The sequence below is a fragment of the Pseudomonas sp. UBA4617 genome (assembly GCF_002386445.1).
Lineage (GTDB): Bacteria > Pseudomonadota > Gammaproteobacteria > Pseudomonadales > Pseudomonadaceae > Aquipseudomonas.
The window spans coordinates 1-57,671 of sequence record NZ_DGIR01000024.1 but is presented as its reverse complement, the minus strand read 5'-3'; the positions used below and the strand labels follow the sequence as shown (position 1 = coordinate 57,671).

The following is a 57,671-nucleotide window of genomic DNA, read 5'->3' as shown; positions in this document are numbered from 1 at the left end:
AACTGACAATGTTGCAGCGCCGAGAGAAAACGCTCGGCCATGGCCTTCAAGGTTGCATCACTCATAGCCTGTTACCACCCACATTGCCACCGCGGCATAAATTCGTTGAAAAGTCTATATAGATGAGGGCGTTATATATGTGTAACCTTCGCGGAACTTATTCCGCGTAGTTGGACTCGAAGGAACAAGTCACTTATTCCACCAAGGAGAAACACCCCCATGCGTAAACCTTTTGCTTTTGCTCTGATGCTGGCCGCTGCCATGGGCCTGGCTGCTTGCGATAAAGCGAGCGAAGACAAAGCCCAGGACGCACAGCAACACGCCGAGCAAGCCCAGGAGAAAGCGGGCGAAGCTCAGGATAAGATGAACGAGGCTGCCAAGGAAAACGCCGAAGCCGCCAAAGATCAGGCCGAAGCCGAGCAGAAGGCTGCCGAAGAAGCCGCTCCGGCTACTCCGGCTCCGGAAGCCGCGCCAGCCACCCCGGCCGAGCCTGCCAAGCAGTAATCGGTCTATACAAAAAAACCCGACATGGTCGGGTTTTTTTGTGCCTGAAAAACGGCAAATAAAACGTTTCAGTTGTTTCCGCCCACGGCGGGTTCCCTGGGCACTTCAGCCGGCAGACTTTCAGTGGGTGTGAACACCATCACATCCAGCACATCCGAATGGAACTCCCGGCGGTACAGAATCAGCACTACGCCGACACTCATGGCCATGAATAACCACGGGCTGATAAACCAGCTCAACATGGCCATGCCGAAGTAATAAGAACGCAGCCCGAAGTTGAACTGGTTGGCCGCCAGTGACAACACCCTCGCCGCCCGCGAGGCGAACGCCTTGCGTTCCAGTTCATTGACCAGGCGCTCGCCGATCATCGGCGCCGAACCCACCAGCACTGCGGCAAAGTTGTACTGGCGCATGCACCAGCTGAAGGTGAAGAAGGCGTAGACGAACACCATGGCCAGGCACAACAGCTTGATCTCCGACATACCTTGCGACGTTTGCTGCACCAGCGGCAGGTCCGCCAGCAATGACAGCGCCCGGTCGGAAGCGCCGAGCACAGTGAGGATACCCGCCAGGATGATCAGGGTGCTGGAGGCGAAGAACGAAGCATTGCGCTCAAGGTTGCCGATCACGCTGGCATCGGCGATGCGGTTGTCACGCAGCAGCATGCGGCGCATCCAGTCCTCACGGTACAGATGCAGCACGCTGGCCAGGCACGCAGTGTCGCGACCCTTCCATATGGCGTAGCGGGTGTAGCCGCCCCAGCACAGGGCGAACCAGGCGATGGCCAACAGATTGCTGAGATTGCTTTGGATGAAGTTCATGCAGGGTTCCCGAGAGGGCCAGATACCTGAAGGATAGGGACCGGATTTCGACGCTGGCAAGCAAGGAAAGGCACACTGACGCCAAAAAAAACCCCGCATCCTCACGGATACGGGGCTTGGGGTTTCCACCTTAGGCGAGCACCTTATGGCTTGTGGCCAGTGCCGCCTCAGGCTTCGACTGTCAAGCCAACGCTTCGCGTGGCTTGCCCAGCAGGCGGTCGCAGGCCACTGCGCCCACCAGGGTCACCACCGAAGGCACCAGCCAGGCCAGGCCCTGGTCGCTCAGCGGCAGGTGTGCCAGGAAGTCCGGCAACACGTGGGCAACGCTGCTGCCCTTTATGGCATCGACCATGCCGAACAGCAGCGACACCAGCATCACCGGTGCCAGGATGCGGGTTGGCGAGTTCCACAGGTCCTTCACGAAACTCAGGCCGACCACCACGATGCAGGGGGGATAGATCGCGGTGAGCACCGGGACCGAGAACATGATCAGCTTGGTCAGGCCAAGGTTGGAAATCAGCAGCGAGAAGCCCGCCAGAATCACTACCAAGGCACGGTACGACAGCGGCAGGATCTGGCTGAAGTACTCGGCGCAGGCACAGGTCAGGCCGACAGCGGTGACCAGACACGCCAGCGCGATCAGCACGGCGAGGAAGCCGCTGCCCAGCGAGCCGAAGGTGTGCTGCACATAGGCATGCAGCACCGCCGCGCCATTGGTGGCACCCGCCGCGATCTCGTGGCTGCCAGCGCCCAGGCGGAACAGGCTTACATACACCAGGGCCAGGCCGACACCGGCGATCAGGCCCGCGATGATGGCATAGCGGGTGATCAGCTTCGGCGACTCGACACCGCGCGAGCGAATGGCATTGACGATGACGATACCGAATACCAGCGCACCCAGGGTGTCCATGGTCAGGTAGCCATCGGAGAAGCCCTTGGAGAAGGCCGCGGCAGCATAGGCCGGCTGCGCTTCACCCATGGTGCCGGCGGGCAGTGCGAAGGCGGCGATGCCCAGCACCGCCAGGGCGATGATCTTCAACGGCGCCAGGAAGCGGCCCACGGTATCGAGCAACTTGCCCGGGTACATGGACACCGCCAGCACCACGAGGAAGTACACCAGGCTGTAAATGAACAGCGCCAACGGGCTTTCACCGGTCAGCGGTGCCACACCCACTTCGAACGACACGGTCGCGGTGCGCGGGGTGGCGAACAGCGGGCCGACCGACAGGTAGCACACAGCCGCCAGCAGGCCGCCGAAGAACTTGCCGATCGGGCTGCTCAAGGCATCCATGCCGCCGCCGACCTTGGCCAGGGCGACCACGGTGATGACCGGCAGGCCCACGGCGGTAACCAGGAAGCCCAGGGCGGCCATCCACACGTGCGGGCCAGACTGCAGGCCGACGATAGGCGGGAAGATGATATTGCCCGCGCCCACGAAAAGCGCAAACGTCATAAAGCCAAGCGCCAGGATGTCCTGGCCTTTCAAAACTTTCATTTAAGGTAGTACCACACTGCTGAAATCGGGATTCGAGAAGGGATTTCCCCATGGGTTGGGGGAAATGCTGCCCGGCTTGATAAGCCAGACCCGTTTAGCGTGTCGTTCCCTTTTGGGGGACGGGCACAGAGTGAGCGCGTAGGGTAACTGTTTTGTCACTTAAACGCACTGGCACAGTGCTGCTTGTCCGATGTGCGTATGTGTTTGTCGCCTGTGCGGCCGTGGACAGTGACGATTATCCTCGGTTTGAAACCTTGGTCTGTACGAAAAAACCTATGAAACCAATCGAAAATCCATATTACGGTGCCCCGCAAACGACAAAGGCCACCCGAAGGTGGCCTTTGTGCGCGTGGGGGGTGCAGCGGTATTACTTCTTGACTTCCCAGCCAGTCAGCTCGGCCAGGGCCTTGCCGATGTCAGCCAGGGAACGCACGGTCTTCACACCAGCGTCCTGCAGGGCAGCGAACTTCTCGTCTGCTGTACCCTTGCCGCCGGAGATGATGGCGCCAGCGTGGCCCATGCGCTTGCCCGCCGGAGCGGTAACACCAGCGATGTAGGAAACTACAGGCTTGGTGACGTTGGCCTTGATGTAGGCCGCAGCTTCTTCTTCAGCCGAACCGCCGATCTCACCGATCATGACGATCGCTTCGGTCTTCGGGTCTTCCTGGAACAGCTTCAGGATGTCGATGAAGTTGGAGCCAGGGATCGGGTCGCCACCGATACCTACGCAGGTCGACTGGCCGAAGCCGGCGTCGGTGGTCTGCTTGACCGCTTCGTAGGTCAGGGTACCGGAACGCGAAACGATACCGACCTTGCCTGGCAGGTGGATGTGGCCAGGCATGATGCCGATCTTGCACTCGCCCGGGGTGATGACGCCTGGGCAGTTAGGGCCGATCAGGGTCACGCCCAGCTCGTCGCACTTGACCTTGGCATCCAGCATGTCCAGGGTAGGGATGCCTTCGGTGATGCAGACGATCAGCTTGATGCCGCCGAAGGCCGCTTCCAGGATCGAGTCCTTGCAGAACGGAGCCGGAACGTAGATGACCGAAGCGTCAGCGCCGGTGGCCTCCACGGCTTCCTTCACGGTGTTGAACACCGGCAGGCCCAGGTGGGTGGTGCCGCCCTTGCCTGGGGTTACGCCGCCGACCATCTTGGTGCCGTAGGCGATGGCCTGTTCGGAGTGGAAAGTACCCTGCGAGCCGGTGAAGCCCTGGCAGATGACCTTGGTGTCTTTATTGATCAGGACGCTCATTACTTGCCCTCCGCAGCTTTGACAACTTGTTGAGCAGCGTCGGTCAGGCTGGTTGCCGCAATGATGTTCAAACCGCTTTCTGCCAGTACTTTAGCGCCCAGTTCGGCGTTGTTGCCTTCAAGGCGCACGACAACCGGAACCTTGACGCCGACTTCTTTCACTGCACCAATGATGCCTTCGGCAATCATGTCGCAACGAACGATGCCGCCGAAGATGTTGACCAGAACGGCCGCGACATTGCTGTCGGACAGAATGATCTTGAACGCTTCGGTAACGCGCTCCTTGGTAGCACCACCACCCACGTCGAGGAAGTTGGCTGGCTTGCCGCCGTGCAGGTTGACGATATCCATGGTGCCCATGGCCAGACCGGCACCGTTGACCATGCAGCCGATGTTGCCTTCGAGGGCAACGTAGTTCAGTTCGAACTTGGCAGCGTGGGCTTCACGGGCGTCGTCCTGCGACGGGTCGTGGAAGGTTTTCAGCTTCGGCTGACGGTACATGGCGTTGGCGTCGATGTTGATCTTGGCATCGAGGCAGTGCAGGTCGCCGTCGGCCTTGATCACCAGCGGGTTCACTTCCAGCAGCGCCAGGTCGTGGTCCTTGAACAGCTTGGCCAGGCCAACGAAGATCTTGGCGAACTGTTGAACCTGCTTGCCTTCCAGGCCCAGCTGGAACGCCAGTTCACGGCCCTGGAACGGCTGCGCGCCGACCAGCGGATCGATAGTGGCCTTGAGGATCTTTTCGGGGGTTTCGTGAGCTACTTTCTCGATGTCCACGCCACCTTCGGTGGAGGCCATGAACACGATACGGCGGCTCGAACGATCGACTACAGCGCCCAGGTACAGCTCTTTGGCGATGTCAGTGCAGGATTCGACCAGAATCTTGGAGACGGGTTGACCGTTGGCATCGGTCTGGTAGGTAACCAGATTCTTGCCCAACCACTGTGCAGCGAACGCCTTGGCGTCTTCTTTGCTGCGAACCAGCTTGACGCCGCCCGCCTTGCCGCGACCACCCGCGTGAACCTGGGCTTTTACCACCCACTCGTTCCCGCCGATCTTGTCGCAGGCTTCTGCAGCTTGCTCAGGGGTATCGACAGCGAAACCCTTGGAAACTGGCAGGCCGTATTCAGCGAACAGCTGCTTACCCTGATACTCGTGAAGATTCATGCTTTTTACCGTCTTCGTTAGGTACTGCGCTTCGGCGCTGCGCCATTACTGGCGCCGCACCACCTGTGACCGTTGACCCCGGGTTTTCCCGTGTGATCCGGTCCGGCGGACTTTCCGCGGTGAGTCATGCACGCAAGACTCACGACGGGCAGCCCGCCGTGGTTTCTTATAATTAACGCTTCTTACGGTTGGCCACGTGAATGGCGCCGCCATTCACAGCCAGCGCTGCTTCATGCAACGCTTCGGACAGGGTCGGATGGCTGAAGACCATCATGCCCAGATCCTCGGCACTGGTGCCGAATTCCATTGCGATTGCGCCTTGCTGCACCAGTTCGGCAGCCGATGGGCCAATCACGTGTACACCCAGTACGCGGTCGGTCTTGGCATCGGCGATGACCTTGACGAAACCACCGGTGTCGTTGGCAGCCATCGCACGGCCGCTGGCCGCGAACGGGAAGGTGCCCACGTTAACCTCAACGCCCTCGGCCTTCAAGGCCTGTTCGGTCTTGCCGACCCACGCGATTTCCGGGTGGGTATAGATGACCGACGGGATCAGGTCATAGTTCATCTGGGCCTTGTGACCCTTGATGCGCTCGACCACCATGATGCCCTCTTCCGAGGCCTTGTGAGCCAGCATCATGCCGCGTACCACGTCGCCGATGGCGTAGACGCCCGGTACGCTGGTGGCGCAATAGTCGTCGACGAAGATGTAGCCACGCTCGTCGATGGTCACGCCGCTGTCGGCAGCCAGCAGGTCGGTGGTCACCGGGCGACGGCCGACCGCGACGATCAGCTTGTCGAAGGTGATCTTCTGCTCGCCGTTGGCGTCGGTGTAGGTCACTTCAACTTCGTTGCCGTTGACTTTCGAACCGGTGACCCGTGCACCCAGCTTGATGTCCAGGCCTTGCTTGGTCAGGGTCTTCTGGGCCTCTTTCGACACGGCGGTGTCGGCAGCCATCAGGAAGGTGTCCAGGGCTTCCAGGACGGTGACTTCGGCGCCCAGGCGAGCCCATACCGAGCCCAGCTCGAGGCCGATCACGCCAGCACCGATAACGCCCAGGCGCTTCGGCACGGCCTGGAATTCCAGGGCGCCGGTGGAGTCGACGATGACGTTCTGGTCGACCGGAGCCGGCGGAATGTCGATCGGGCGCGAGCCGGAAGCCAGGATCACGTTCTCGGCTTCGATGACTTCGGTGGTGCCATCAGCCTTGGTGACTTCGACCTTCTTGCCCGCCAGCAGCTTGCCGTGGCCCTGGATCGAGGTGACGCCGTTGGCCTTGAACAGGGTGGCAACGCCACCGGTCAGGTTCTTGACGATGCCAGCCTTGCGGCCAACCATCGCGGCGACGTCCATCTTCACTTCGCCAGTGGAGATGCCGTGGACGTTGAAGCTCTCTTTGGCTTCCTTGTATTTCCAGGAGCTGTCCAGCAGCGCCTTGGAAGGAATGCAACCCACGTTCAGGCAGGTGCCGCCCAGGGCCAGCTTACCCTCGGCGTCGGTGTATTTTTCGATACAGGCAGTCTTCAGACCAAGCTGTGCGGCCTTGATGGCAGCCACATAGCCGCCAGGACCTGCACCAATCACCACTACGTCGAATTTCTGGGTCATAAAAGATTCCTTTTTTAGCTTCAAGCGACAAGCTGCAAGCCGCAAGACCGACAGGCTTCAAGCTGAAGCCTGGCGCTTGCCGCTTGCAGCTGCGCGATTAGATGTCCAGCAGCAGGCGAGACGGGTCTTCCAGCAGGTTCTTGATGGTGACCAAGAAGGTTACCGCTTCCTTGCCGTCGATCAGGCGGTGATCGTACGACAGCGCCAGGTACATCATCGGGCGAATCACGACCTGGCCATTGATGGCCATCGGGCGCTGGATGATGTTGTGCATGCCGAGGATGGCGGCCTGCGGCGGGTTGACGATCGGGGTCGACATCATCGAGCCGAAGGTACCACCGTTGGTGATGGTGAAGGTGCCGCCGGTCATTTCTTCGATGGCCAGCTTGCCGTCACGGGCCTTCTTGCCGAAGGTGGCGATGCCGTTCTCGATTTCCGCCAGGCTCATCGACTCGGCGTTACGCAGTACCGGTACCACCAGGCCACGGTCGCTGGACACGGCAACACCGACATCGGCGTAGCCATGGTAGACGATGTCATTGCCATCGATCGAGGCGTTCACAGCCGGGAAGCGCTTCAGGGCTTCGGTAGCGGCCTTGACGAAGAACGACATGAAGCCCAGGCGTACGCCGTTGTGGGTCTTCTCGAACAGGTCCTTGTACTTCGAACGCAGGGCCATGACTTCGGTCATGTCGACTTCGTTGAAGGTGGTCAGCATGGCCATGCTCGACTGGGCTTCGACCAGACGCTCGGCGATCTTGGCACGCAGGCGGGTCATCGGCACGCGCTTCTCGGTGCGGTCGCCAGCGGCCACCACAACCGGGGCAGCAGCGGCAGCCGGCTTGGCCGCCGGGGCCGGGGCCGACTTCTTGTTGGCGACGGCAGCGACGACGTCTTCCTTGGTGATGCGACCACCTTTGCCAGTGCCGGCAACGCTGGCCAGGTCGATGCCGTTTTCTTCAGCCAGCTTGCGCGCGGCCGGGGCGGCAACCGGGTCTTCTTCGCCAGCGTCGGCAGCAGCGGCAGCCGGAGCAGCAGCGGCCGGGGCGGCGGCTGGAGCAGCGGCGGCAGCACCGCCTTCAACGATCGAACCCAGCACTTCGTCGGACAGGACGGTGTCGCCCTCGCCCTTGACGATGGCGCCCAGTACGCCGTCGGCGGTAGCCAGTACTTCCAGGACGACCTTGTCGGTCTCGATGTCGACGATCAGCTCGTCACGCTTGACGGCGTCGCCCGGCTGCTTGTGCCAGGTGGCAACGGTGCCATCGGCAACCGATTCCGGGAAGGTTGGGGCTTTGATCTCGATAGCCATTATCAGTGTTTCCTTAAATTCGGTTTCAGGTGCGCGAAGGCGTTAGACAGTGAAGGCGTCTTGCAGCAGTTTTTCCTGCTGTTCGGCGTGCTTCGAAGCGTAACCACAGGCTGGCGCGGCGGAAGCGTCGCGGCCGGCGTATTCCAGGACCAGTGCCTTGTTGTGGCGGCCCAGGATACGGCGCATGTGGTGCTGGCTGCTGTACCAGGCGCCCTGGTTCATCGGCTCTTCCTGACACCAGACCGCATGCTTGAGGTTGGTGTAAGGCGCCAGGATTTCGACCAGGTCGTCTTCCGGGAACGGATACAGCTGCTCGATACGCACGATGGCGATGTCTTCGCGGCCTTCGGCACGGCGCTTTTCCAGCAGGTCGTAGTAAACCTTGCCACCGCACAGGATCAGGCGTTCGACCTTGGCCGGATCGAGGCTGTCGATTTCCGGGATCACGGTCTGGAACGAACCTTCTGCCAGGTCCTCGAGGGTCGACACGGCCAGCTTGTGGCGCAGCAGCGACTTCGGCGTCAGGACGATCAGCGGCTTGCGCAGCGGACGGATGACCTGGCGACGCAGCAGGTGGTAGATCTGGGCCGGGGTGGTCGGTACGCAGACCTGGATGTTGTGCTCGGCGCACAGCTGCAGGTAACGCTCCAGGCGCGCGGAGGAGTGCTCCGGGCCCTGCCCTTCATAACCATGTGGCAGCAGCATGGTCAGACCGCACAGGCGGCCCCACTTGTGCTCGCCGCTGGTGATGAACTGGTCGATCACCACTTGCGCACCGTTGGCGAAGTCGCCGAACTGGGCTTCCCAGATCACCAGCGCGTTCGGCGTGGTGGTGGAGTAGCCGTATTCGAAGGCCAGTACCGCCTCTTCCGACAGGAACGAGTCGTACAGTTCGAACTTCGGCTGGCCCGGGAACAGGTTCTTCAGCGGTACGTAGGTGCTGGCGTCCTTCTGGTTGTGCAGCACCGCGTGACGGTGCGAGAAGGTGCCACGGCCGATGTCCTGGCCGGTCATGCGGATCGGGTGGCCTTCGAACTGCAGGGTGGCGTAAGCCATGGTCTCTGCATAACCCCAGTTGATCGGCAAGCCACCGGCCTGCATCTTCTGGCGGTCTTCGTAGATCTTGGCGACCTGGCGCTGAACCACGAAACCTTCCGGAATTTCCAGCAGCTTGGCCGACAGTTCCTGCAGGGTCTTGAGGTCGAAACGGGTGTCGTGACGCGCGGTCCAGGCATGGCCCAGGTATGGACGCCAGTCGACGAACAGCTCGCGGTTCGGCTCCTTGACCAGGCTCTTGACCACGTGCAGGCCGTTGTCCAGCGCGTTGCGGTACTCGTCGATCTTGGCCTGGGCGCGCTCGGCATCGATGCGGCCGGCCTGGATCAGTGCATCGGCGTACAGCTCACGGGTGGTGCGCTGCTTGCTGATCTGCTGGTACATCAGCGGCTGGGTGCCGTTCGGCTCGTCGGCCTCGTTGTGGCCGCGACGGCGGTAGCAGACCAGGTCGATGACCACGTCACGCTTGAACTGCATGCGGTAGTCGATGGCCAGCTGGGTCACGAACAGCACGGCTTCCGGGTCGTCGCCGTTCACGTGCAGGATCGGCGCCTGGATCATCTTGGCCACGTCGGTGGCGTACTCGGTGGAGCGCGCATCCAGCGGGTTGCTGATGGTGAAACCGACCTGGTTGTTGATCACGATGTGCACGGTGCCGCCGGTCTTGAAACCGCGGGTCTGCGACATCTGGAAGGTTTCCATGACCACGCCCTGGCCGGCGAATGCGGCATCGCCGTGAATCGAGATCGGCAGCACCTTGTCGCCAACGGTGTCGTTGCGGCGATCCTGACGGGCGCGCACCGACCCCTCGACCACGGGCGAGACGATTTCCAGGTGGGACGGGTTGAACGCCATGGCCAGGTGCACTTCGCCACCCGGGGTCATCACGTTCGAGGAGAAGCCCTGGTGATACTTCACGTCACCGGAGCCCAGCTCGTTCATCTTCTTGCCTTCGAACTCGTCGAACAGCTCGCGCGGGTTCTTGCCGAAGGTGTTCACCAGGACGTTCAGGCGGCCACGGTGGGCCATGCCGATCACGACTTCCTTGGTGCCGTAGGAGCCGGAACGCTGGATCATCTCGTCCAGCATCGGGATCAGGCTTTCGCCGCCCTCGAGGCCGAAACGCTTGGTCCCCGGGTACTTGGTGCCCAGGTATTTCTCGAGGCCCTCACCGGCGGTCACGCGCTCGAGCAGGTGGGCCTGCACGTCGGCGGAAAACTCCGGACGGCCGCGTACGCTTTCCAGGCGCTGCTGGAACCAGCTGCGCTGCTCGGAGTCGACGATGTGGGTGAACTCGGCGCCAATGGTGCGACAATATGTCTTCTGGAGCGCCTCGACGATCTCGCGTAGGCTCGCCTCCTCTTTGCCGATGAACAGGTCGCCGGCACGGAAGGTCGTATCAAGATCGGCATTGGTCAAGCCGTAGTGATTGATCGACAGGTCTACAGGCGCTGGACGCTGCCACAACCCCAACGGGTCGAGCTTGGCAGCCTGATGGCCGCGCATGCGATAGGCCTGGATCAGTCGCAGAACTTCAACCTGCTTCTTCTCGTGTTCACTGCTCACGCTCCCGGCAGATACCGGTTGGGCGCGGCGCTGGTTCTTCGCCAGCAGTACGAAATGGTCGCGGATTGTCGAGTGCGATACATCGGTAGCGGTGCTGCCGTCGGCGGGCAACTTCTGGAAGTAGGTGCGCCACTCTTCTGGCACAGCGTTAGGGTCGTGCAGGTAGAGCTCATAGAGCTCTTCCACATATGCAGCGTTACCACCTGAAAGGTGGGCGCTTTCCCACATGCGCTGCATCACGCTTTCTTGCATGCTTGGTCACCCTCGGTTAGGGGACTGATCGGCGAGAGCCACAGCAAACCTGGAAAAGTCCGAACACAGCGACTGAACCACGCCACTTGGATCCTGCTGATTTTCCGGGTACCAGCCCGGAAAGCCCCTGCTGGTCTCATATCTTCATAGGTAATGAACGCAGGCTTTGTGGGCCCTTGTTCGGGTTTTACCTCGGTGCGGGCTCACCACCCGCACCTCGGCTTACTGCAGGTACAACGCTTTGTATCAGGTGCCGCTTTGCAGCAGCATGTTACGTACGTGCCCGATTGCCTTGGTCGGGTTCAGACCTTTAGGGCAAACGTTGACGCAGTTCATGATCCCGCGGCAGCGGAATACGCTGAACGGGTCATCCAGGGACGCCAGGCGCTCCTGGGTCTTGGTATCGCGGCTGTCGGCCAGGAAGCGATAGGCCTGCAGCAGTGCAGCGGGGCCCAGGAACTTGTCCGGGTTCCACCAGAACGACGGGCAGGAAGTCGAGCAGCAAGCGCACAGGATGCACTCGTACAGGCCGTCCAGCTTGTCGCGGTCTTCCGGCGACTGCAGACGCTCGATAGCTGGCGCCGGAGTGTCGTTCTGCAGGAACGGCTTCACCTTCTCGTACTGCTTGTAGAAGATGCTCATGTCGACGACCAGGTCACGAATGACCGGCAGGCCTGGCAGCGGACGCAGGATCAGCTTGTTACCCTTCACCACCGCCGACAGCGGGGTGATGCAGGCCAGGCCGTTCTTGCCGTTGATGTTCATGCCATCGGAACCGCAAACGCCTTCACGGCACGAGCGACGGTAGGAGAACCCTTCGTCCTGCTCTTTGATCAATGCCAGCACATCCAGCACCATCAGGTCCTTGCCGCCGGTATCGACCTGGAAGGTCTGCATTTTCGGCGCGGAATCGGTGTCCGGGTTGTAACGATAAACTTCGACTTGCAACATAGCGGCCACCCTTAGTAAGTCCGGACTTTTGGTTCGAAGGCTGGAACAGTCTTCGGCGCAAAGTTGACGCCACGCTTGGCGACGCGCTTCTCACCCGGGTAGTACAGGGTGTGGCACAGCCAGTTTTCGTCGTCACGGTCTTCGTAGTCTTCACGGGCGTGAGCGCCGCGGGACTCTTTACGGGCTTCGGCCGCGATGGCGGTAGCTTCGGCGACTTCCAGCAGGTTCTGCAGCTCCAGGGCCTCGATACGCGCGGTGTTGAAGGCCTTGGACTTGTCGTTGATCTTGACGTTGGCGATACGGTCACGCAGACCGGCCAGCTGCTCGATACCCTTCTGCATGTATTCGCCGGTACGGAACACACCGAAGTAGTTCTGCATGCAGCTCTGCAGCTCGCGCTTCAGGCTGGCAACGTCTTCACCGGTGGTGCGCTCGTTCAGCTTGTTCAGGCGGTTCAAAGCAACATCGACGTCGGTGTCGCTGGCGTCGCGGTATTCCACGCCTTCGGTCAGCGCCTTCTCCAGGTGCAGGCCGGCAGCACGGCCGAACACCACCAGGTCGAGCAGCGAGTTGCCGCCCAGGCGGTTGGCACCGTGCACCGATACGCACGCCACTTCACCTACGGCAAACAGGCCAGGAATGATCTGGTCGTTGCCTTCGGCGTCCATGGTGATGGCCTGGCCGTGGATGTTGGTGGCGACGCCGCCCATCATGTAGTGGCAGGTCGGGATGACCGGTACCGGCGCGACCACCGGGTCGACGTGGGCGAAGGTCTTGGACAGTTCGCAGATACCTGGCAGGCGGCTGTGCAGCACTTCCTCGCCCAGGTGGTCCAGCTTCAGCAGTACGTGGTCCTTGTTCGGGCCCACGCCGTTGCCGGCGATGATTTCCTTGACCATGGAACGGGCGACCACGTCGCGGCCGGCCAGGTCTTTGGCGTTCGGCGCGTAACGCTCCATGAAGCGCTCGCCGTGGGCGTTGATCAGGTAGCCACCTTCACCGCGGCAACCTTCGGTGACCAGTACACCGGCGCCGGCGATGCCGGTCGGGTGGAACTGCCACATTTCGATGTCCTGCACCGGCACGCCGGCACGCAGGGCCATGCCCACGCCGTCACCGGTGTTGATCAGGGCGTTGGTGGTGGAGGCATAGATACGGCCGGCACCGCCAGTGGCCAGTACGGTGGCCTTGGACTTGATGTACAGGGTTTCGCCGGTTTCGATGCAGATCGCGATCACACCCACGAATGCGCCGTCCTGGTTTTTCACCAGGTCTACGGCGTAGTACTCGTTGAGGAAGGTGGTGCCGGCTTTCAGGTTGCCCTGGTACAGGGTGTGCAGCAGCGCGTGACCGGTACGGTCGGACGCGGCGCAGGTGCGGGCAGCCTGGCCGCCTTTACCGAAGTCCTTGGACTGGCCACCGAATGGACGCTGGTAGATACGGCCGGTTTCGGTACGCGAGAACGGCAGGCCCATGTGGTCCAGTTCGAAGACCGCAGCCGGGCCTTCCTGACACATGTATTCGATAGCGTCCTGGTCACCGATGTAGTCGGAGCCCTTGACGGTATCGTACATGTGCCAGCGCCAGTCGTCGTTCGGGTCGGCCGAAGCGATGGCGCAGGTGATGCCGCCCTGGGCGGATACAGTGTGCGAACGGGTCGGGAAGACCTTGGTGACCACGGCGGTCTTGTGGCCGCCTTGGGCCAGCTGCAGCGCAGCGCGCATGCCGGCACCGCCGCCACCGATGATGATGGCGTCGAAAGAAATGGTTGGAATGCTAGCCATGGATCAGATACCCCAGAGAATCTGCACACCCCAGACGAAGTAAGCGAACATCGCAACGCCGCATACCGCCTGGAACAGGAAACGAATCGCAGTTGCCGACTTGCCGAACGACATTGGCGTCAGGTAGTCGGTGGCGATGGTCCACATGCCGACCCAGGCGTGAGCGCCCAGGGCAACGAGGGCCAGCAGACTGAAGATCCGCATCGCGTTGTTGGAGAACAGACCATGCCACTGGGTGTAGTCGATGCCTGGGTGGGCGACCACGTAGCCGATCAGGAACAGGAAGTAAGCCGCGAGAACGACCGCAGAAACGCGCTGCGCCATCCAGTCATAGAGACCCGAACGCGACAGGTTCGTGACATTGGTTACCATACCCAAACTCCCACCAGAACGATCAGCACCACGGAGATGACGATCACGATTTTCGAGCCCAGCTTGCCGCCTTCCAGCGTCTCACCGATACCCATGTCCATGATCAGGTGACGTACACCTGCCACGAGGTGATAAAGCAGGGCGGACAGCAGGCCCCAGGTCACGAACTTGGCCAGCGGACTGGTCAGACACGCCTTCACCTCACCGAAGCCTTCCTCGGAACCCAGCGATTTGCCCAGTGCATAAAGCATGATGGCAAGGCCGAGGAACAGGATGACGCCGGAGATACGGTGCAGGATGGACGTGTACGCAGTGACGGGGAGCTTGATGGTCCTTAGGTCTAGGTTTACAGGTCGTTGGCTTTTCACGGCTTTTTTCACACTGAAGAGCCCCTAGCGAATCAGGGCAAAGTTGTTGGTAAGTGTACTGGTCAGGTACCCACCACCCAGGGAACGGCGACCCCCAGCAGTTCGGGCTTGCAAGCCCCTGGCGGTCGGGTTGCGAGTATAGACAGTTAGGCTGCTTATGACAACGTGACGGGGTAGCCCAAATAGCGCATTGCCTTTAATGGGGAAAAGGCGTAAATGGGCGAGAATTTCGCGAAAAACCAGGCCTCAATGCCTGTTTCAACAAGCCTTTAGGCAAATTGACTTCTGAATTTATCCCTCTATAGTGGTGCGGGCCCTGCGTGGGGGGTCTGTCTGATGATTTCAAGCATTAATAGGAGGCCACATGGCTGACAAAAAAGCGCAGTTGGTCATCGAGGGCGCTGCCCCCGTCGAGCTGCCCATTTTAACCGGCACCGTTGGTCCTGATGTAATCGACGTCCGCGGGTTGGGGGCCACTGGTCACTTCACCTTCGACCCTGGGTTCATGGCGACCGCCTCGTGCGAGTCGAAGATCACCTACATTGACGGCGACCAGGGTATTCTGCTGCACCGCGGCTACCCGATCGAGCAGCTCGCCGAAAAGTCCGACTACCTCGAAACCTGCTACCTGCTGCTCAACGGCGAACTGCCGAATGCCGAGCAGAAGGCCCAGTTCGTCAGCACCGTGAAGAACCACACCATGGTTCACGAGCAGCTGAAGTCCTTCTTCAACGGCTTCCGCCGCGACGCCCACCCGATGGCGGTGATGTGCGGCGTGGTCGGCGCCCTGTCGGCGTTCTATCACGACTCCCTGGACATCAATAACCCGCAACACCGCGAGATTTCCGCGGTGCGCCTGGTCGCCAAGATGCCGACCCTGGCCGCGATGGTGTACAAGTACTCCATGGGCCAGCCGATGATGTACCCGCGCAACGACCTGTCGTACGCGGAAAACTTCCTGCACATGATGTTCAACACCCCGTGCGAGATCAAGCCGATCAGCCCGGTGCTGGCCAAGGCGATGGACCGGATCTTCATCCTCCATGCCGACCATGAGCAGAACGCCTCCACCTCCACCGTGCGCCTGGCCGGTTCGTCGGGCGCCAACCCGTTCGCCTGTATCGCCGCCGGTATCGCTGCACTGTGGGGCCCGGCCCACGGCGGTGCCAACGAAGCGGTGCTGACCATGCTCGATGAAATCGGCGATGTCTCGAACATCGACAAGTTCATCGCCAAGGCCAAGGACAAGAACGACCCGTTCAAGCTCATGGGCTTCGGCCACCGCGTGTACAAGAACCGCGACCCGCGCGCCACCGTGATGAAGCAGACCTGCGACGAAGTGCTGCGCGAACTGGGCATCAAGAACGACCCGCAGCTGGAACTGGCCATGCGCCTGGAAGAGATCGCCCTGACCGATCCGTACTTCATCGAGCGCTCGCTGTACCCGAACGTCGACTTCTATTCGGGGATCATCCTCAAGGCGATCGGCATTCCGACCAGCATGTTCACCGTGATCTTCGCCCTGGCACGTACCGTGGGCTGGATCTCGCACTGGAAAGAAATGCTCTCCAGCCCGTACAAGATCGGCCGCCCGCGCCAGCTGTACACCGGCGAGCAGAAGCGCGACATCGTTGCACTGCAGGACCGCAAGTAAGCCTCGATAGCCGAACGCAAGAAGGCTGCCCTCGGGCAGCCTTTTTTATTGCCGTTCTTGCCCTGGCCTCTTCGCCGGCGAGCCCGTGAAGAGGCCAGGCACAAGCTGTCAGTTTTTCTCAGCCCGCTCGCGCAACCCTTTCAGGGTATTGAACGGGGCATCCACCACGAACTTGTTGGCCACCATCGCCGGCACGCTGCCACCCGGTTCGGTGTGCACCTGGTAAGTGACTTCGGTGCTGTCGCCCTTGGGCACCAGCTTCCAGAACCCTTCGACCTTGGCCACCCGCACGAAGCCCTTCTCTTGCGGAACGTAGGTCGGCTCTTCGACCAGCTTGCGGGTCAGGCTGCCGTCAGCCTCCCTGACCGTGGTCACGCGCAGTACCGAATCGCGCGGGGTCACCGGCCATGGCGTATTGAACTGGGTATAGGTCCAGACCTGGTCACCTTCCTGCTTGAGCACTTTCTGCGTCTTGCATTCGTGAATCCAAGCGCAGGCCCCGACCACATCCTCCTGCAGCGCCTGCACCTTGGCCAACGGCGCCTTGATCAGGGTCACCCCGCGGTAAGCCTTGTACTTGGAGCCGGCCACTTCGCTGAGCGATACCTTGATCCCCTCCTCATCCTTGGCCACCTGCCAGTTCTCGGCCCAGGCCACAGGGGCCAGCAGAACACCCATGCCACACAGCAGTGCAATACGCTTGAACGGTCTCATCATGTTTATCCTTGTTGTCGAAGATCCAGCCTTATGCCGCCGTCATCTGCTCCCACCAGCCAAGAATCCTGATCGCCTCGTCACGGTCGTTGCCGCATACCTCGATATCCGCCTGGAAACCGCCGCACACCGCGGGCCGCTCGGGCTTGCCGAACAGGTCGCAGAGGTTGTCGGCGGTCAGGTGCAGGCAGCGCTCGCCAGCCGGTTTGCCATTGGGCATGCGCGGCATCGCAGAGCTGATGGACGGGGCAATGCAGCAGGCACCGCAACCCTCACGGCACTTCATGGCAACTCACCAAGATCAGGACTCCCTGGAACAAAACGGGACGAACGTCCCTGGATATTAACCGCTCAAACAGTCGTTTGAAATTGCTGGCACGATGAAATGTGCCATGACCCGGCAGTCAGTTACTGGCTACTGGCGGAACTCGAAATCGATCGCCGCCCCTTCCACGTCACGACGGCTGTCATTGCGCAGCTGTAGCTGCATTTCGTTGTTGATCAACCGGCCATTGAGCTGGAACGGGCTGTCGGCCTCTGGCTTTTCCGTAAACAGCGGTGGCAGCAAGGGCTTGCGGCGCTGGATCGGCGAAGGGTCACCAACCTCCGGTTCCAGCCTGTCGACCATATCGGCGGGCAGGCTGAGATCGAGCCTGGCCTTGGGCAGCGGCTTGGCCACGGCCTTGCTCACCGGCTTGCGGGCGGGCTTCGCCTTGCTGTTGGTGGCCTTGCTTTTGGCGGCCTTGCTTGCCGCCGCCTTCTGCGCGGGCTTCGCCAGCGCCTTCTGGGCCGGCTGCACCTGGGCCGCCTGCACCTGGCCGGCCGCCTGCGCGGCCTGGCCTGCACCAAGGCAGCAGAGCGGAGCAAGGCACAGGATCAGGGCAAAACGACGCAGAGCTTTCATGGCAAAAAGACAGGCTGGCAGTAAAAGTGCGTATGCTCCCTGTTCCGCAGGCGCGTGGCAAGCCTACAAAAATGCGGCCGCCGGCTCCCGGCATAACTGCTGGGCCAGCAACCCGAGGGTAATTACCGCACGCTCGGCTTCCTTGTTCCACGGAATTCCGCAATTGAGGCGGATGCAGTGGTTGAACTGCTCGGTATTACTGAAGATCAGCCCCGGCGCAATGCTGATACCCTGCTCCAGCGCACGCACGTGCAGCTCCTGGGTATTGACCCGCCCCGGCAGGCTCACCCACAGGATGAACCCGCCGGTCGGCCGGGTCATCTGGGTGCCCTCGGGGAAATGTTGCTGCACCGCCAGCTGGTAGGCACTGAGATTCTTGCGGTACTCCTGGCGAATGTAACGCAGGTGCCGGTCGTAGCCGCCATTCTCGAGGTAACTTGCCACGCCCATCTGCGTCACACTGCACGCCGAGTGGGTGGTGAAGGTTTGCAGGCGCTGGATCTCGTCCTGGTAGCGCCCGGCGATCATCCAGCCCACGCGCACGCCGGGGGACAGGGTCTTGGAAAAGCTCGAGCAGTAGATCACCCGGTCCAGCCGATCGAATGCCTTCAGGGCCTTGGTCTTGCCCTGCTCGAACATCAACTCGCCGTAGATGTCGTCCTCGACGATCTGGATATCGAAGTCCGACGCCAGGCGCAGCAACTGTTTCTGCCGCTCTTCCGGGACGGTGCCGCCCAGCGGATTGCTCAGCCGCGCAGTCAGTACCAAGGCCTTGATCGACCACTGGTTGGCGGCCAGTTGCAAAGCCTCGAGACTGATGCCGGTGGACGGGTCGCTGGGGATCTCGATCACCTTCAGGCCCAACAGGTCAGCCAGTTGCAGCAGGCCGTAATAGGTGGGCGACTCGGCAGCGATCAGGTCGCCGGGGCGGGTCAACACGCGCAACGACATCTGCAGCGCATCGACGCAACCATGGGTCACGATCACTTCACGCGGGTCGACCAGCACGCCGGCATCGCGCATGCGGATGGCGATCTGCCGGCGCAGCGGTTCGAAACCGGGGCTGAACATGTAGCTGAAGGCTCGCGGGCTATGGAAGCGCGTCACCTTGGCGATCTGCTGGTGCAGGGCGCGGACCGGCAGGTAATCGACGTGCGGTACCGCGGCGCCGAACGGGAACACGCCGTCGCGGCGCGCCTCGGTCAGCACCTGCTGGATGATGCTGGCGCGGGTCACCAGGCCGGGGCGCTCCACGCGGGCAATATCCGGCGTCTGCGCGGTCAGGGCCGGGGTCTGGTGCACATAGTAGCCGGACTGCGGCCGCGCACGGATCAACCCCTGGTCTTCGAGGTTGGCATAGGCCTGCAGCACCGTGGCATGGCTGACATTGAGCTGGGCGCTCATCTTGCGCACGGACGGTACGCGCTCGCCTGGCTGGTAGACACCACGACGGATGTCATCGGCCAGTTGCTGGGCGATACGCTGGTACAGCAGCAGGTTGGTCATGGCGGGATCTCGACGCGCGGACGGACTCGTTGTTCTTGTGTCGCTCACTGAGGGTAGAGAATACCGTAACAGTTGCAAAGTGTACGGGGACAGATTGCAGGATAGTCAACAATACAGTTGCATGAAAAGCGGCGAGGACCGCAAAGCGGTCCTCGCACAAGGGTCAGCGCGCCGGCGCGAGCCTGCCCTTGTCATCGGAGAACACGATCTCCACCCGGCGGTTCTGCGCCCTGCCCCGCTCCGAGGCATTGGCCTCGATCGGGTACTGGTCGCCATACCCCTCGACCTGCAGGCGCTTCTCGTCGATGCCCAGGTCGACCAGCATGTCCGCCACGGCCTGCGCCCGGTCACGCGACAGCTTGAGATTGTCCTCGGCAGTGCCGGTACTGTCGGTATAGCCTTCGATCCGTACCACCCGGCGCGGGTTGAGCTGAAGGAACTGCACCAGCTTGAGCACGGTGCGGCTGGCCGAGTTCTTCAAGTCGGCACGGCCAGTATCGAACAGCACGTCACCCAAGGTCATTACCAGACCGCGATCGGTCTGCTCCGAGGCCAGCGCGGCGATCTGCGACTCGATCCACTTGCCCTGCTGCTGGACGCTGGCCAGCTTGGCCTCGCGCAAGGCCAGCTGCAGGCGCTGGCGCTCCAGGTCGAGCTTGGCCTGGCGCTCCTGGTTCAGTGCCAGGCGGGCATGCTCGCTGGCGATCTCGCTGTAGCGCTGGCTGAGGTAGGCGTAATGGCGCACGTCGGCACCGGTGCCAATGTAGCTGGACAGGCGCTCGGCGCGAGCCAGCGACTCGCCTGCGCGAATCACGTCACGCGGGGCACTGCGCAGCACATCGGAGTTGTCCTTGACCTTCTGGAAGGCGGCGCTGGCGTCATCCAGTGCAGCACTGCTGCGCTGGCTGGCGCAACCCTGCAAACCTGCCGCCAGCGCCAGCATGGCCAGCGCGGCCAATGGTGCACGGCGGATCATGGCTGCACCTCCAGCTGCTTGCGCAGGCGCTTGACCCGCGACTGCAGCAGCTGCAACTGCTCTTCGCTCTTCTGGTTCAGCACCTGGGCTTCGGCCAGGCGTGCATCCAGCTCGGCCTGCTCGGCGCGCATGCGCGCATCGCGGTATTCTTCGGTGAGCATGTTGGTCTTGGCGCGGGCCAGCTTGTCTTCGGCCAGCTTGAGCGCTTCGACCTGTTCGGTGGCGCCGACGGCCCTGGCCTGCTCCAGTGCCTGCTCGGAAATGCGCATCTGCTCGACAGGGGCCGGATCGTTGGCGCAGCCAGCCAGGCCGAGTACGGCCAGGGCAAGGATTAGTGGTTGGGTTCTCACGCAATCTTCCTAGTGTTTGGGGGCGTCCGACGGCACTTGCAGCTGGGCTTTCCAGCGCTCGACATTGCGTTGCAGCACGGCCTCGGACGCACCGGAGATCGGCAATTCTGTCAGTTTTTTTGCCAATTGCCCACGCAACCAGCTGTCATTGCAGGCTGAATTGTGTGACACGGCCAGGTACAGCCCCGGCCGGTCCACCGGCAGGCCGCGGGCAATCAGCTGGTTGCTCACGCCCAGGTTCTGGGTCATCGCCATACCCGCGTAGCGGCTTGCAAGCACATAGTCAACCTGGCCGAGCACCAGCTTCTGAAATGCCTGGGTCAGGTTCTGCGCCGGCGCCAGCTTCAGCTGGGCCTTGACGAACGCGGTGAAGGCCGGCGTCAGCCGCGCGCGCTCGGACACACTGCCCTGGTACCTGGCCAGGTCCGCCGGGCCATCGAAAGCCAGCTCGCTATCGTGGCGGGTCCACACCAGGTATTCATTGAGCTGCAGGGGTGGGTGAATGTAGTCGAGCGCGGTCAGTTGCTCCACCTGCATGGGTGTGTCGAGCAACAGGTCCATGCGCCCGCTGCGCACTTCTTCCAGTGCCTGGTCACGACGCCCGGCGCTGAGCACCTCCACCTTCAAGCCCAACTCGCCAGCCACCTGGCGCAGCAGGTCGACATTGGCACCGATCAAGTGTTTCGGGTCGTTCGGGTCTTGCCATGAATATGGTGGCGCATCGGGGCTGCCGGTGGCAACCAGGCGTTCGCACTTGCCTGCCGCCATGGCCAGCGGCGACGCCAACACCGCCATGCATGCCAGCACCCTGCCCGTTCCGCGCAACGTCATCCCTCACTCCTCAGCCCATAAAAAAACCCGACCCTCGAAACGAGGGCCGGGTTCTTTATAAGTGAAGCAGGCGGATCAGACCAGCTTTTCCAGCTCTGGCACCGCTTCGAACAGGTCGGCGACCAGACCGTAGTCAGCCACCTGGAAGATCGGCGCTTCTTCGTCCTTGTTGATCGCCACGATCACCTTGGAGTCCTTCATGCCGGCCAGGTGCTGAATCGCGCCGGAGATACCGACGGCAATGTACAGCTGTGGTGCAACGATCTTGCCGGTCTGGCCGACCTGCATGTCGTTGGGCACGAAGCCCGCGTCGACCGCGGCACGCGAAGCACCGACGGCAGCGCCGAGCTTGTCGGCCAGGCTGTACAGGTGCTTGAAGTTGTCACCGTTGCCCATGCCGCGGCCGCCGGAGACGACGATCTTGGCAGCGGTCAGTTCCGGGCGGTCGGACTTGGCCAGCTCTTCGCCAACGAAGGCCGAGATAGCGGCGTCATGTGCGGCGCCAACGGCCTCAACGGCAGCCGAGCCACCTTCGCCCGACACAGCGTCGAAGCCGGTGGTACGTACGGTGATGACCTTGATGGCCGCGCTCGACTGCACGGTGGCAATGGCGTTACCGGCATAGATCGGGCGCTTGAAGGTATCGGCGGACTCGACCGAGATGATCTCGGAGATCTGGTCCACGTCCAGCAGCGCGGCAACGCGCGGCAGGATGTTCTTGCCGTTGGTGGTGGCCGGGGCCAGCACGTGGCTGTAGCCTTTGGCCAGTTCGACGATCAGCGGCGCGACGTTTTCCGGCAGGACGTGTGCATAGGCTGCGTTGTCGGCAACCAGCACCTTGGCCACGCCAGCGATCTTCGCGGCAGATTCGGCAACGCCGCCCACGTTCTGGCCGGCGACCAGCACGTGCACATCGCCACCGATCTTGGCGGCAGCGGCAACAGTGTTCAGGGTGGCCGGGGCTACGGCACCGTTCTCGTATTCAGCGACAACCAGGATAGTCATTTAGATTACCTTCGCTTCGTTCTTCAGCTTCTCGACCAGTTCGGCCACCGATTTGACCTTGACGCCTGCGCTGCGGGCAGCCGGGGCTTCAACCTTCAGGGTCTTGTTGGTGGAGGCGAGGGAAACGCCCAGCGCGTCTGGAGTGATGGTCTCCAGCGGCTTCTTCTTGGCCTTCATGATGTTCGGCAGCGACGCGTAGCGTGGCTCGTTCAGGCGCAGGTCGGTGGTGACGATGGCTGGCAGGTTCAGGGCCACGGTCTGCAGGCCGCCGTCGATTTCACGGGTGACGTTCAGCTTGTCGCCAGCCACTTCCACCTTGGAGGCGAAGGTGCCCTGGGCAAAGCCGGTCAACGCAGCCAGCATCTGGCCAGTCTGGTTGTTGTCGCTGTCGATGGCCTGTTTGCCGAGGATGACCAGTTGCGGCTGCTCCTTGTCGACAACAGCCTTCAGCGCCTTGGCCACGGCCAGGGAGTTCAATTCGTCAGCGGCTTCGACCAGGATGGCGCGGTCGGCACCCAGAGCCAGGGCGGTACGCAGTTGCTCCTGGGCGGTGGCCGGGCCGACGGAGACGACGACGATCTCGGTCGCAACGCCTTTTTCCTTCAGGCGCACGGCTTCTTCCACGGCGATTTCGCAGAAGGGGTTCATGGACATCTTGACGTTAGCAAGGTCGACGCCGGAGTTGTCCGCCTTGACGCGAACCTTGACGTTGTAGTCGACCACTCGTTTGACAGCTACAAGAACCTTCATGGATTCCTCGTTACTCTCCGGTGAATAGATAGTCGCCTGGGGCCATGCCCGGCGATGCGCGTGGGTACAAGGGCACCTCCAAAAACGTACCGGGAGGCAGTAACTTCACAGTGACCGAACAGTCTTGTCCGGACGCTTGCGTCAAATACTCACGGGTCATTTTCTGTCGTGGCGTGTAAACTCCACTACAAACCGGCCCAAGGCCGCAAAACCCTGCTCCACACCTGGTCTTTAGAGGTGTACCTGCGCCCGGCTGCAAGCCTACGGCGAACGTAAAACCGCTCGTATCTTGACCGTAACACCCAATCCGGTCAATACGGCAAATCGGTCACCCTCCAGCCGCGCTCCAGTGATTTTACTGGCCTGCGGCAAATTCAAACAAACGTTTGTATTGGACCCGCCAAGTGGTGTAGATATAATGCGCGGCCAAGACAAAACGGTGTAGTCCGTCATTTGCCCAGCTACAGCTCCGCCGCTGCGTAGAACCGCGGCGAATGCCCCGCGCACCCATAAGACCAAGCAACAGCACGAGCCTTGATGAGTAGGAGAGAACCAGTGGAACGCGAATACATGGAATTCGACGTGGTCATCGTCGGCGCCGGCCCGGCAGGCCTGTCCGCCGCCTGCCGCCTGAAGCAGAAGGCCGCCGAAGCCGGTAGCGAAATCAGCGTCTGCGTGGTGGAAAAGGGCTCTGAAGTCGGCGCCCACATCCTCTCCGGGGCGGTGTTCGAACCGCGAGCCCTGAACGAGCTGTTCCCCGACTGGAAAGCCCTCGGCGCGCCACTGAACACCGAAGTGAAACGCGACGACATCTACGTGCTCAAGGATGCCGGCAGCGCGACCAGGGTGCCTGACCTGTTCGTGCCCAAGACCATGCACAACCACGGCAACTACATCATCTCGCTGGGCAACCTGTGCCGCTGGCTGGCCCAGCAGGCCGAGAACCTCGGCGTGGAAATCTACCCGGGCTTCGCCGCCCAGGAAGCCCTGTTCGATGACAACGGCGTGGTCCGCGGCATCGTTACCGGTGACCTCGGCGTCGACCGCGAAGGCAACCCGAAGGACGGCCTGTACACCCCAGGCATGGAATTGCGCGCCAAGTACACCCTGTTCGCCGAAGGCTGCCGTGGCCATATCGGCAAGCAACTGATCAAGCGTTTCAACCTCGACAGCGAAGCCGATGTTCAGCACTACGGCATCGGTTTGAAGGAAATCTGGGAAATCGACCCCGCCAGGCACGAACAGGGCCTGGTAGTGCATACCGCCGGCTGGCCGCTGGATGTGATGGCCAGGGACAACACCGGTGGTTCGTTCCTGTATCACCTGGAAAACAACCAGGTGGTCGTCGGCCTGATCGTCGACCTGTCCTACGCCAACCCGTACCTGTCACCGTTCGACGAATTCCAGCGGCTGAAGCACCACCCGGTGATCAGCCAGTACCTCGAAGGCGGCAAGCGGATCAGCTACGGCGCCCGCGCAATCGCCAAAGGTGGTTTGAACTCGCTGCCGAAAATGGTGTTCGACGGCGGTGCACTGATCGGTTGTGACCTGGGTACCTTGAACTTCTCCAAGATCAAGGGCAGCCACACCGCGATGAAGTCCGGCATGCTGGCGGCCGAAGCGGTCGCCGACGCGCTGGCCGCCGGCAGCGAAGGCGGCGACAAGCTGAACGGCTACGTCAGCGCCTTCAAGGCCAGCTGGTTGTACGAAGAACTGTTCGCCAGCCGCAACTTCGGCGCGGCCATCCACAAGTTCGGCCCGATCCTCGGCGGTGCGTTCAACTATGTCGACCAGAACTGGTTCGGTGGCAAGCTGCCGTTCACCCTGCACGACACCAAGCCGGACTACGCCTGCCTGAAGCTGGCGGCCGACTCGCAGAAGATCGACTACCCGAAACCGGACGGCAAGCTCAGCTTCGACAAGCTCAGCTCGGTATTCCTCTCCAGCACCAACCACGAAGAGGAACAACCTTGCCACCTGAAGCTGACCGACCCGAGCATTCCGATCGCCAGCAACCTGCCGCTGTATGACGAGCCGGCGCAGCGCTATTGCCCGGCGGGCGTGTACGAAGTGGTGAGCCAGGAAGACGGCAGCAAGCGCTTCCAGATCAACGCGCAGAACTGCGTGCACTGCAAGACCTGTGACATCAAGGACCCGGCCCAGAACATCACTTGGGTCACCCCTGAAGGCGCGGGTGGGCCGAACTACCCGAACATGTAAGCCCCTGCCCTTGCGGTAAAGAAAAGCCCCCGGTTCTCACGAGCCGGGGGCTTTCTGTTTTACCTGTTGCCTGGCGGTACTGGCCGCGCCTACAGGCACCGCGTCGGCAGGAGGTCGGGCTCGCTCATCGGCAACGGCTCACGACGCCCGAAACAGAGCGCCGTCAACAACCCCACCGCGCCCATGATCAGGCAGAACCCGGCACACACCCACGGGCTCCACGGCATCAAGGCAATCAGCGCCAGCGGTGTGGTGCTGGCCCACAGTGCGTAGGCCACGTTGTAGGTGAAGGAAATACCCGACACACGGATCTCGGCCGGGAACAACCCGACCATCACCGACGGCACCACCCCCACCACGCCACAGCACAGGCCGGCCAGTGCATAGGCCGCCCAGGTCATGCCCCACTGCCCTACCAGGCTGGTGTACAACACGCCGATGCCCAGCGGCAACAGCAGGCTGTAGAGCATCAGTGCGCGCCAGGCGCCGACGCGGTCGACCAGCAGGCCGGCCAGCACGCAACCGATATTGAGAAACACGATACCCACGCTGCTCAGGGCAAAAGTGTGCCCGGCCGTCATGCCGAAGCGCTGCTGCATCACCGTCGGGGTAATCACCACCAGCACCACCACGGCGGAGGTCAGCACACAGGTCAGCAGCGCCGCCGGGATCAACGCCCGCCGGTGTTCGCCCAGCACCTGGCGCAGCGGGAAGCGCACCGGCGCTTGCCGGCGCGCACGCAAGGCAAGGAACACCGGGGTTTCGCTGAGCCAGCGACGCAACCACACGCCAACCACGCCGAATACCCCGCCCAGCAGGAACGGGTAACGCCAGGCATGGTCGAGGATCTCCTGCGTGGTGAACAGTTGCGCCAGCAAGGTCGCAGTCAGCGCCCCCAGCAGGTAGCCGAAGGTCAGCCCCGCCTGCAGGAACCCCAGGGCGTAACCGCGCCGCCCGGCAGGCGCGTGCTCGGCGACGAAGGTCCACGCGCTGGGCACCTCGCCGCCGACCGCCGCGCCCTGCAGAATGCGCAGGGCCAGCAGGATCAGCGGGGCCGCATAGCCGATGTCGGCGTAGGTCGGCATCACCCCGATCAACAGGCACGGCAGGGCCATCATCAGGATGCTCAGGCTGAACACCCGCTTGCGCCCCAGGTGGTCGGCGAAGTGCGCCATCAGGATGCCGCCCAGCGGTCGCGCCAGGTAGCCGGTGACGAAAATCCCGAAGCTTTGCAGCAGGCGCAGCCATTCGGGCATCTCGGGCGGGAAGAACAGTTGGCTGAGAGTGAGCGCAAAGAACACGAAAATGATGAAATCGTAGATCTCCAGCGCGCCGCCCAGCGCCGCCAGGCCCAGGGTCCGGTGGTCGCCGCGGCTGAACCGGGACGGGCGAGCGGTATCGTTGGCAGTCATGGCAGGGTCCGCAAATCGGCAAAGGCCGGAAGGATAGCAAATAGCAGCACCCTTGCCGCGCCTGTGGCTTGCTAGCGGTTGAACACCGTGTGGGCGAAGTTGGCCCGCGCCACTGGCCGCGCCGGTGCCGCTGGCAGCGTGCCCGGCAGTGGCAGCTTGCCGACCTGCAGCGGCGTGTCGATGATCGCCATGAACGCCTCCAGCGCCTCATTGTCAGGCACCTGCGGCAGGCTCAGGCTGACGGCCTGACGCTCGGCCTGGGGCACCGAAGGGACTTTCACCTGACTGGAGTGATACAGCAGGGCATGCTGGATCTGCGGGCTGACCCGGCAGAAGCGCTCCAGGTCGACCCCGGCATGGCTGGCCAGCTCGATATTGCCCAGCAGCAGATGGAACGGCTGCAAGGCACACAGCACCAAGCGCTGCAGCTCCTCGAAGCTGTCCACGGGTGCAATCCGGTAATAGCCCAGCCCATTGAGCAGCCGTTCCAGCTGCAGGCGCTGGCACGGGTGTGCATCGGCGATAAGGATGCGCAAGGTCTTGTTTGCCATTGGTCGGGCCTGGGCAGTGGGGTAATGGGTACGCTCCATGACCGTACTGCGCCAGTGACGGCTACTGCCAGGTCGAGGCCTGGCAGGGGTCTACCTTGATAGAAGTCGGGAAAGACGCAGAAATCAAGTAGTGGGCGAGGGAATTTTCGGTCGCTGGCTGGCCGGCACTCAGCATTCCCACTCGCGCATGCGCACCCGGCAGTGCTTCATGGCGTTGACGATGTGTTTTTCCACCAAGCTGCGGGAAATACCCAGGTGGTCGGCAATCTGCTGGTGCGACAGGCCATCGAGCTTGCGCAGCAAAAAGCATTCACGGCAAACCTTGCCCAGCTCATCCAGGGCACGCTGCATCAGCGCCAGGCGCTGGTCGAGCTGCATGTCATGAGCCGGCGCCGGGGTGTGCCAGCGCTCGTCGCTGTCCAGCACTTCCAGCGGCTCAGCCTGGCGTACCAGATGGCGCCGATGGCAGTCGACTACCAGGTTGAGCGCGGTGCGGTACAGGAAGGCACGTGGGTGCTCGATGCGTTCGCCGTCGGTGCGCTCCAGCACCCGCAGGTAAGCATCGTGCGCCACGTCTTCCGCGGCCTGGCGACTGCCCAGGCGCGCGGAAAGGAAGCCCACCAGTTCGCGATAGTAATGTTCCACGACGTTACCTGAGATCGTCCTGCCAGCCTGGCCAGAAAGCCCTTTCAGGCAGCGAGCGGGACCGAGTGATATCAACCTGCGATCTTACAAATTATAATGATTCTCAGCAACACGGGTATGGCGGCCGGCGTCACATCCCTATCGCCATGCCAGCCCCACGCGATAACCGCTAAATCCTTTTCTGCCGCTTTCGTCTATCTGGCACCCACTTGGCTGGAAGTGTGCATGAGACCTTTACCCAACACCCGTCCCCGGGCCCTGCTCTTCGGCCTGGGTCTGCTCGCCGTGGGCTGCCTGCTGGCCTGGACGATCCCGCCCTACGCTGCACCAACGCCCAGCACGGTCGCCGTGACCCGCGCCGACATCGAAAGCAGCGTCACCGCACTCGGCACCCTGCAGCCAAGACGCTACGTGGATGTCGGTGCCCAGGCCTCCGGGCAGATCCACACCCTGCACGTCGAAGTCGGCGACACCGTACGCAAAGGCCAGCTGCTGGTCGAGATCGACCCCTCGACCCAGCAGGCCCGGCTGGATGCCGGCCGCTACTCGATCGACAACCTCAAGGCCCAGCTTGCCGAGCAACGCGCGCAGTTCCAACTGGCGCGGCAGCAGCTCAAGCGCCAACGCGACCTGGCCGCTGCCGGCGCCACCCGCGACGAAGACGTGCAAACCGCCACTGCCCAGCTCAACGTCACCCAGGCACGCATCGACATGTTCCAGGCGCAGATTCGCCAGGCCCAGGCCAGCTTGCGCAGCGACGAGGCCGAACTGGGCTACACACGCATCTATGCGCCCATGGACGGTACCGTGGTAGCGGTGGATGCCCGCGAGGGGCAAACCCTCAACGCCCAACAGCAAACCCCGTTGATCCTGCGCATCGCCAGGCTCTCGCCAATGACAGTGTGGGCACAGGTATCGGAAGCTGACATCGGCAAGGTCAAGCCCGGCATGACCGCGTACTTCACCACGCTGGCTGGCGGCAAGCGCCGCTGGACCAGCACCGTGCGCCAGGTGCTGCCGGTGCCACCCAAACCACTGGAACAGGCCAGCCAGGGCGGTGGTAGCCCGGCCAGCGTCAGCAACGGCAGCGCTGGCAACCAGGTGGTGCAGTACAGCGTGTTGCTGGATGTCGACAACCCGGACGGTGCGCTGATGGCCGAGATGACCACCCAGGTGTTCTTCGTCGCAGGCAAGGCCAGCCAGGTGCTGACCGTGCCACGGGCTGCGCTGGACGAAGCGGATGGCCTGCGCCTGGCGCGTGTGCTGACCCGCGACGGCAAGGTGGAACAACGCCAGGTTCGCACCGGCCTCAGTGACCGCCTGCGGGTGCAGGTACTGGACGGCCTCAGTGAAGGCGAACGCCTGGTCATCGGCGCCCCTGGCGTCAACGGAGGCTGAATGAGCACACCCCTGATCGAACTGGTCGACATCCGTAAATCCTTCGGCGGCGTCGGCTCCCCCAAAGTCGATATCCTGCATGGCATCAGCTTGCGCATCCACCCCGGCGAGTTCGTCGCCATTGTCGGCGCCTCAGGTTCGGGCAAGTCGACGCTGATGAACATCCTCGGCTGCCTCGACCGCCCTACCTCCGGCAGCTACCGCTTCGCCGGCAAGGACGTGGCCGAACTGGGCAGTGACGAGCTGGCCTGGTTGCGCCGCGAGGCGTTTGGCTTCGTGTTCCAGGGCTACCACCTGATCCCCTCCGGCTCGGCGCGGGAAAACGTCGAAATGCCGGCCATCTATGCTGGCATCGCTGCCAGCGAACGCCACGCCCGCGCCAGTGCCCTGCTCGACCGCCTGGGTCTGGCCAGCCGCACCGGCAACCGCCCGCACCAGTTGTCTGGCGGCCAGCAGCAGCGGGTATCGATTGCCCGAGCCTTGATGAACGGCGGCCACATCATCCTCGCCGACGAACCCACCGGCGCGCTCGACAGCCACAGCGGCAGCGAGGTGATGGCGTTGCTCGACGAGCTGGCCAGTCAGGGCCACGTGATCATCCTGATCACCCATGACCGCAACGTGGCAGCGCGGGCGCAGCGGGTGATCGAGATTCGCGACGGTGTGGTCATCAGCGATTCGGCCACCGGGCAGCCCCCGGTGGACCATGGACGAGGGCTGCAGGCCGACCAGTTGCGTCAGCACCTGGACCGCGGCGCGGCCTTGCGCGGGGCGTGGAAAGGCGAACTGCGCGAAGCCCTGCAGGCCGCCTGGCGGGTGATGTGGGTCAACCGCTTCCGCACCGCCCTGACCCTGCTGGGCATCGTCATCGGTGTCGCCTCGGTGGTGGTGATGCTGGCCGTGGGCGAAGGCAGCAAACGCCAGGTGATGGCGCAGATGGCCGCCTTCGGCTCGAACATCCTCTACCTCAATGGCAAACCGGCGAGCCTGGGCGAACAGGCCGGTACCATCACTCTCGACGATGTCGCCGCCATCGGCCAGTTGCCGCAGGTTCGGCACGTGATGCCGGTGCTTGGAGAAAAGATGATGGTGCGTTACGGCAACCACAGCCAGCGGTTCTATGTGGGTGGCAACAACACCCGCTTCCCCGAACTTTTCAACTGGCCGGCGGTGCACGGCAGCTTCTACACCGAAACCGATGAAGCCACCGCCGCGGCAGTGGCGGTGATCGGCCAGAAAGTGCGGGACAAGATGCTCGACCCTGGGCGCGACCCGCTGGGGCAGTACCTGCTGATCGGCAATGTACCGTTCCAGGTGGTCGGTATCCTGGCAGGCAAGGGTGCCAGCTCCGGCGACCAGGACAGCGACGGGCGCATCGTGGTGCCCTACTCTGCGGCGGCCATCCGCCTGTTCGGCCAGCGCGACCCGGACTACATCGCCGTCGCCGCTCTCGACTCCACGCGGGTTGACGAGACCGAAGCGGCCATCGACCAGCTGCTGCGCCAGCGCCACAACGGGCGCCGCGACTTCGAGCTGACCAACGATGCCGCGCTGATCCAGGCCGAAGCGCGCACACAGAACAGCCTGTCGCTGATGCTGGGGGCGATTGCTGCGATTTCGCTGCTGGTCGGCGGCATCGGGGTGATGAACATCATGCTGATGACCGTGCGCGAGCGCACCCGCGAAATCGGTATCCGCATGGCGACCGGCGCCCGCCAGCGCGACATCCTGCGGCAATTTCTCAGCGAGGCGGTGATGCTGTCGATGGTCGGCGGCCTGGCCGGCATCGTCCTGGCCCTGGCCATCGGCGCCGGCCTGATGCTGGCTGAGGTGGCAGTAGCCTTCGCCCTGCCCGCCATGCTCGGCGCCTTTGCCTGCGCCGTGGTTACCGGCATCGTGTTCGGCTTCATGCCAGCGCGCAAGGCCGCCCGCCTCGATCCGGTCAAAGCCCTTACCAGTGAATAACCCATGACTCTGCCCAGCCGCTTCAGCCTGCTGACCCTGTGCGTCAGCCTTGCCGCCTGCACCACGCCCCCCATGCCCGCCAACGGCATTCCCGCACCGCTCGCCTGGCAGGGCGCAGCCGTATCAGCATCGGCCCAACGGCCGACGACACGATGGTGGCATGCTTTCGCCAGCCGCGAACTGGACCGCCTGGTGCAGCATGCCCTGCACAATGCCCACGACCTCGCCGCCGCCACGGCGCGGGTGCGCCAGGCGCGCGCCCGCGCAGTCATGGCCGGCGCGCCATTGCTGCCGGAACTGAAGCTGGGCCTGGACGGCAACCGCCAACGCCTGCTGCATGGCGAGGGCAACGACCAGCTAGATGTCAGCCGCAACGAACCGACCAGCACCTCATTCGACCTGCAGCTCAGCGCCAGCTACGAAATCGACTTCTGGGGCGGCCTGCGGGCGACTCGCGAAAATGCCCTGCGCAGCCTCGATGCCAGCCGTTTCGACCGCCAGACTGTCGAGCTGACCCTGGTCAGTGCCGTGGCCGACAGTTATTTGCAGGGGCTGGCCCTGAAAGAACAATTGCGCATCGCCCGCCTGAACCTGCGCAATGCCCGGGACGTGCTGGGACTGGTCGAAGCGCGCCAGCGCAACGGGGCCGCCACGCGCCTGGAGCTGGCCCAGCAGCGCAGCCTGGTCGCCGCCCAGCAACGTCAGTTGCCGTTGCTGGAGCAGAAGTGGCAAGACAGCCGGGTCACCCTGGCGACCCTGCTCGGTGAACCGGTGCAGTCGCTGCCCAGCAGCCAGGAAGCGATCGCCAGCCTGCAGTGGCCTGCCATCGGCAGTGGCGTGCCCAGCGAACTGCTCACCCGCCGCCCGGATATCGCAGCGGCAGAAGCACGACTGGCAGCCGCCAGCGCCAACGTGCAGGTCGCCCGCGCGGCCATGCTGCCCAAGCTCACCCTCGGCGCCAGCCTGGGGGCGGGTGCCAATACCGTTGCCCACCTGTTCGACAGCGCCTACTACACGCTCACCAGTGGCCTGGTCGCGCCGGTCTTCGACAACGGCCGGTTGCGCGCGGCAGGTGAACTGGCCGAAGCCGAACAGGCGGAAATGCTGGAGACCTACCGCAGCAGCATCCTGGCCGGCTTTGCCGATGTCGAGAAGGCGCTCAATGCAATCGACGGCGCGGAGCGCCAGCGGCAATGGCAGGATGAAGAGGTGCAACAGGCACGGCTGGCATTCGAGCTGGCGCAACAGCGTTACGCCGCGGGAGCCGAGACCTTGTTGAGCGTGCTGGAGACCCAGCGCACCTTGTATGTGGCGCAGGACCAGCAGGCGCAACTGCGCCTGGCGCGGTTGCAGGGCAGCGTGGCGTTGTACAAGGCACTGGGCGGGGGTTGGGAAATCGATCCTGTGCACGATCGGTTATAGGCGCGCGCCAACGGCGCGTGCTTCATCACTGGCGCTGCACCATCCTCAGGTTGCGCGCATACCACGGTCGCTGCGGCACCCTGGGTTGCAGTCGCTCGAACAGACCGTCATCGCTGTAGATGATGCGCAATGCCAGCTTCATCGTTTCCGGGTCCATCTCCACACTGCGCCCAGGCCGCAGCCCCGGCACGGTCGAGCAACCATGGGTATCCGGCCCCAGCCACGGATCCGCCACGGCCACCCAACGCCCGGGGGCGAACCACGGCACACCGTTGACCTGCAGGCGCCGGACCTCGCCGGGGTGCAGCCGTTCGTGGGCGTGGAACCAATCGTCGATGCGGTCGTCGATCCAGCCATGAAAACGCCAGAACACCGGGTTCACATGGGAGGAAAACGGGTCTCCAAGGAAATCGTTCTGCGCAGCGAACCAACGCTCGGCAAAGTCATCCGGCGTGCGCGCCGTGGGCACCGGCATGCCATTGGCGGGGTCGCGCGGCACCGATGCCCAGCGCATGTGCAACCAGTCGTGCAGGCCCAGTTCCAGCTCCGAGCCGAACTGCGCCAAGGTCAGCGTGCCCAGGTATTCCGGGTCGGTATAGCGCGACTCCCAGACCTGGAAATTGCCGTGGAAGGTATCCGCCGCCTTGATGTCGCGTACCCACTGGCTGTACGCCGCGTCACCGCTGGCCAGCCAGGTCGGCGGCAGGGCATTGCCGTCATGGTTGTCGAAGTAACGGGCGAAGCCGAGGCGGTCGCGCTCCAGTTCCGGCTGCGGCAGCGGGAAGCGCGGCCAGGAAGGCAGGTCCTGCAACGCACGGGCGCTGCCCAGCATATGCCGGTGCATGAACAGAAAGTCCTCGCCCGAGCCATTGCGGTCCTTGTGCCGCCCCCGCGCATCCCGCTCGCGGTCACGCGGCCCGGGTTGCCAGCCCAGGCCACGCAGGGCCGCCTGCTTGTCCTTGGCCAGCTTGTGCCATTTGTCCCGCGCGGCGTGCCACAGCTGGTGGAACAGGCGATGCTCCGGGGCGACCAGCCAGGCCAGCAGTTGCGGGTTCAGCGGGGTCCGTTCGCGGGCTTCCGGGAAGGTGCGTTTCAAGGCCACGAACTGGTTATCCTGCAGCGGCAACGACAACGCCCGGTCGAGGCAGGCAATGCGCCCATTGAGGGTGGCTGGCCCGGCGTTGCCGAAGCGGCCCCATACCTCGTCGAGCACGACATGGCATTCATAGCGCGCCCGGGACGAAAACAGCCGCCAGCGCAAGGTGCCCGGCGTGTCCACCAGCAAGTCGCCGACCACGCGGTAACGCGGTTCCGCCTCCGCACGCAGGCGCTCGGGGGTATCCAGATAACCGCGCAGGGCGCGGCCATTGCCTGCAACGTCAAGAAACAGCTCCAAGTCGCCCGCCGGCAAGCCCTGCAGGCCCGCCTCCTCGCCCAGCAGGGTCAAGCGCCAGACGCCGCGCAGGGTATCGCCCAACTGCTGCAGGCCGGTATCGGCCAACTCGACGACGGCCTCGCCAGGCGTCTCCGGAAATTCCTCGGCGGCGCTCTGCCGCTGGTGATACAGCGCAGCCACCGCAGCGGGCACCACCACGCCCGTCAATGCCACACCGGCGATGAAACCGCGTCGCGAAATCGTCATTGCATACCTGTGCATTCATTGCGGCCATGGAGCACGGCCCGTCCAAGGCTAGAACGTTGCATGAGCGGCGAAATTTAACCGTGCATGGCCAAAGGCCGCGGCTAAATTCCTGCGCGGCAGGCTCGTCCACTGCAGGTAGCGGCGGCCTCTGTGCCCATCCCTCGACGGTGAACCAACTGAGACCAAGATGAAGACTTCACGCTGGAACAAAGCCCTGTTTATCAGCCTGGCCACCGCGCTTGGCGCTGGCGCCGGGTTTGCTGCCTGGCACTATTTCGCCACGCCCGCCGGCTACTCCAGAGAGGTGACCCGCCAGGCCGACGACCTGCAGGAACGCATCCTCTCGTTCGACAGCCATGTCACCCTGCCGCTGACCTTCGGCACCGAAGGCAATGAGGCGGACAAGGACGGCGCTGGCCGCTTCGACCTGGCCAAGGCTGCACGCGGGCGTCTGTCCGGTGCTGCCCTGACGATATTCGCCTGGCCCGAATCATGGACCGGCAGCACTGCCCCGCACCGCCCTACCCCGGGCTTCGTCGAGGCCGCCCGGCATACCCAGGAGGTGCGCTACAACGCCATCAGCGCGATGGTCCGCGACTTCCCGCAACAGGTTGGCATCGCCTACACCCCGCAAGACTTTCGGCGCCTGCACGGCGAGGGCAAGTTCGCGGTGCTGCTCAGCATGCTCAATGCCTACGCCCTGGGCGACGACATCGACCAGCTCGACCGCTGGGCCGCACGCGGGGTGCGCATGTTCGGCTTCAGCTATGTGGGCAACAACAGCTGGGCCGATTCGTCGCGCCCGTTGCCGTTCTTCAATGACACTGCCGATGCCCTTGGTGGACTGTCGCCGCTCGGCAAACGCGCCGTGCAACGGCTGAATGACCTGGGCGTGATCATCGATGTGTCGCAGATGTCCAGCAAGGCGCTGGCCCAGGCCGTCGCCCTCAGCCGCGCGCCCGTGGTGGCGTCGCACTCGGCGCCACGGGCCATGGTCGACATCAGGCGCAACCTCTCCGACAAGGAACTGCAACTGATCAAGGACAGCGGCGGTGTGGTCCAGTTGGTGGCCTTCTCAACCTACCTCAAGCCGCTGAGCAGCAAGACCCAGGGCAAACTCAACGCATTGCGCGCACGCTACGCCCTGCCGCCACTGGCTGACCTCAACTACGCACTGATGCCGGGTGACCCGGTGATAGCCGGCTGGCCCGAGCAGAAGGTCGGCCAGTATGCCAACGAGCTGTACGGCATTCTCGAAGAAGAACCCCCGGCCACCCTCAAGGACTACGGCGACGCCATCGACTACACGGTGCGCAAGGTCGGCATCGACCATGTCGGCCTCAGTTCGGACTTCAACGAAGGCGGCGGCATCGACGGCTGGCAGAACGCCAGCGAGGCACGCAACGTCACTGCCGAACTGATCAGTCGCGGTTACTCCGAAGCAGATATTGCCAAGCTCTGGGGCGGCAATTTCCTGCGGGTGTGGGAGCAGGTGCAACGTGCCGCACAACCTGTCGCCTCTTTATCCCACTGAACTTGCGAGCCACGTGATGAACGACCGTCGCACCTTTCTCAAACAGGCCGGCCTGCTGGCTGCCGCCTTGCCGTTGACAGGCCCCGGCCCGTTGCGGGCAACCGCCCATGCAGCGCCTGTCCAAGCTGCCAGTGGCAACGACTGGGCTGCATTTCGCGGTCTGTTCGAGCTGGATCCTAGCTATGCCCACTTCGCCAACTTCCTGATCACCTCGCACCCACGCCCGGTGCGCGAAGCCATCGAGGCATTGCGCGCCCGTTTCGACCATCACCCGGCCCGCCTGGTGGACTGGGACAGCCAGTCGGAGTGGAAGCACGAAGCCGCCGTACGCGAGTGGGCGGCGCGCTACCTCGAAGTGACGCCCCGCCAGATTGCCCTGACCGGCAGCACCACCGAAGGCCTCGCGCTGATCTACGGCGGGCTGAAAATTGCGCCGGGCCAGGAAATCCTCACCACCGTGCATGAGCATTCGGCGGCGCGCCATACCATGGGTTTCCGCACCACGCGCGACGGCACCCCAGTGCGCCGCTTGCGCTTGTTCGACGACCCCGCCAAGGTCAGCAGCGACCAGGTATTGTCCACCATCGCTGCCGCCATCCGGCCACAGACCCGGGTACTGGGCATGACCTGGGTGCACTCGGGCAGTGGCGTGAAACTGCCGGTGGGCGAGATCGGCGCACTGGTGCGCGAGGTCAACCGCCAGCGTGACGAGCAGGACCGGATCATCTACGTGATCGACGGCGTACATGGCTTTGGCGTCGAAGACATGCGCTTTGCCGACCTGAACTGCGATTATTTCATTGCCGGTACCCACAAGTGGCTGTTCGGACCACGCGGTACCGGGATCATCTGCGCGGCCTCCCCCGGGCTGGAGCAACTGACCCCGACCATTGCCACCTTTTCCGAGAATGAAGACTTCGCCACCGTGATGACACCGGGTGGCTACCACGCGTTCGAACACCGCTGGGCGTTGGGCAAGGCGTTCGAATTGCACCTGCAACTGGGCAAGGCGGCGGTGCAGGCGCGTATTCACCAGTTGAACGACTACCTGCGGCAACGGCTTGAGGCACTGCCGGGTATCGAACTGGTGACCCCGCGCAGCGCACGGTATTCGGCGGGGTTCACCTTCTTCAGGGTCAAGGGCCAGGATGCCGACGACGTCGCCCGGCATCTCAATAGCCAGCGCATCGTGGTCGATGCCGTGTCGCGGGACGTGGGGCCGGTGGTGCGGACGGCGCCAGGGTTGTTGAATACCGAGGCCGAGATCGAGCGGTTGGTAGATGTTCTGCGGCGACGCGTTCACGGGTGACGCCCTGGGGGGCGCAACGCGCGCCCCGGCAGTCTCGCGTCAGCCCTGCTCCCCGATGCCCTGCAACCACGTCCCGACATCCCGATAGATGCCCTCCACCTGCCCCACGATCCCCGACATGCGCAAAAAGTCATGGGTCAGGCCCTCCACCCGCGCAAAGCGCACCGGCGTGCCACCCGCCAGCAGCCAGTCCCGATAAGCGATACCTTCATCGTGCAACGGGTCGTACTCGGCCACGAACAGATACGCCGGCGCCAACGCTTGTCGCAGCATCGAGCGCAACGGCGACACCCGCCAGTCCAGGCGTTGCTCGGGCTGCGGCACGTAGTGTTGGTAGAACCATTCCAGGGTGGGCGTCTCCAGCAGGTAGCCCTCGGCATGCTGGCGATGCGATTCCCGCTGGCAGGCAATGTCGGTCACCGGGTAGAACAGCAACTGCGCCAGCGGCTTGAATGCCAGGGCCTCGGGCTGCTGCACCGCCATGATGGCCATGACCGCTGCCAGGCTGGCCCCCACACTGTCTCCTGCCAGCACTATCCGGCGGTTGTCCAGCCCCAGCGCCGCCGCCTGTTCGGCCAGCCAGTTGGCGGCGTCCAGCACGTCGTGCAGCGCCACCGGGAACTGCTGCTGCGGTGCCAGGCGGTAGTCTGCCGCCAGCACGGCGAACTCGCCGAGCGCCGCCAGACGGCGGCACACCGAGTCATGCGAGTCGAGGCTGCCGACCACGTAGCCGCCACCGTGCAGGTACAGGATCACCGGTTGCAAGGCGGTGCCGGCCTGGCCCTGACGGTACAGACGGGCCGCCAGGCGAGTACCGTCGCGCACGCTGAACTGCAGCTCGCTGACCATCACATGGCCCGGCGGGCTCGGGTCGAGCACCTGCGAGCTGCTTTCGAACTCGGCGCGGGCCTGGGCCACGTCCATCGCGTGCATGGGCAGGCTCCTGCCCGTCAGCCGGCCAAACTCGACCAGTTCCAGAAAAGCCGCCAGATCGGGGTGCAGTGCCATGTGGGTTCCTTGGATGAAGTGACTCGGGCTCCCCTACGGGACGTAGCTGCACGCCGAAAAATTACCTGTCCGGACGGCTAAATCGCTGGCGCAGACACTCGTCATCCTTGCACAACGAAAGACCGCCAGAGGCACACCGTGGACCTTCAGAGCATCCTCAGCAAATTGTTCGCCAACGCCCATGCCGTCGGCATCGAAGGCGTCTTCCAGTTCGTCTTCGGCGAGGACCAGGCCTTCTGGGCGGAGGTGCGCGACAGCAGCCGCACCGGTGCCGGCCGGCACGGTGCCGCGGATGTCACCATCGAAGTGGCCGAGCGCGACTTCCTCGGCATCATGGGCGGCACCGCCAACGTCGAGGAACTGTTCGCCAGTGCGCGCCTGAAGATCACCGGCAACATGGGCCTGGCCACCCTGCTACCGCAGATCATCAGCAACGCCCGCCGCGGGACGCCGCCGACCAAGGTGTCGATGAACCAGCGTTACCCGACACCGGCACGCTTCAGCGAACGGGTATCGGCCGCCCAACCAGTGCAGCGCGAAGTGGCACGCATTGCCCGCGCCGACATGCCCGTGGCGCGCTTTCACAACGACTACCTGGCGCATGGCACCCCGCTGGTGATCAGCGATGCCCTGCAGGATTGGCCGCTGTTCAGCATGGGCCGTGAAGCCTCGCTGGTACATTTCGCCGAATTGCAGGGCATTACCCGCCACGGCGACTACGTGAAGAAGACGTTCTCCACCGACCGCGACTTCCGCTCCACTTCCATGGCCGAGTTCATCGCCTCGCTGGACACCCCGGCCAGGCCTGGTGAAACACCGGCGTATATGGGCAACAACATCGTCCCGGAAAAGCTGCTGGCGCTGATCCGCTACCCGCAATATTTCGCCCGTGACAGGTTCATCGCGCCGCGCATCTGGATCGGCCCGAAGGGCACCCTGACGCCGTTGCACCGCGACGATACCGACAACCTGTTCGCCCAGGTCTGGGGCCAGAAGTCGTTCATTCTAGCCGCGCCGCACCATCGCCCGGCGCTGGGCACCTGGTCGACCAGCCCCAAGGGCGGCCTGGACGGCTGCGATTTCAACCCCGACGCCCCGGATTATCAACGCTTCCCGGCAGCGCGCGAGGTGCCGTTCCTGCGGGTGGTGCTGCAAGCCGGTGACCTGCTGTTCCTGCCTGAGGGTTGGTTCCATCAGGTGGAGTCGGTGTCTACCTCGTTGTCGGTGAACTTCTGGGTGGATTCCGGGCGCGGCTGGTAGCCAGGATTGCCGGGGGCGTTTTGCGCCCCCGGCATTATTCAGACAGAAGCAACCAACGCCTCGGCAAAGCGCTGTGCCACTTCATCGACCTGCTCACCACTGATGATCAACGGCGGCAGGAAACGCACCACCGCGCCATGCCGCCCGCCCAGTTCCAGGATCAGCCCGCGCTTGAGGCACTCGCGCTGCACCTTGGCCGCCAGCTCACGGTTGGCCTGCGGCTGGCCCAGGGCATCACGCTGCCCTTGGCCGCCCACCAGCTCCACCCCGATCATCAGACCGCGCCCGCGGATATCGCCCAGTTCCGGATAATCCCGCTGCAACTGCTGCAGGTGCTGGCGCAGGCGCTGGCCCATGGCCTCGGCATGCTCGGCCAGGCGCTGCTCGACCAGGTAACCGATCACCGCCGAGCCCGCGGCCATGGCCATCTGGTTGCCACGGAAGGTGCCTGCGTGGGCACCTGGCTTCCAGGTATCAAGCCAGTCGCGGTACACCACCACCGCCAGGGGCAGGCTGCCACCAATGGCTTTGGACAGGGTGACCACATCCGGCACGATGCCGGCGTGCTCGAAGGCGAACATGCGCCCGGTGCGGGCAAAGCCGCTCTGGATCTCGTCGACGATCAGCGCCACGCCAGCCTGCTCGGTGATCCGACGCACGCCCCTGAGCCAGTCGATATCGGCCGGGATGACCCCGCCCTCGCCCTGCACCACCTCAAGGATCACTGCGGCGGGCAGGGGCACGCCGCTTTCCGGGTCAAGCAAGAGGTTTTCCAGGTAATGCAGGTTGGCCTTGACCCCGGCTGCGCCGCCCAGACCGAACGGACAGCGGTAGTCATAGGGGTACGGCATGAACTGCACGCCGTTGCCAAGCAAGGCGCCCAGTGGCTGCTTCGGCCCATGGCTGCCCATCAGGCTCAGCGCGCCCTGGCTCATGCCGTGGTAGGCGCCCTGGAAGGCCAGCACGGTGCTCCGGCCAGTGGCACTGCGCACCAGTTTCAGCGCCGCTTCCACCGCATCGGTGCCGGTCGGGCCGCAGAACTGCACCTTGGCCTCGCGACGCAGTGCCTCGGGCAGGACGCCGAACAGGTCCTGGACAAAGCGGTCCTTGACCGGCGTGGTCAGGTCCAGGGTATGCAGGGGCAGCTCATCGGCCAGGACCCGCTGGATCGCTTCGACCACTACCGGGTGGTTATGGCCCAGCGCCAGGGTCCCGGCTCCAGCCAGGCAATCGATGAACTGACGGCCTTCGACATCTTCCACATGAATGCCACTGGCGCGCTTGAGCGCCAGCGGGATGCGCCGCGGGTAGCTGCGGGCGTTGGACTCCTGTTGCTGCTGGCGCTGCAACAGCGGCGAATCGGTGAACGCGTACAACGGGCGCGGCGTGCTCGCCGGTGGGACCTGGGCAAGGCTGTAAGCGGTGGACATGGAGTGGTTCCTCGCAAGCAAGCGAATGAGCGGGTGTCGCTTGGGAAACGCTTGGATGCGAGGAGGATTTAGCGGTTGTTACGGGATTTTCGACAGCCTGTTATGGCCTCTTCGCGGGTACACCCGCTCCCACAGGGACCACTCGATATCTGAACCCTGTGCTGTACCTGTGGGAGCGGGTTTACCCGCGAAACGACCGCAACAAGCGGCAAGGATCAATGTCCCGAACGCGCCGGCACCTGCAACAAGACCCGCAAGCCATCACTCCGGCTGTCGAACTTCAGGCTACCGGCACAGCGCTGCACGATCGCCTGCACGATCGCCAACCCCAACCCGCAGCCGCCACTTTGCCCATTACGCCAGAAGCGTTCGGTCAAATGCTCCAGGTCTGCCTCGGCAATCCCCGGCCCATGGTCGCGCACCATGAAACCTACCTGCCCATCGCTCATCTGCAGTTCCAGCTCCACCGCCTCATCGCCACCATGGCGCAAGGCGTTGTCCAGCAGGTTGCGCAACGCCGCCACCGCCAGGGGCGCCGGCATGCCCAGGTAGACCTGTGTGGCTTCTTCCGGCAAACGCAACACGATACGCCGGTTGTCACCACCACCGGCGTCCTGCACCGCCTGCCGGGCTACCTGCTCGGCGCTGCACTGCACACCATCATCGAACGACAGGCTGCCCTCCACCCGCGCCAGCATCAGCAACTGCTCCAGTGTGCGATGCATGCGGTCGGTCCCCTGCTCGGCATGCGCCAGCGCCTGCTCGCGCACCGCACCCTCGGTCATGCGTGCTACCTGCAGGTGGGTCTTGATCGCCGTCAGCGGGCTGCGCAGTTCATGCGCGGCGTCGTCGGTCAGGCGCCGCTCGCGCTCAATGGTCTGGGCAATGCGCAGGAACAGCTGGTTCTGGGTTTCCAGCAGCGGCTGCAGTTCGCTGGGCATGCCCGCCACCTGCAGCGGCTCGACACTGTCCGCACGCCGGCGGCGCAGCGCGTCGCGCATGCGGTTGAGCGGCTCCAGGCCCTTGCCCAGGCCGATCCACAACAGCCCCAGGCTGCCCAGCAGCGCCATCAGTACCGGCGCCGAGGCCGCCAGCAGGATCGACTGGTTCAACGCCTCGCGCTCCATGTGCCGGTCGGCGGTGGTGATACGCACATCGCCATGGTTGTAGGTGAAGGTGCGCCACAGCGCGTCGTCGATGGTCTGGTCACGGAAACCACTGCTTTCGTCGTTCATGGCGCCATCGTGCTTGTGGTTGCTGGCGAGAATCTCGCCACGCAACGAGCTGACCTGGCAGGCCATGCCGTCCGGCACGCTGAACTGGTCGGCGGAAAAGTGCGCCTCCTCGCCCTTGGCGGTCAACGGCTGCGGCAACTGGTCGATCAGGCCGGCGACCATACGCGCCGAGGCCACCAGACGCTGGTCGAGGGAGAACATCATCTGCTGGCGCAGGTCGCGCAGCATCCACGCGGCAGCCAGCACCCAGATGATTACGAAGGCGCTGCCCAGGATCAGGCTCAGGCGTACCCGCAGGCTCATGATGCGGCCTCTTCCGGCGCCTGCGCCGGGCCCAGGCGATAGCCCAGGCCGCGCACGGTCTCGACGATGCCGTTGCCGAGCTTGCGCCGCAGGTGGTGGATATGCACGTTGAGGGCGTTGCTCTCCACCTCGTCGCTGAAGCCATACACGCAGTCCTTGAGCTGTTCGCTGGACAGCACTCGGCCGCGGTTCTGCAGCAGCGCCTGGAGCAGCGCCTGTTCACGGCGCGACAGGTCGACCGGCTGCCCGCCAAGGGTAGCCGAGCAGGTACTCGGGTCGTAGCACAGCGGGCCGTGCTCGATCACGTTCACCGCACGCCCGGCCACGCGCCGCAACAGGGTGTGCAGGCGTGCAGCCAGTTCGCGCAGGTCGAAGGGCTTGAGCAGGTAATCGTCGGCCCCGGCCTGCAGGCCATCGACCCGGTCAGTGACCGCATCCCGCGCGGTGAGCACCAGCACCGGCAGCGTCTCGCCCTGCTGGCGCAGACGGCGCAGCAGCTTGAGGCCGTCTTCGTCCGGCAGGCCGAGATCGAGGATCATCACGTCGAATTGCGCCGCCTGCAGCATCGCCCGTGCAGCGGCGGCGTTGCCCACCCGGTCCACGGTCAGGCCCTGGGCGGTAAGGCCGGCGCAGATGCCGGCGGCGATCAGGTCGTCGTCCTCGCAGAGCAGAACGTGCATGGTTGGGCTCCCGGAGTGGTGTGGCTGACATTGCACCTTGGGCGGATTAAGGGGGGATTATGGACCTTTTTGTAGAGGGGTGGGGTTCGTCCCGGGTGTGGCGATAATGCCGCGTTGTGGCGACCGCTTCAGGCCTGCATCACCTGCTCCGGTGTGTCCACATCCAGCAACACCCCGGCGTCATCGACCTCAACCACCGTACAGCAGCCTTGCTGCCCCCGCACCAACGACCGCGCCCCTTCATCCCCGCTCAGCCGCGCCAACGCCGCCCAGAAATCGCGCCCGAAGATCACCGGGTGCCCGTACTGCCCTGCATGGCGCGGCAACACGATGGTCGAAGCGCTGGCCGCCTCGGCCAGCCGACACAAGGTTGCCGGTTCGATCCAAGGCATATCACCCAGCAGAATGGCCACCGCCTGCGCCCGGCTGTCGAGCAACGAGCCGGCACCGGCAGCCAGGCTATGTCCCATGCCTGCGGCGGCCTCAGGGCTGGCGACGATACGGCAATCGCCAGGCAGCCCAAGATCCTCGCCCCGCTCGCCTGCGCGTAACACCACGCGAACGTCAGCGAATGCTGCGCGGGCCCGCTCCACGCTGTGCGTCAGCAGGCTGCGACCATCGGCCAGGGCCACCTGGCGTTTGTCAGCGCCAAAACGCCTGGCGCTGCCTGCCGCCAGCACCAGCGCAACCACACTCACAACCGCACCTGTCGCTGGTGCGACGTCGCCGCGGCAACCATCGCAGCGCTGTCGAACGTTTCGCTGGCTATCGTTTCAGGCATGGGCAACTCGTAATCGCCGGATGATCATGCAATGCAACCACTGACGTGCCGCCATGGCAAGCGCGGCTGATGATGTCGCGCCCTGCTACGCAGCGCCGCTTGCAGAAACAACGGTTAACCTTGGGTTAATCGACCCACGCCAGCATGGCCCCATTCCTCGATCTGCCAAGGCGAAGACATGCGCGTCCTCCTGCTGTTCCTGACATTGCTGCTGGCCGGCCCGTTGCAGGCCAACCCGTTCGACGTCAAACCTGACTTCCTGCCGGTCGACCAAGCCTTCGTGCTGACTCACGACCGCCAGGCCGACGGCCGGATGCGCCTGTACTTCCAGATCAAGCCGGGCTACTACCTGTATCAGAAACGCCTGAAGTTCGACGGCCTGCCCGGCGAACAACACCCGCAGTTGCCACCTGCGCTCAACCACCACGACGAATTCTTTGGCGACAGTGCGGTGTACCGCGACCAGCTCGAACTGCTGCTGCCCGCCAGCGCCCAGGGCCAGCTGCGCCTGGGCTGGCAGGGCTGCGCCGATGCCGGCCTGTGCTACCCGCCGCAAACCACGCTGATCGACCTGGGTGGCAGCGTGACGCCGACAGCCGGGCAAGCCAGTGACCAGGCCCTGGCCAGCGACCTGCAACAAGGCCACCTGGCCTGGAGCCTGCTGGCGTTCTTCGGCCTTGGCCTGTTGCTGGCCTTTACCCCCTGCTCGCTGCCGATGCTGCCGATCCTCGCCGGGCTGGTCCTGGGCAATGGCGCCAGTGCCCGACGCGGCTGGGTGCTGGCCGGGGTCTATGTGCTGAGCATGGCGCTGGTGTACGCCGCCCTGGGGGTGGTCGCCGCGCTGCTGGGTGCCAGCCTGCAGGCCTGGCTGCAGCAACCCTGGCTGCTGGGCAGCCTGGCGGCGCTGTTCGTGCTCCTGGCCTTGCCCATGTTCGGCGCCTTCGAACTGCAACTGCCCGCCGCCCTGCGTGACCGTCTGGACCGCGCCGGGCGCGGCACGCAGGGCGGCAACCTGTACGGCGCGGCACTGCTCGGCGCGCTGTCCGGGTTGCTGATGGGCCCGTGCATGACCGCGCCATTGGCGGGTGCGCTGCTGTACATCGCCCAGAGCGGCGATGTGTTGCAGGGGGCGCTGGTACTGTTCAGCCTTGGCCTGGGCATGGGCGTGCCGCTGTTGCTGCTGGTGACCTTGGGCAACCGCTACCTGCCGCGCCCGGGTGCCTGGATGAACCGGGTCAAGGGCGTGTTCGGCTTCGTCTTCCTGGGCATGGCGCTGTACACCGTGCGCGGCCTGCTGCCCGCCACCCTGCTGCTGGCCCTGGTGCCGGCGCTGTCATGGGCGCAGCAGACCGCCCAGGTTCCGGAACGCGGCGGCGATGCGGCCTCCACCGAAGAGGCGGTGACCTCGCGTGTGCCGCTGGATGAAATCCGCCGCTACGTGGCCGTCTACAACGCGGTACGTGCCGCGTATGTCGAACCGGTGGAAGACAAGAAACTGATGCAGTCGGCCATCCGTGGCCTGCTGCTGGACCTGGACCCGCACAGCACCTACTTCGACAAGGAAGATGCCGAAGCCTTCGACGAACAGGCCGAAGGTGCCTATGAAGGCATCGGCGTGGAGCTGCAGCAGCAGCCCGACAACAGCAGCCTCAAGGTCATCTCGCCGATCGACGACACCCCGGCGGCCAAGGCCGGCATCCTGGCCGGCGACCTGATCATCGCCATCGACGGCAAGCCGATCAGCGCGATCGAAGCCACCGAGCCGCTGCGCGGCAAGGCCGGCAGCAAGGTCATCCTCACCATCGTGCGCGAGGGCAAGCTGAAGCCGTTCGACGTGCCGATCACCCGCGAAACCATCCGCGTCACCAGCGTGCGCAGCCGCATGCTGGAACCCGGCTACGGCTACATTCGCCTGAGCACCTTCCAGGCCGATACCGGCGCCGATTTCCAGAAGCATGTGGCCCAGCTGCAGCAGCAGGCCGGCGGCAAGCTCAAGGGTCTGGTGCTGGACCTGCGCAGCAACCCCGGTGGCCTGCTCACCGCGGCGGTACAGGTGGCTGATGACCTGCTCGACAAGGGCAACATCGTGAGCACCCGGGGCCGCATCGCGATCAGCGACGCGCGTTTCGACGCCACGCCCGGCGACCTGCTCAAGGGCGCGCCCGTGGTGGTACTGGCGGATGCCGGTTCGGCCAGCGCCTCGGAAGTACTGGCGGGCGCACTGCGCGACAACGGCCGTGCGCGCGTGATCGGCAGCCGCACCTTCGGCAAGGGCTCGGTGCAGACCGTGCTGCCGCTGGACAACGGCGATTCGGTCAAGCTGACCACTGCGCGCTATTACACCCCGAGCGGCAAATCGATCCAGGCCACCGGCATCGTGCCCGACGTGGTGCTGGTGCCGGAGAAGAAGGCGGGCGAAGACGACGACCTGCCGGCCAGCCTGTCCGATTACAGCGAAGCGACCCTGCCGGGCCACCTGCGCGGTGACGAAGAGGGCGGCGAAGGCTACCAGGCCGGCGACGTGCTGCCCGGCGACGGCCCGATCAACGACGCGCTGGCCGAGCTGAAGCAGCCCGGTTCGGTGGCCGCCAAGCAGAAGGCCGAAGCGGCGAAGAAGCCGGCGCCCAAGGTGGAAGCAAAGCCGAAGCCCGAAGCAAAGCCCGAAGCAAAGCCCGAAGCAAAGCCCGAAGCAAAGCCGGAAGCCAAGCCGGAAGCCAAGCCGACGCCCTGACGTCGGCCCCCGGGGCGCGCACGCTTAGAACCCGTGCCGCTTCCGCAACCGCCGCGCGATTGCCGCGCGCACGTACACCCCATACACCAGCCCGAACACGAACCCGGCAATGTGCGCCCACCAGGCCACCATGCCGAAGGTCGGGCCGATGTACGCGAACACCACCTGCAGCCCGGCCCACACCCCGATCAGCAGGTAGGCCGGCGCCCGCACGAATTCCAGGAACAGCCCCAGCGGGATAACCACCCCCAGCCGGGCGCCCGGGAACAGGGCCAGGTACGCCCCGATCAGCGCCGACACCGCGCCGCTGGCGCCGATGATGATCTGGTCCGGGCTGCCCATCGTGTAGATCGCGGTGAGGTTGGAGATCGCCCCGCCCACCAGGAACAGCAGGATCAGCCGCCACGGCCCCAGCACCCGCTCGGCGGGCAGGCCGAAGATCAGCAGGAACACCAGGTTGCCCAGCAGGTGCGACCAATCCGCGTGCAGGAACAGCGCGGTGAACAACCGCAGCACGCTGCCGTCCTGGAAGGTGGCCCACCAGTCCAATGGCCGGGTCAGCCCGGTGGACAACGCGCCCCAGTCCATCCACAGGCTGCGCCGGGCATCGCCCGGGCGCGAGATCGACCACAGGAATGCGGCCCATAGCGTCGCGAACAGCAGGGGCGTCGCCCAGCGGACGGCGGACTTCTTGCGGGAGGGGAGCGAGACGAACATGCGTGGGCGCTAGCCTAGCGCGGCAACGCGCCTGAAGGAGCGAAGACGCGTTCAGCCTGAATAGCCGGAAAGGGTGATCGCGTTATTGTTTCATTAACTGGTCTGGGTATACTCGCATACGGCGTCGTATGTCGGGAGGGGAATCCGGCGCGTTGTGTCAAGTCCTTTGGGGCCTGGGACAGCGCAGGCGCGCGTTGCCAAACCACACGCATTTCCGGAGAGAACAAACGATGCATACCGCTTCCACCCTCGCCCGCGTCACCGCCCTCGCTGTCGGTATCGCCGGTGTCCTGGCCGTTGGCCACGTCAACGCCGCCGCCTTCCAGCTGAAGGAAAACAGCGCCAAGGGCCTCGGCCGCGCCTTCGCCGGTTCGGGCAGCGCCCAGGGCGACGCCTCGATCATCGCGGTCAACCCGGCCGGCATGCGCCAGCTGGAAGGCACCCAGATCCAGGGCGACCTGAGCGCCATCAGCTTCAAGGCAGAATTCGAAGGCACCGGCCGCAAGCCGACCGGCCAGCCGCAGACCGGCGGTGACGGCGGCGACGCCGGCATGATTGCCCCGGTTCCGGCCGCGTACTTCCACATGCCGATCGGCGAAAAGGCCCACTTTGGTGTGTCGCTGACCGCTCCGTTCGGCTTCAAGACCGATTACGACAACGGCTGGGTGGGGCGCTACAGCGGCCTGAAGACCGACCTGAAGGCGATCGACCTGGGCTTTGCCGCCTCGTACGACGTCAACCCGTACGTGTCCTTCGGCGCGTCGGTGTTCGTTGAGCACCTGACCATCGAACTGAGCAACAACATCGACTTCGGCACCGCGCTGGCCCAGTCCCGCGTGCCGGGCTTCGCCCCGGGCAGCGCCGATGGCAAGCTGACTGTCGAAGGCGACAACAACGCCGTGGGCTGGACCGTCGGCGGCTTGTTCAGCCCCGATGAGAACACCCACATCGGCTTCAGCTACCGCTCCAAGGTCGAGCACAAGATCACCGGCGGCGACGCCACCTTCGACGTGCCGTCCAACGCTGCTGCCGTGCTGGCCGTTGCCCAGCCGGGTCGCTTCGTGACCACCTCGGGCAAGGCCACCGTGACCCTGCCGGCCTCGGCCACCATGAGCGTGACCCACAACATCAACGACAAGTGGACCGTGATGGGTGATGTCACCCGTACCGCATGGTCGACCGCGTTCGACCAGGTCACCATCGACTACGCCTCGGCGCAGCCGGACTCGGTGCTGGAATTCGGCTACCGTGACACCACCTTCGTGTCGCTGGGCGCCGACTACAAGCTGAGCGAGACCCTTACCCTGCGTGGCGGCGTCGCGTACGACCAGACCCCGACCACCGACGCACACCGCGACGTGCGCGTGCCGGACACCAGCCGCAAGTGGCTGTCGTTCGGCCTCGGCTGGACCCCGTCGGCGAACATGGAATACAACTTCGGTTACACCCACCTGTTCACCAGCGACCCGAACGTGAACATTGGCGCCACCACCAACAACCAGGGCAACTCGCTGACCGGCAAGTACAAGGTCCGCGGCGACGTGCTGGCTGCTTCGTTCAACTACAAGTTCTGATCCACGGCGTTCGCGCCGCGTAACAGACAGAAGGCCCCGCGAAAGCGGGGCCTTCTGCGTTTGGGTCTTATCGTTTCAACATTCGGGCGAGCGACCCGCCGCATACAGCAGGCCCTGCCGCAGATGGGCCAGGAAATCGCGGTTGCGGTACAGGCCCGTGTCATGGCCCAGGCCGGTGTACCAGCTGCGCCCGCCATCAAACGGGTGGCACCACGCAATGGGGTGGTCGGCGCCCATGGTGCCGCCCTGGTACATGCGTTCGTCCACCGTGGCGATCACCTGCACGGCGCCACGCGGGTTGCTGCGGTAGTTGTACAGCTCGTCGCGTACCGGCCACGAGGTGCCCTGCGGCTTGCCCCCGCGCTCCGGCTGCACGCGGCTGAACTGCAGGCCCTCGGGGTGGTTCTTGAAATACGCGCCCACCAGCTGCCCATACCAGGGCCAGTCGTACTCGGTGTCGGCGGCCGAATGCACGCCCATGAACCCGCCACCCGCGCGGATGAAGGTCTCCATCGCCTGCTGCTGGGCGGCATCGAGCACATCGCCGGTGGTGTTGGCGAACACCACCACCCGGTACCGGGCCAGGTTGGCATCGTTGAAGTCGGCTGCGTTCTCGCTCTGGTCCACCGCCATGCGCTCTCGCTCGGCCAGCAGGCGCAGCGTGCTCACCGCGGTGGGAATCGAGTCGTGGCGGAACTTGGCGGTGCTGGTGAACACCAGTACGCGCTCGTTGGCGGCCGCCATGGCCGCGGGAACGGTGGACAGGAACATCGCCAGCAGCAACGGCAGGACATTTGGGCGCATGGCCGGATCATGCCACAGCCCCGTACAATCCCGGTCCGCGCGCAGCCGGCCGGGTGCCGCCTGCGGCGCAGGAACCGCTTCACGATCCATGACAAGGAAACCACATGTCGCCCGTTCTGCTTCGTTCCACCTTGGCCTTCGCCCTCTCCGCGCTGGCCGCGCCGGCCTTCGCCGCCGCCGATTTCGCCACCTGCTTCACCCTCACCCCGGGCCTGCGCTTCTCCACCGGCGATGAAACGCTGACCATCGAAAAGGCCACCTTCAACGGCCACGACGCGATCAAGGTGCACAGCGCCGGCGGTGGCGTCGGCACGGCCGCCTACTACGATGCCAGCGGCCGCCAGCTGCTGGGCCAGGACCGCTACGGGATCTCTGCCTGGGGCGGCGACGCTTCCCGGCCGGTGATGACCGATACCTTCAAGCCCGCGCCGACCTTCCCGCAAAGCGCCAAGCCGGGCGAGCGCTTCGTGGTCAACGGCAGCGGCGAACGCACCCACCACGTGGAAGAAACGGTCGAGCCGGTCGACTACGACGGCTTCAACGACTACACCTTCGTCGGCTTCGAAGACGTGGAGGCCACGGTCGACGACCAGCCGCGCACCTTCAAGGACACCTGCCACCTCACCGCGACCTTCGAAGACAACCGCATGGAAGCCTGGTACGCACCGGGGTTCGGCCGCATCAAGTTCGAGCGCTACATGGGCGAAGAACTGCTCCTGCGCGATGAAATCGAGGCGATCCACGCCGAGTGACGGCGCCGGCATCACCCACAAAAAACCCCGCTTTCGCGGGGTTTTTCGTTCAAACCATTACAACGCCGATCAATCGCCCAGGGTCAGCAGCGAGGCATTGCCGCCGGCCGCCGTGGTGTTCACGGTGACGGTCTTTTCGGTGGCAAAACGCAGCAGGTAGTGCGGGCCGCCGGCCTTCGGACCGGTGCCGGACAGGCCCTGGCCGCCGAACGGCTGCACGCCCACCACCGCACCAATCTGGTTGCGGTTGACGTACACGTTGCCCACGTTCACCCGCGAGGAAATGCGGTCCACGGTTTCGTCGATGCGCGAATGCACGCCCAGGGTGAGGCCATAGCCGGTGGCGTTGATCTGGTCGATCACCGCATCGAGCTGGTCGCCCTTCCAGCGGATCACGTGCAGCACCGGCCCGAAGATTTCCTTGTGCAGCTGGTCCAGGTTCTTCAGCTCATACGCACGCGGGGCGAAGAAGGTGCCGTGCGCGGCGGCTTCGCTGAGCTCGGCAGCGGCGATCAGGCGCGCTTCCTTCTCCATGCGTACCGCGTGTTCCTGCAGGATCTGCAGCGCATCGGCATCGATCACCGGGCCGACGTCGGTCGACAGCAGGCCCGGGTCGCCGATCTTCAGTTCGGCCATCGCACCGGCCAGCATCGTCATCACCTTGTCGGCGATGTCGTCCTGCACGAACAGCACGCGCGCGGCCGAGCAGCGCTGGCCGGCCGAGGTGAACGCCGAACCGATTGCATCCTTGACCAGCTGTTCCGGCAGCGCCGAGGAATCGGCGATGAAGGCGTTCTGGCCGCCGGTTTCGGCGATCAGCACGCCGATTGCGGCATCGCGGGCAGCCATCGCACGGTTGATCGCACGCGCGGTGTCGGTCGAACCGGTGAAGGCCACGCCGGCCACGCGCGGGTCGGCGGTGAGCGCGGCACCCACGGTGGCGCCGTCGCCGGGCAGGAACTGCACCACGCCTTCGGGCACGCCGGCATCCAGCAGCAGCTTCACCGCGTAGTAGCCGATCAGGTTGGTCTGTTCGGCCGGCTTGGCGATCACGCTGTTACCGGCGGCAAGCGCGGCGGCAACCTGGCCCAGGAAGATCGCCAGCGGGAAGTTCCACGGGCTGATGCACACGAACACGCCGCGGCCGTGCAGCTGCAGTTCGTTGGATTCACCGGTCGGGCTGGGCAGCTTCTCGGCGTGGCCGAACTGCTCGCGCGCCTGCTTGGCGTAGTAACGCAGGAAGTCCACCGCTTCGCGCACTTCGGCGATGCCGTCGGGCAGGCTCTTGCCGGCTTCCTTGACGCACAGCGCCATGAATTCGGGCAGGCGTGCTTCCAGCTGGTCGGCGGCGTGCTCGAGGATTGCCGCACGGCTGGCGGCCGGGGTGCGGTTCCACTGCGGCTGTGCGGCCACGGCGTTGGCCAGGGCCTTTTCCACGGTGGCGCTGTCGGCCGGCTGCCACTGGCCCACCACCTGGCGCGTATCGGCCGGGTTGACCACGTTCAACAGTGCGCCGGTGGGCTGTGCACCCGGCACCAGCGGGGCGGCCTGCCACGGCTTCACGGCCGCGTTGAGCTGCTCGGCCAGGGCGCGCAAATCGTTGTCGTTGGCGAGATTGACGCCCATGGAGTTCTTCCTGTCGTGGTTCTGGCTGCGCAGCAGGTCAACCGGCAGCGGGATTTTCGGGTGCGGAATGGATTCAAACGAGGCCACGGCTTCGACCGGATCGCGGATCAGGTCGTCGATGGCCACCGCGTCGTCGGTGATGCGGTTGACGAAGCTGGAGTTGGCGCCGTTCTCGAGCAGGCGGCGCACCAGGTACGGCAGCAGGTCTTCGTGCGAACCCACCGGTGCGTACACGCGGCACGGCACGTTCAGGCGGTTGGCCGGCACCACTTCGGCATACAGGTCATCGCCCATGCCGTGCAGCTTCTGGTGCTCGTACTGGCCACCCTGCGCGATCGCCTGCACCGCAGCGATGGTGTGCGCGTTGTGCGTGGCGAACATCGGGTAGATCGCATCGGCATGGGTGAACAGACGCTTGGCGCAGGCCAGGTAGGACACGTCGGTGTTCTGCTTGCGGGTGAACACCGGGTAGGCCGGCAGGCCGTCGATCTGGGCGCGCTTGATTTCCGCATCCCAGTACGCGCCCTTGACCAGGCGCACCTGCAGGCGGCGACCAATGCGGCGAGCCAGGTCGGCCAGGTAGTCGATCGTGTACGGGGTGCGCTTCTGGTACGCCTGCACCACCACGCCGAAGCCTTCCCAGCCGGCCAGCGAGGCATCGCTCACCACCGCTTCGATGATGTCCAGCGACAGTTCCAGGCGGTCGGTTTCCTCGGCATCCACCGTGCAGCCGATGCCGTACGACTTGGCCAGCTGCGCCAGTTCCAGCACGCCCGGGACCAGGTCGGCCATCACGCGCGCGCGCTTGGCGTGCTCGTAGCGCGGGTACAGCGCCGACAGCTTGATGGAAATGCCCGGGGCCGAATTGACGTCGCCCTCCGGGCGGCCGCCACGGGCCTTGTGGTCGCCACCGATGGAGTGGATCGCGCGGCGGTAGTCTTCCAGGTAACGCTTGGCGTCCTTCATGGTCAGCGCGCCTTCGCCGAGCATGTCGAACGAATAGCGGTAGCTGGCGTTGTCGCCCTTGTGCGAGCGCGACAGCGCTTCGTCGATGGTGCGGCCCATGACGAACTGGTGGCCCATGATCTTCATCGCCTGGCGCACGGCCAGGCGGATCACCGGCTCACCCACGCGGCCCATCAGGCGCGCGAACGCGCCCGGCACGTCGGCGCGGGTGGAGTCGTTGATCTGCACGATGTGGCCGGTGAGCATCAGGCCCCAGGTGGAGGCGTTGACCAGCACCGAATCGCTGCCGCCCAGGTGCTTCTTCCAGTCCGCTTCGCCGAGCTTGTCGCGGATCAGCTTGTCGGCGGTGTCCTGGTCCGGAATGCGCAGCAGCGCTTCGGCCACGCACATCAGCAGCACGCCTTCCTCGCTGCCCAGGTCGTACTGGCGCATGAAGGCTTCGATCGCGCCCTGGTCCTTGGCACGCACGCGCACGCGCTTGACCAGGTCGGCGGCAGTGGCCTGCACCGTGGCCTGTTCGTCGGCGGGCAGGCGCGCCTGCGCCAGCAGCTCGCGCACGTGGCTGGCCTCGTCCTTCATCCAGGCATCGGTGATGGCCTGGCGGAACGCATTGGGAACACCCGGCAGCTCGGGGGACAGCAGCGGCGGGCGGGAGGCGCCGGACGGGGCCGGGGCAGGGGGAAGCGCGGAAGGTGCGGTCATGCCGGTTGGCTCGTGGAAAACTTGACCATTTTAATCGCTTTTTCATCCGTGAAAGCAATCGGAGCTGCGCCGCGGATCGCGTTCATAGCCTTTCATACAGGGGGATTCGGCGGATCCAGCAGTGTCGTTAAAAACTGTGCCGATTTCGTCAAAACCGTCGCCGATGCTTATGCTGTATTGCACCATTCCCAAACCTGTGAATGGACCCTTGCCGCTCGCGCGAGATCAGGGCTACCATCGAGACGTTTCCTGCGGCAGGAAAACGCGTCCCCCACGGGCGCTCGAAAGAACGGAGTTTGCGGAGATGAACCCGCACCCGGTCGACCGCCGGTGTTCAGTGCATACCCCCATGGGGTGGGGGCTGATCGTCGGCGGGAAGAGAACCAGAAGGCTTGCTAGTGGCCAGCGATGGCTGCAACCGACGACGCTAAGGGTCTAGGCAATGAAGCAACGCAGAAAGTGGGGCACGCAGTTCGCAAAGGCAGTGGGGTGTGGAGCAGCGCTGATGGCGCCGGCACTGGCGTGGGCCCAATCGGCCGACCCGGTTCCGTGGCAGCTGAACATGGGCAAGGGGGTCACCCAGAGCTCGCGGTTGGCCTGGGAATCCAACATGTTCTCGCTGTGGGTGTGTACGGTCATCGGCGTGCTGGTGTTCGGCGCGATGTTCTATGCCATCTTCAAGTTCCGCAAATCCAAGGGGGCGGTAGCCGCCACCTTCAGCCACAACACCAAGGCCGAGATCGTCTGGACCGTCATACCAGTGATCATCCTGGTGGTGATGGCGTGGCCGGCCACGGCCAACCTGATCAAGTTCTACGACACCCGCGATGCCGAAATGACCGTCAAGGTCACCGGCTACCAGTGGATGTGGAAGTACGAATACCTGGGCGAAGAGGTCACCTTCACCAGCCGCCTGGACCGCGAATCGGACCGGGTCCGGCAGAGCGGCAAGGTGCCCGACCGCGACAGCCACCCGCATTACCTGCTCGACGTGGACAACCGCCTGGTGTTGCCGGTCGACACCAAGGTGCGCTTCGTCATCACCTCCGATGACGTGATCCACGCCTGGTGGGTGCCGGCGCTGGGCTGGAAGCAGGATGCCATTCCCGGTTTCGTCAACGAAGCCTGGACCAACATCGAGAAGGTCGGCGTGTACCGCGGCCAGTGCGCCGAGCTGTGCGGCAAGGACCATGGCTTCATGCCCATCGTGGTGGAAGCGGTGTCCAAGGAAGATTTCCAGAAGTGGCTGGCCGCCAAGCGGCCCAAGGCGCCCGATCCGGCGCCGGCACCGGCCGCACCGGAAGCCACGCCTGCACCGCCAGACCCGGCGGCGCCCGCACCCGAGGCTGCACCCGCAGCTGCACCCGCGCCTGAAAACGCCTGATACGAACCGCGCGTGCCGCACGGCGCGCGCTGAAACCGAACCAACGAGGTGGTGTGGCGATGGCGCATTCCGCAGTGGATCACGACGGGCATCACGGGCATCAGCAGTCGTTCTTCGAACGTTGGTTCTTCTCGACCAACCACAAGGACATCGGCACGCTCTACCTGCTCTTCAGCTTCATCATGTTCATCATCGGCGCAGCGATGAGCGTGATCATCCGCGCCGAGCTGATGCAGCCGGGCCTGCAGTTCGTGAAGCCGGAAACCTTCAACCAGCTCACCACCGTGCATGCGCTGGTGATGATCTTCGGTGGCGTCATGCCGGCCTTCGTCGGCCTGGCCAACTGGATGATCCCGCTGCAGGTCGGCGCGCCGGACATGGCGCTGCCGCGCATGAACAACTGGTCGTTCTGGCTGCTGCCGGTGGCCTTCAGCCTGCTGCTGCTCACCTTCCTGCTGCCCGGCGGCGCGCCGGCCGGCGGCTGGACCCTGTACCCGCCGCTGTCGCTGCAGGGCGGCTACAACGTGGCGTTCACCGTGTTCGCGATCCACGTGGCCGGCATCAGTTCGATCATGGGCGCGATCAACATCATCGCCACCGTGCTCAACATGCGCGCGCCCGGCATCGACCTGCTGAAGATGCCGATCTTCTGCTGGTCCTGGCTGATCACCGCCTTCCTGCTGATCGCGGTGATGCCGGTGCTGGCCGGTGCGGTGACCATGCTGCTCACCGACAAGTTCTTCGGCACCAGCTTCTTCAACGCGGCCGGCGGCGGCGATCCGGTGATGTTCCAGCACATCTTCTGGTTCTTCGGCCACCCGGAGGTGTACATCATGATCCTGCCGGCATTCGGCGTGGTCAGTGAAATCATCCCCACCTTCAGCCGCAAGCCGCTGTTCGGGTACCAGGCCATGGTCTACGCGATCGCCGCGATCGCCTTCCTGTCCTTCATCGTCTGGGCCCACCACATGTTCACCGTGGGCATGCCGCTGGGCGGCGAAATCTACTTCATGTTCGCCACCATGCTGATCTCCATCCCCACCGGGGTGAAGGTGTTCAACTGGGTGAGCACCATGTGGCGCGGTTCGCTTACCTTCGAAGCGCCCATGCTGTGGGCGGTGGCCTTCGTGATCCTGTTCACCATCGGCGGCTTCTCCGGCCTGATGCTGGCCATCGTGGTGGCCGACTTCCAGTACCACGACACCTACTTCGTGGTGGCGCACTTCCACTACGTGCTGGTGACCGGCGCGGTGTTCGCGCTGATCGGCGCGGTGTACTACTGGTGGCCGAAGTGGACCGGGCGCATGTACAGCGAGTTCTGGGCCAAGGTGCACTTCTGGTGGTCCATCCTCTTCGTGAACCTGCTGTTCTTCCCGCAGCACTTCCTGGGCCTGGCCGGCATGCCGCGCCGCATTCCCGATTACAGCGTGGCCTTCGCCGACTGGAACCTGATCAGCTCCATTGGCGCATTCGGCATGTTCGTCACCCCGTTCATGATGGCCGCGATCCTGATCGCCTCGCTGCGCAACGGCGAAAAGGCCGCTGACCGTTCGTGGGAAGGCGCACGCGGGCTGGAATGGACGGTGCCGTCACCGGCACCGGCGCATACCTTCACCGTGCCGCCGACCATCCGCCCGGGCGATCTGGCCCATGACGACATCACCCACTGAGGTCCGCCATGCATGACGTGCACCAACAGGATCTGGCTGCCCGCCGCCAACGCGCCCGCCGTACCGCGCTGTGGGTGGGTGCGGTGGCGATCCTGGTCTATGTCGGCTTCATCCTGAGCGGGGTGCTGGGGCGATGAGCGAAACCCGCCCCGCACCGCATGCCGGGCTGCCGCGCCTGATCGCGGTGGCGGTGGCGGTGTTCGTGCTCACCTTCTCGCTGGTGCCGCTGTACCGCATTGCCTGCGAAAAGGTGTTCGGGGTGCGGCTGGAGCGTGGCCCCGGTGCGGCGGCCGTCGGCGCGCCCGGCGCGGCCAAGCGCACCGTGCGGGTGCAGTTCGATGGCGGCGTGAACTCCAAGCTGCCGTGGGCCTTCCACCCCGAACAGCTGACCATGGACGTGGTGCCCGGCGAGCTCAACGAAGCGCTGTACTACGCGCGCAACGACAGCGACCGCGCGCTGGTGGGCAGCGCCGTGCCATCGGTGGCGCCGGCCAAGGCCTCGGGTTACTTCAGCAAGACCGAATGCTTCTGCTTCACCGCGCAGACCCTGGTGGCGGGCGAGAAACGCGACATGCCGGTGCGTTTCATCGTCGACCCGGACCTGCCGGCCAACATCAAGACCATCACCCTGTCCTACACGTTCTACAAGAACGACGCGCTGTCGGCGCAGCTGGCCACGGCGACCCCGCCGGCCACCGCGCGCTCGGCACCCTGATACGTACCCGGATACCGATCATGGCCACCCAGCACAG

General features: G+C 64.4%; 49 protein-coding genes and 1 pseudogene (1 of these 50 running past the window's edge). 17 read left to right on the top strand and 33 right to left on the bottom strand.

Features of this window, described 5'->3' with window-relative positions:
- Positions 1-65, bottom strand: partial view of a PaaI family thioesterase gene (locus tag B4L76_RS10470; RefSeq protein WP_296232272.1) — the 5' end (the start) only. 412 nt of this gene lie to the left of the window's left edge; 65 of the gene's 477 nt are visible here — the first part of the coding sequence; it begins with the start codon at positions 63-65; the stop codon falls past the left edge of the window.
- 154 nt (positions 66-219) lie between these two features.
- Between B4L76_RS10470 and B4L76_RS10465 the strand changes: the two genes are divergently transcribed.
- Complete coding sequence (locus B4L76_RS10465) at positions 220-504, top strand: hypothetical protein (RefSeq protein ID WP_086978461.1); 285 nt, start codon at positions 220-222, stop codon at positions 502-504.
- 68 nt (positions 505-572) lie between these two features.
- On the opposite strand, the gene B4L76_RS10460 is transcribed toward B4L76_RS10465, so the two are convergent.
- The 11 genes from B4L76_RS10460 to sdhC form a co-directional block, all read right to left on the bottom strand.
- Positions 573-1,325, bottom strand: a complete 753-nt coding sequence (locus B4L76_RS10460) for a DUF599 domain-containing protein (protein WP_296232270.1) — start codon at positions 1,323-1,325, stop codon at positions 573-575.
- Positions 1,326-1,506: 181 nt separating this feature from the next.
- On the bottom strand, positions 1,507-2,820 hold the full coding sequence (gene brnQ, locus B4L76_RS10455; protein WP_296232269.1) for a branched-chain amino acid transport system II carrier protein: 1,314 nt from the start codon (positions 2,818-2,820) through the stop codon (positions 1,507-1,509).
- A 367-nt stretch (positions 2,821-3,187) separates the two neighbouring features.
- Entirely contained in the window at positions 3,188-4,072 is an 885-nt protein-coding gene (sucD, locus tag B4L76_RS10450; protein WP_004376004.1) for a succinate--CoA ligase subunit alpha, read from the bottom strand.
- Positions 4,072-5,238: an ADP-forming succinate--CoA ligase subunit beta gene (gene sucC, locus B4L76_RS10445; RefSeq protein WP_003254205.1), complete on the bottom strand. Its 1,167-nt coding sequence runs from the start codon at positions 5,236-5,238 to the stop codon at positions 4,072-4,074. Before sucC ends, sucD begins: the two co-directional genes overlap by 1 nt.
- Positions 5,239-5,410: 172 nt before the next feature.
- Positions 5,411-6,847 (bottom strand): dihydrolipoyl dehydrogenase, encoded by a 1,437-nt coding sequence (gene lpdA, locus B4L76_RS10440; protein ID WP_013973439.1) that lies wholly within the window; start codon positions 6,845-6,847, stop codon positions 5,411-5,413.
- A gap of 97 nt (positions 6,848-6,944) precedes the next feature.
- Entirely contained in the window at positions 6,945-8,159 is a 1,215-nt protein-coding gene (gene odhB / locus B4L76_RS10435; protein ID WP_170030852.1) for a 2-oxoglutarate dehydrogenase complex dihydrolipoyllysine-residue succinyltransferase, read from the bottom strand.
- Positions 8,160-8,201: 42 nt separating this feature from the next.
- Positions 8,202-11,033: a 2-oxoglutarate dehydrogenase E1 component gene (locus B4L76_RS10430; RefSeq protein WP_225778551.1), complete on the bottom strand. Its 2,832-nt coding sequence runs from the start codon at positions 11,031-11,033 to the stop codon at positions 8,202-8,204.
- 246 nt (positions 11,034-11,279) lie between these two features.
- Positions 11,280-11,984 (bottom strand): succinate dehydrogenase iron-sulfur subunit, encoded by a 705-nt coding sequence (locus B4L76_RS10425; protein ID WP_011534752.1) that lies wholly within the window; start codon positions 11,982-11,984, stop codon positions 11,280-11,282.
- A gap of 11 nt (positions 11,985-11,995) precedes the next feature.
- Positions 11,996-13,768: a succinate dehydrogenase flavoprotein subunit gene (gene sdhA, locus B4L76_RS10420; protein WP_186674795.1), complete on the bottom strand. Its 1,773-nt coding sequence runs from the start codon at positions 13,766-13,768 to the stop codon at positions 11,996-11,998.
- A gap of 3 nt (positions 13,769-13,771) precedes the next feature.
- On the bottom strand, positions 13,772-14,140 hold the full coding sequence (gene sdhD, locus B4L76_RS10415) for a succinate dehydrogenase, hydrophobic membrane anchor protein (RefSeq protein WP_003254214.1): 369 nt from the start codon (positions 14,138-14,140) through the stop codon (positions 13,772-13,774).
- The gene (gene sdhC, locus B4L76_RS10410) at positions 14,134-14,520 is read right to left on the bottom strand and encodes a succinate dehydrogenase, cytochrome b556 subunit (protein WP_012315350.1); all 387 of its coding nucleotides are present in this window, start codon (positions 14,518-14,520) and stop codon (positions 14,134-14,136) included. Before sdhC ends, sdhD begins: the two co-directional genes overlap by 7 nt.
- A gap of 352 nt (positions 14,521-14,872) precedes the next feature.
- On the opposite strand from sdhC, the gene gltA reads away from it, so the two are divergent.
- Positions 14,873-16,162 carry a citrate synthase gene (gene gltA / locus B4L76_RS10405; RefSeq protein WP_085625400.1) on the top strand — a complete coding sequence of 430 codons (1,290 nt, stop codon included), beginning with the start codon at positions 14,873-14,875 and terminating at the stop codon, positions 16,160-16,162.
- Between the two features lie 108 nt (positions 16,163-16,270).
- Here the strand turns inward: gltA and B4L76_RS10400 are convergent, their stop codons facing one another.
- The 9 genes from B4L76_RS10400 to B4L76_RS10360 all read right to left on the bottom strand — a co-directional run bounded on the left by B4L76_RS10400 (position 16,271) and on the right by B4L76_RS10360 (position 23,198).
- On the bottom strand, positions 16,271-16,879 hold the full coding sequence (locus B4L76_RS10400; RefSeq protein WP_296232257.1) for an START domain-containing protein: 609 nt from the start codon (positions 16,877-16,879) through the stop codon (positions 16,271-16,273).
- 28 nt (positions 16,880-16,907) lie between these two features.
- Positions 16,908-17,162, bottom strand: coding sequence for a YkgJ family cysteine cluster protein (locus B4L76_RS10395; RefSeq protein ID WP_296232256.1), 255 nt, complete (start codon positions 17,160-17,162; stop codon positions 16,908-16,910).
- A 129-nt stretch (positions 17,163-17,291) separates the two neighbouring features.
- Positions 17,292-17,780, bottom strand: coding sequence for a hypothetical protein (locus tag B4L76_RS10390; RefSeq protein ID WP_296232255.1), 489 nt, complete (start codon positions 17,778-17,780; stop codon positions 17,292-17,294).
- A gap of 63 nt (positions 17,781-17,843) precedes the next feature.
- The gene (locus tag B4L76_RS10385) at positions 17,844-19,286 is read right to left on the bottom strand and encodes a PLP-dependent aminotransferase family protein (protein ID WP_296232254.1); all 1,443 of its coding nucleotides are present in this window, start codon (positions 19,284-19,286) and stop codon (positions 17,844-17,846) included.
- Positions 19,287-19,449: 163 nt separating this feature from the next.
- On the bottom strand, positions 19,450-20,262 hold the full coding sequence (locus B4L76_RS10380; RefSeq protein ID WP_296232252.1) for an OmpA family protein: 813 nt from the start codon (positions 20,260-20,262) through the stop codon (positions 19,450-19,452).
- A complete protein-coding gene (locus B4L76_RS10375) occupies positions 20,259-20,612 on the bottom strand; it encodes a DUF4398 domain-containing protein (RefSeq protein ID WP_296232251.1) in 354 nt (117 codons plus the stop codon). The genes B4L76_RS10380 and B4L76_RS10375 overlap by 4 nt, the downstream gene beginning before the upstream one ends.
- A 9-nt stretch (positions 20,613-20,621) precedes the next feature.
- Complete coding sequence (locus B4L76_RS10370) at positions 20,622-21,443, bottom strand: substrate-binding periplasmic protein (protein WP_296232249.1); 822 nt, start codon at positions 21,441-21,443, stop codon at positions 20,622-20,624.
- A gap of 75 nt (positions 21,444-21,518) precedes the next feature.
- Positions 21,519-22,448 (bottom strand): electron transfer flavoprotein subunit alpha/FixB family protein, encoded by a 930-nt coding sequence (locus tag B4L76_RS10365; protein ID WP_296232248.1) that lies wholly within the window; start codon positions 22,446-22,448, stop codon positions 21,519-21,521.
- Entirely contained in the window at positions 22,449-23,198 is a 750-nt protein-coding gene (locus B4L76_RS10360) for an electron transfer flavoprotein subunit beta/FixA family protein (protein WP_296232247.1), read from the bottom strand.
- Between the two features lie 537 nt (positions 23,199-23,735).
- Here B4L76_RS10360 and B4L76_RS10355 point away from each other — a divergent pair.
- Complete coding sequence (locus B4L76_RS10355; protein WP_296232246.1) at positions 23,736-25,418, top strand: electron transfer flavoprotein-ubiquinone oxidoreductase; 1,683 nt, start codon at positions 23,736-23,738, stop codon at positions 25,416-25,418.
- A gap of 89 nt (positions 25,419-25,507) precedes the next feature.
- On the opposite strand, the gene B4L76_RS10350 is transcribed toward B4L76_RS10355, so the two are convergent.
- From B4L76_RS10350 to B4L76_RS10340, 3 genes are all read right to left on the bottom strand, one after another.
- Positions 25,508-26,830 carry an MFS transporter gene (locus B4L76_RS10350; protein WP_296232245.1) on the bottom strand — a complete coding sequence of 441 codons (1,323 nt, stop codon included), beginning with the start codon at positions 26,828-26,830 and terminating at the stop codon, positions 25,508-25,510.
- Positions 26,831-26,901: 71 nt separating this feature from the next.
- Positions 26,902-27,381 (bottom strand): histidine kinase, encoded by a 480-nt coding sequence (locus B4L76_RS10345; RefSeq protein ID WP_296232325.1) that lies wholly within the window; start codon positions 27,379-27,381, stop codon positions 26,902-26,904.
- Between the two features lie 168 nt (positions 27,382-27,549).
- On the bottom strand, positions 27,550-28,026 hold the full coding sequence (locus B4L76_RS10340; protein ID WP_296232244.1) for a sigma-70 family RNA polymerase sigma factor: 477 nt from the start codon (positions 28,024-28,026) through the stop codon (positions 27,550-27,552).
- A gap of 225 nt (positions 28,027-28,251) precedes the next feature.
- Between B4L76_RS10340 and B4L76_RS10335 the strand changes: the two genes are divergently transcribed.
- The 3 genes from B4L76_RS10335 to B4L76_RS10325 are packed head-to-tail and all read left to right on the top strand — an operon-like array spanning position 28,252 to position 32,811.
- Complete coding sequence (locus B4L76_RS10335) at positions 28,252-29,424, top strand: efflux RND transporter periplasmic adaptor subunit (protein ID WP_296232243.1); 1,173 nt, start codon at positions 28,252-28,254, stop codon at positions 29,422-29,424.
- Positions 29,425-31,389: a MacB family efflux pump subunit gene (locus tag B4L76_RS10330; protein WP_296232242.1), complete on the top strand. Its 1,965-nt coding sequence runs from the start codon at positions 29,425-29,427 to the stop codon at positions 31,387-31,389.
- 3 nt (positions 31,390-31,392) lie between these two features.
- Positions 31,393-32,811, top strand: coding sequence for an efflux transporter outer membrane subunit (locus tag B4L76_RS10325; protein ID WP_296232241.1), 1,419 nt, complete (start codon positions 31,393-31,395; stop codon positions 32,809-32,811).
- A gap of 25 nt (positions 32,812-32,836) precedes the next feature.
- On the opposite strand, the gene B4L76_RS10320 is transcribed toward B4L76_RS10325, so the two are convergent.
- On the bottom strand, positions 32,837-34,453 hold the full coding sequence (locus B4L76_RS10320) for a PvdJ/PvdD/PvdP-like protein (RefSeq protein ID WP_296232240.1): 1,617 nt from the start codon (positions 34,451-34,453) through the stop codon (positions 32,837-32,839).
- A 187-nt stretch (positions 34,454-34,640) separates the two neighbouring features.
- On the opposite strand from B4L76_RS10320, the gene pvdM reads away from it, so the two are divergent.
- A complete protein-coding gene (pvdM, locus tag B4L76_RS10315; RefSeq protein WP_296232239.1) occupies positions 34,641-35,987 on the top strand; it encodes a pyoverdine-tailoring dipeptidase-like protein PvdM in 1,347 nt (448 codons plus the stop codon).
- Between the two features lie 16 nt (positions 35,988-36,003).
- Positions 36,004-37,296 carry an aminotransferase class V-fold PLP-dependent enzyme gene (locus B4L76_RS10310; protein WP_296232238.1) on the top strand — a complete coding sequence of 431 codons (1,293 nt, stop codon included), beginning with the start codon at positions 36,004-36,006 and terminating at the stop codon, positions 37,294-37,296.
- 39 nt (positions 37,297-37,335) lie between these two features.
- On the opposite strand, the gene B4L76_RS10305 is transcribed toward B4L76_RS10310, so the two are convergent.
- Positions 37,336-38,304 carry an alpha/beta hydrolase gene (locus B4L76_RS10305; protein WP_296232237.1) on the bottom strand — a complete coding sequence of 323 codons (969 nt, stop codon included), beginning with the start codon at positions 38,302-38,304 and terminating at the stop codon, positions 37,336-37,338.
- Between the two features lie 138 nt (positions 38,305-38,442).
- Here B4L76_RS10305 and B4L76_RS10300 point away from each other — a divergent pair, with 138 nt between their 5' ends.
- On the top strand, positions 38,443-39,564 hold the full coding sequence (locus tag B4L76_RS10300; RefSeq protein WP_296232235.1) for a cupin-like domain-containing protein: 1,122 nt from the start codon (positions 38,443-38,445) through the stop codon (positions 39,562-39,564).
- Positions 39,565-39,602: 38 nt separating this feature from the next.
- On the opposite strand, the gene B4L76_RS10295 is transcribed toward B4L76_RS10300, so the two are convergent.
- From B4L76_RS10295 to B4L76_RS10280, 4 genes are all read right to left on the bottom strand, one after another.
- Positions 39,603-40,994 carry an aspartate aminotransferase family protein gene (locus tag B4L76_RS10295; protein ID WP_296232234.1) on the bottom strand — a complete coding sequence of 464 codons (1,392 nt, stop codon included), beginning with the start codon at positions 40,992-40,994 and terminating at the stop codon, positions 39,603-39,605.
- A 215-nt stretch (positions 40,995-41,209) separates the two neighbouring features.
- On the bottom strand, positions 41,210-42,532 hold the full coding sequence (locus B4L76_RS10290; protein WP_296232232.1) for an ATP-binding protein: 1,323 nt from the start codon (positions 42,530-42,532) through the stop codon (positions 41,210-41,212).
- Positions 42,529-43,212 carry a response regulator gene (locus B4L76_RS10285; protein ID WP_296232230.1) on the bottom strand — a complete coding sequence of 228 codons (684 nt, stop codon included), beginning with the start codon at positions 43,210-43,212 and terminating at the stop codon, positions 42,529-42,531. The genes B4L76_RS10290 and B4L76_RS10285 overlap by 4 nt, the downstream gene beginning before the upstream one ends.
- Positions 43,213-43,340: 128 nt before the next feature.
- Entirely contained in the window at positions 43,341-43,910 is a 570-nt protein-coding gene (locus B4L76_RS10280) for a nucleotidyltransferase family protein (protein ID WP_296232229.1), read from the bottom strand.
- A gap of 261 nt (positions 43,911-44,171) precedes the next feature.
- Between B4L76_RS10280 and dsbD the strand changes: the two are divergent.
- Positions 44,172-45,335, top strand: a pseudogene (gene dsbD, locus B4L76_RS10275) (protein-disulfide reductase DsbD); the annotation flags it as partial.
- Positions 45,315-46,724, top strand: coding sequence for a S41 family peptidase (locus B4L76_RS10270; protein WP_296232324.1), 1,410 nt, complete (start codon positions 45,315-45,317; stop codon positions 46,722-46,724). The pseudogene dsbD and the gene B4L76_RS10270, both read left to right, overlap by 21 nt.
- A 24-nt stretch (positions 46,725-46,748) precedes the next feature.
- Here the strand turns inward: B4L76_RS10270 and B4L76_RS10265 are convergent, their stop codons facing one another.
- Positions 46,749-47,441 carry a rhomboid family intramembrane serine protease gene (locus B4L76_RS10265; protein ID WP_282247678.1) on the bottom strand — a complete coding sequence of 231 codons (693 nt, stop codon included), beginning with the start codon at positions 47,439-47,441 and terminating at the stop codon, positions 46,749-46,751.
- 230 nt (positions 47,442-47,671) lie between these two features.
- On the opposite strand from B4L76_RS10265, the gene B4L76_RS10260 reads away from it, so the two are divergent.
- Positions 47,672-49,015, top strand: a complete 1,344-nt coding sequence (locus B4L76_RS10260) for an outer membrane protein transport protein (protein WP_296232227.1) — start codon at positions 47,672-47,674, stop codon at positions 49,013-49,015.
- A gap of 75 nt (positions 49,016-49,090) precedes the next feature.
- On the opposite strand, the gene B4L76_RS10255 is transcribed toward B4L76_RS10260, so the two are convergent.
- Entirely contained in the window at positions 49,091-49,819 is a 729-nt protein-coding gene (locus B4L76_RS10255; protein ID WP_296232225.1) for a ThuA domain-containing protein, read from the bottom strand.
- 104 nt (positions 49,820-49,923) lie between these two features.
- Between B4L76_RS10255 and B4L76_RS10250 the strand changes: the two genes are divergently transcribed.
- Positions 49,924-50,571 carry a hypothetical protein gene (locus tag B4L76_RS10250; protein ID WP_282247681.1) on the top strand — a complete coding sequence of 216 codons (648 nt, stop codon included), beginning with the start codon at positions 49,924-49,926 and terminating at the stop codon, positions 50,569-50,571.
- Positions 50,572-50,640: 69 nt separating this feature from the next.
- Here B4L76_RS10250 and putA read toward each other — a convergent pair whose 3' ends face one another.
- Positions 50,641-53,865, bottom strand: coding sequence for a bifunctional proline dehydrogenase/L-glutamate gamma-semialdehyde dehydrogenase PutA (putA, locus tag B4L76_RS10245; protein ID WP_296232224.1), 3,225 nt, complete (start codon positions 53,863-53,865; stop codon positions 50,641-50,643).
- Between the two features lie 505 nt (positions 53,866-54,370).
- Between putA and coxB the strand changes: the two genes are divergently transcribed.
- The 4 genes from coxB to B4L76_RS10225 are packed head-to-tail and all read left to right on the top strand — an operon-like array spanning position 54,371 to position 57,634.
- Entirely contained in the window at positions 54,371-55,249 is an 879-nt protein-coding gene (gene coxB, locus B4L76_RS10240) for a cytochrome c oxidase subunit II (protein WP_296232221.1), read from the top strand.
- Positions 55,250-55,308: 59 nt separating this feature from the next.
- A complete protein-coding gene (ctaD, locus tag B4L76_RS10235; RefSeq protein ID WP_282247948.1) occupies positions 55,309-56,919 on the top strand; it encodes a cytochrome c oxidase subunit I in 1,611 nt (536 codons plus the stop codon).
- 8 nt (positions 56,920-56,927) lie between these two features.
- Positions 56,928-57,056, top strand: coding sequence for a hypothetical protein (locus tag B4L76_RS10230; protein WP_256947664.1), 129 nt, complete (start codon positions 56,928-56,930; stop codon positions 57,054-57,056).
- Positions 57,053-57,634 carry a cytochrome c oxidase assembly protein gene (locus B4L76_RS10225; RefSeq protein WP_282247950.1) on the top strand — a complete coding sequence of 194 codons (582 nt, stop codon included), beginning with the start codon at positions 57,053-57,055 and terminating at the stop codon, positions 57,632-57,634. Before B4L76_RS10230 ends, B4L76_RS10225 begins: the two co-directional genes overlap by 4 nt.
- Positions 57,635-57,671: the final 37 nt, after the last annotated feature.

Excerpts from the sequence above, each read along its gene's own strand:
- B4L76_RS10465 (WP_086978461.1), top strand. The coding sequence starts at position 220 with ATGCGTAAACCTTTTGCTTTTGCTCTGATGCTGGCCGCTGCCATGGGC.
- B4L76_RS10460 (WP_296232270.1), bottom strand. The coding sequence starts at position 1,325 with ATGAACTTCATCCAAAGCAATCTCAGCAATCTGTTGGCCATCGCCTGG.
- brnQ (WP_296232269.1), bottom strand. The coding sequence starts at position 2,820 with ATGAAAGTTTTGAAAGGCCAGGACATCCTGGCGCTTGGCTTTATGACG.
- sucD (WP_004376004.1), bottom strand. The coding sequence starts at position 4,072 with ATGAGCGTCCTGATCAATAAAGACACCAAGGTCATCTGCCAGGGCTTC.
- sucC (WP_003254205.1), bottom strand. The coding sequence starts at position 5,238 with ATGAATCTTCACGAGTATCAGGGTAAGCAGCTGTTCGCTGAATACGGC.
- lpdA (WP_013973439.1), bottom strand. The coding sequence starts at position 6,847 with ATGACCCAGAAATTCGACGTAGTGGTGATTGGTGCAGGTCCTGGCGGC.
- odhB (WP_170030852.1), bottom strand. The coding sequence starts at position 8,159 with ATGGCTATCGAGATCAAAGCCCCAACCTTCCCGGAATCGGTTGCCGAT.
- B4L76_RS10430 (WP_225778551.1), bottom strand. The coding sequence starts at position 11,033 with ATGCAAGAAAGCGTGATGCAGCGCATGTGGGAAAGCGCCCACCTTTCA.
- B4L76_RS10425 (WP_011534752.1), bottom strand. The coding sequence starts at position 11,984 with ATGTTGCAAGTCGAAGTTTATCGTTACAACCCGGACACCGATTCCGCG.
- sdhA (WP_186674795.1), bottom strand. The coding sequence starts at position 13,768 with ATGGCTAGCATTCCAACCATTTCTTTCGACGCCATCATCATCGGTGGC.
- sdhD (WP_003254214.1), bottom strand. The coding sequence starts at position 14,140 with ATGGTAACCAATGTCACGAACCTGTCGCGTTCGGGTCTCTATGACTGG.
- gltA (WP_085625400.1), top strand. The coding sequence starts at position 14,873 with ATGGCTGACAAAAAAGCGCAGTTGGTCATCGAGGGCGCTGCCCCCGTC.
- B4L76_RS10400 (WP_296232257.1), bottom strand. The coding sequence starts at position 16,879 with ATGATGAGACCGTTCAAGCGTATTGCACTGCTGTGTGGCATGGGTGTT.
- B4L76_RS10395 (WP_296232256.1), bottom strand. The coding sequence starts at position 17,162 with ATGAAGTGCCGTGAGGGTTGCGGTGCCTGCTGCATTGCCCCGTCCATC.
- B4L76_RS10390 (WP_296232255.1), bottom strand. The coding sequence starts at position 17,780 with ATGAAAGCTCTGCGTCGTTTTGCCCTGATCCTGTGCCTTGCTCCGCTC.
- B4L76_RS10385 (WP_296232254.1), bottom strand. The coding sequence starts at position 19,286 with ATGACCAACCTGCTGCTGTACCAGCGTATCGCCCAGCAACTGGCCGAT.
- B4L76_RS10380 (WP_296232252.1), bottom strand. The coding sequence starts at position 20,262 with ATGATCCGCCGTGCACCATTGGCCGCGCTGGCCATGCTGGCGCTGGCG.
- B4L76_RS10370 (WP_296232249.1), bottom strand. The coding sequence starts at position 21,443 with ATGACGTTGCGCGGAACGGGCAGGGTGCTGGCATGCATGGCGGTGTTG.
- B4L76_RS10365 (WP_296232248.1), bottom strand. The coding sequence starts at position 22,448 with ATGACTATCCTGGTTGTCGCTGAATACGAGAACGGTGCCGTAGCCCCG.
- B4L76_RS10360 (WP_296232247.1), bottom strand. The coding sequence starts at position 23,198 with ATGAAGGTTCTTGTAGCTGTCAAACGAGTGGTCGACTACAACGTCAAG.
- B4L76_RS10355 (WP_296232246.1), top strand. The coding sequence starts at position 23,736 with ATGAGTAGGAGAGAACCAGTGGAACGCGAATACATGGAATTCGACGTG.
- B4L76_RS10350 (WP_296232245.1), bottom strand. The coding sequence starts at position 26,830 with ATGACTGCCAACGATACCGCTCGCCCGTCCCGGTTCAGCCGCGGCGAC.
- B4L76_RS10345 (WP_296232325.1), bottom strand. The coding sequence starts at position 27,381 with ATGGCAAACAAGACCTTGCGCATCCTTATCGCCGATGCACACCCGTGC.
- B4L76_RS10335 (WP_296232243.1), top strand. The coding sequence starts at position 28,252 with ATGAGACCTTTACCCAACACCCGTCCCCGGGCCCTGCTCTTCGGCCTG.
- B4L76_RS10330 (WP_296232242.1), top strand. The coding sequence starts at position 29,425 with ATGAGCACACCCCTGATCGAACTGGTCGACATCCGTAAATCCTTCGGC.
- B4L76_RS10325 (WP_296232241.1), top strand. The coding sequence starts at position 31,393 with ATGACTCTGCCCAGCCGCTTCAGCCTGCTGACCCTGTGCGTCAGCCTT.
- B4L76_RS10320 (WP_296232240.1), bottom strand. The coding sequence starts at position 34,453 with ATGACGATTTCGCGACGCGGTTTCATCGCCGGTGTGGCATTGACGGGC.
- pvdM (WP_296232239.1), top strand. The coding sequence starts at position 34,641 with ATGAAGACTTCACGCTGGAACAAAGCCCTGTTTATCAGCCTGGCCACC.
- B4L76_RS10310 (WP_296232238.1), top strand. The coding sequence starts at position 36,004 with ATGAACGACCGTCGCACCTTTCTCAAACAGGCCGGCCTGCTGGCTGCC.
- B4L76_RS10305 (WP_296232237.1), bottom strand. The coding sequence starts at position 38,304 with ATGGCACTGCACCCCGATCTGGCGGCTTTTCTGGAACTGGTCGAGTTT.
- B4L76_RS10295 (WP_296232234.1), bottom strand. The coding sequence starts at position 40,994 with ATGTCCACCGCTTACAGCCTTGCCCAGGTCCCACCGGCGAGCACGCCG.
- B4L76_RS10290 (WP_296232232.1), bottom strand. The coding sequence starts at position 42,532 with ATGAGCCTGCGGGTACGCCTGAGCCTGATCCTGGGCAGCGCCTTCGTA.
- B4L76_RS10285 (WP_296232230.1), bottom strand. The coding sequence starts at position 43,212 with ATGCACGTTCTGCTCTGCGAGGACGACGACCTGATCGCCGCCGGCATC.
- B4L76_RS10265 (WP_282247678.1), bottom strand. The coding sequence starts at position 47,441 with ATGTTCGTCTCGCTCCCCTCCCGCAAGAAGTCCGCCGTCCGCTGGGCG.
- B4L76_RS10260 (WP_296232227.1), top strand. The coding sequence starts at position 47,672 with ATGCATACCGCTTCCACCCTCGCCCGCGTCACCGCCCTCGCTGTCGGT.
- B4L76_RS10255 (WP_296232225.1), bottom strand. The coding sequence starts at position 49,819 with ATGCGCCCAAATGTCCTGCCGTTGCTGCTGGCGATGTTCCTGTCCACC.
- B4L76_RS10250 (WP_282247681.1), top strand. The coding sequence starts at position 49,924 with ATGTCGCCCGTTCTGCTTCGTTCCACCTTGGCCTTCGCCCTCTCCGCG.
- putA (WP_296232224.1), bottom strand. The coding sequence starts at position 53,865 with ATGACCGCACCTTCCGCGCTTCCCCCTGCCCCGGCCCCGTCCGGCGCC.
- coxB (WP_296232221.1), top strand. The coding sequence starts at position 54,371 with ATGGCGCCGGCACTGGCGTGGGCCCAATCGGCCGACCCGGTTCCGTGG.
- ctaD (WP_282247948.1), top strand. The coding sequence starts at position 55,309 with ATGGCGCATTCCGCAGTGGATCACGACGGGCATCACGGGCATCAGCAG.
- B4L76_RS10230 (WP_256947664.1), top strand. The coding sequence starts at position 56,928 with ATGCATGACGTGCACCAACAGGATCTGGCTGCCCGCCGCCAACGCGCC.
- B4L76_RS10225 (WP_282247950.1), top strand. The coding sequence starts at position 57,053 with ATGAGCGAAACCCGCCCCGCACCGCATGCCGGGCTGCCGCGCCTGATC.